General features: G+C 64.5%; 47 protein-coding genes. 35 read left to right on the top strand and 12 right to left on the bottom strand.

Features of this window, described 5'->3' with window-relative positions; genetic code table 11:
• A partial coding sequence (locus ACL02S_RS22675) for a transposase (protein WP_412804509.1) occupies window positions 1-412 on the top strand: 412 nt, incomplete at its 5' end.
• A gap of 108 nt (window positions 413-520) precedes the next feature.
• On the opposite strand, the gene ACL02S_RS22680 is transcribed toward ACL02S_RS22675, so the two are convergent.
• Window positions 521-1,984, bottom strand: a complete 1,464-nt coding sequence (locus ACL02S_RS22680; protein ID WP_412804510.1) for a hypothetical protein — start codon at window positions 1,982-1,984, stop codon at window positions 521-523.
• Window positions 1,985-2,154: 170 nt separating this feature from the next.
• Here ACL02S_RS22680 and ACL02S_RS22685 point away from each other — a divergent pair, with 170 nt between their 5' ends.
• On the top strand, window positions 2,155-2,319 hold the full coding sequence (locus ACL02S_RS22685) for a hypothetical protein (protein ID WP_412804511.1): 165 nt from the start codon (window positions 2,155-2,157) through the stop codon (window positions 2,317-2,319).
• Window positions 2,320-2,372: 53 nt separating this feature from the next.
• Here ACL02S_RS22685 and ACL02S_RS22690 read toward each other — a convergent pair whose 3' ends face one another.
• Window positions 2,373-3,290: a phosphotransferase gene (locus ACL02S_RS22690; RefSeq protein WP_412804512.1), complete on the bottom strand. Its 918-nt coding sequence runs from the start codon at window positions 3,288-3,290 to the stop codon at window positions 2,373-2,375.
• Window positions 3,287-4,621: an NsdA family TPR-like regulatory protein gene (locus tag ACL02S_RS22695; protein ID WP_412804513.1), complete on the bottom strand. Its 1,335-nt coding sequence runs from the start codon at window positions 4,619-4,621 to the stop codon at window positions 3,287-3,289. The genes ACL02S_RS22690 and ACL02S_RS22695 overlap by 4 nt, the downstream gene beginning before the upstream one ends.
• 331 nt (window positions 4,622-4,952) lie before the next feature.
• On the opposite strand from ACL02S_RS22695, the gene ACL02S_RS22700 reads away from it, so the two are divergent.
• The 12 genes from ACL02S_RS22700 to ACL02S_RS22755 all read left to right on the top strand — a co-directional run bounded on the left by ACL02S_RS22700 (window position 4,953) and on the right by ACL02S_RS22755 (window position 17,777).
• Complete coding sequence (locus ACL02S_RS22700; RefSeq protein ID WP_412804514.1) at window positions 4,953-6,338, top strand: nucleotide sugar dehydrogenase; 1,386 nt, start codon at window positions 4,953-4,955, stop codon at window positions 6,336-6,338.
• Window positions 6,335-7,306, top strand: a complete 972-nt coding sequence (locus tag ACL02S_RS22705; RefSeq protein ID WP_412804515.1) for an NAD-dependent epimerase/dehydratase family protein — start codon at window positions 6,335-6,337, stop codon at window positions 7,304-7,306. The genes ACL02S_RS22700 and ACL02S_RS22705 overlap by 4 nt, the downstream gene beginning before the upstream one ends.
• Window positions 7,294-8,043: a polysaccharide deacetylase family protein gene (locus ACL02S_RS22710; protein ID WP_412804516.1), complete on the top strand. Its 750-nt coding sequence runs from the start codon at window positions 7,294-7,296 to the stop codon at window positions 8,041-8,043. Before ACL02S_RS22705 ends, ACL02S_RS22710 begins: the two co-directional genes overlap by 13 nt.
• Complete coding sequence (locus tag ACL02S_RS22715; RefSeq protein ID WP_412804517.1) at window positions 8,040-9,266, top strand: glycosyltransferase family protein; 1,227 nt, start codon at window positions 8,040-8,042, stop codon at window positions 9,264-9,266. Before ACL02S_RS22710 ends, ACL02S_RS22715 begins: the two co-directional genes overlap by 4 nt.
• Window positions 9,263-10,450 (top strand): N-acetylglucosamine-6-phosphate deacetylase, encoded by a 1,188-nt coding sequence (locus ACL02S_RS22720; protein WP_412804518.1) that lies wholly within the window; start codon window positions 9,263-9,265, stop codon window positions 10,448-10,450. Before ACL02S_RS22715 ends, ACL02S_RS22720 begins: the two co-directional genes overlap by 4 nt.
• Window positions 10,447-11,544, top strand: coding sequence for a Gfo/Idh/MocA family protein (locus ACL02S_RS22725; protein ID WP_412804519.1), 1,098 nt, complete (start codon window positions 10,447-10,449; stop codon window positions 11,542-11,544). The genes ACL02S_RS22720 and ACL02S_RS22725 overlap by 4 nt, the downstream gene beginning before the upstream one ends.
• On the top strand, window positions 11,541-12,290 hold the full coding sequence (locus ACL02S_RS22730) for a 5-deoxy-glucuronate isomerase (RefSeq protein ID WP_412804520.1): 750 nt from the start codon (window positions 11,541-11,543) through the stop codon (window positions 12,288-12,290). Before ACL02S_RS22725 ends, ACL02S_RS22730 begins: the two co-directional genes overlap by 4 nt.
• Before the next feature lie 42 nt (window positions 12,291-12,332).
• Window positions 12,333-13,100 (top strand): SDR family oxidoreductase, encoded by a 768-nt coding sequence (locus ACL02S_RS22735; protein ID WP_412804521.1) that lies wholly within the window; start codon window positions 12,333-12,335, stop codon window positions 13,098-13,100.
• A gap of 61 nt (window positions 13,101-13,161) precedes the next feature.
• Window positions 13,162-14,289 carry a glycosyltransferase gene (locus ACL02S_RS22740; RefSeq protein WP_412804522.1) on the top strand — a complete coding sequence of 376 codons (1,128 nt, stop codon included), beginning with the start codon at window positions 13,162-13,164 and terminating at the stop codon, window positions 14,287-14,289.
• A 114-nt stretch (window positions 14,290-14,403) separates the two neighbouring features.
• Entirely contained in the window at window positions 14,404-15,447 is a 1,044-nt protein-coding gene (locus ACL02S_RS22745) for a phosphotransferase enzyme family protein (RefSeq protein ID WP_412804523.1), read from the top strand.
• A gap of 230 nt (window positions 15,448-15,677) precedes the next feature.
• Complete coding sequence (locus ACL02S_RS22750; protein ID WP_412804524.1) at window positions 15,678-16,319, top strand: hypothetical protein; 642 nt, start codon at window positions 15,678-15,680, stop codon at window positions 16,317-16,319.
• Window positions 16,320-16,622: 303 nt separating this feature from the next.
• Window positions 16,623-17,777, top strand: a complete 1,155-nt coding sequence (locus ACL02S_RS22755) for a thioesterase domain-containing protein (protein WP_412804525.1) — start codon at window positions 16,623-16,625, stop codon at window positions 17,775-17,777.
• 209 nt (window positions 17,778-17,986) lie between these two features.
• On the opposite strand, the gene ACL02S_RS22760 is transcribed toward ACL02S_RS22755, so the two are convergent.
• The 3 genes from ACL02S_RS22760 to ACL02S_RS22770 all read right to left on the bottom strand — a co-directional run bounded on the left by ACL02S_RS22760 (window position 17,987) and on the right by ACL02S_RS22770 (window position 20,411).
• On the bottom strand, window positions 17,987-18,568 hold the full coding sequence (locus ACL02S_RS22760; RefSeq protein ID WP_412804526.1) for a hypothetical protein: 582 nt from the start codon (window positions 18,566-18,568) through the stop codon (window positions 17,987-17,989).
• Between the two features lie 917 nt (window positions 18,569-19,485).
• On the bottom strand, window positions 19,486-19,926 hold the full coding sequence (locus ACL02S_RS22765; RefSeq protein ID WP_412804527.1) for a DUF6283 family protein: 441 nt from the start codon (window positions 19,924-19,926) through the stop codon (window positions 19,486-19,488).
• A gap of 83 nt (window positions 19,927-20,009) precedes the next feature.
• Entirely contained in the window at window positions 20,010-20,411 is a 402-nt protein-coding gene (locus tag ACL02S_RS22770; protein ID WP_412804528.1) for a hypothetical protein, read from the bottom strand.
• Between the two features lie 129 nt (window positions 20,412-20,540).
• Here ACL02S_RS22770 and ACL02S_RS22775 point away from each other — a divergent pair, with 129 nt between their 5' ends.
• From ACL02S_RS22775 to ACL02S_RS22785, 3 genes are all read left to right on the top strand, one after another.
• Window positions 20,541-21,245, top strand: coding sequence for a hypothetical protein (locus tag ACL02S_RS22775; RefSeq protein ID WP_412804529.1), 705 nt, complete (start codon window positions 20,541-20,543; stop codon window positions 21,243-21,245).
• A gap of 186 nt (window positions 21,246-21,431) precedes the next feature.
• The gene (locus ACL02S_RS22780; RefSeq protein ID WP_412804530.1) at window positions 21,432-22,394 is read left to right on the top strand and encodes a hypothetical protein; all 963 of its coding nucleotides are present in this window, start codon (window positions 21,432-21,434) and stop codon (window positions 22,392-22,394) included.
• 173 nt (window positions 22,395-22,567) lie between these two features.
• Entirely contained in the window at window positions 22,568-22,915 is a 348-nt protein-coding gene (locus ACL02S_RS22785) for a hypothetical protein (RefSeq protein WP_412804531.1), read from the top strand.
• A gap of 974 nt (window positions 22,916-23,889) precedes the next feature.
• Here the strand turns inward: ACL02S_RS22785 and ACL02S_RS22790 are convergent.
• Window positions 23,890-24,066, bottom strand: coding sequence for a hypothetical protein (locus ACL02S_RS22790; protein ID WP_412804532.1), 177 nt, complete (start codon window positions 24,064-24,066; stop codon window positions 23,890-23,892).
• A 109-nt stretch (window positions 24,067-24,175) separates the two neighbouring features.
• Here ACL02S_RS22790 and ACL02S_RS22795 point away from each other — a divergent pair, with 109 nt between their 5' ends.
• The 3 genes from ACL02S_RS22795 (at window position 24,176) to ACL02S_RS22805 (ending at window position 25,634) form a co-directional block, all read left to right on the top strand.
• Window positions 24,176-24,457 carry a hypothetical protein gene (locus tag ACL02S_RS22795; RefSeq protein ID WP_412804533.1) on the top strand — a complete coding sequence of 94 codons (282 nt, stop codon included), beginning with the start codon at window positions 24,176-24,178 and terminating at the stop codon, window positions 24,455-24,457.
• Window positions 24,458-24,512: 55 nt separating this feature from the next.
• Window positions 24,513-24,857 (top strand): hypothetical protein, encoded by a 345-nt coding sequence (locus ACL02S_RS22800; RefSeq protein WP_412804534.1) that lies wholly within the window; start codon window positions 24,513-24,515, stop codon window positions 24,855-24,857.
• Between the two features lie 333 nt (window positions 24,858-25,190).
• A complete protein-coding gene (locus ACL02S_RS22805; protein WP_412804535.1) occupies window positions 25,191-25,634 on the top strand; it encodes a hypothetical protein in 444 nt (147 codons plus the stop codon).
• 250 nt (window positions 25,635-25,884) lie between these two features.
• Here the strand turns inward: ACL02S_RS22805 and ACL02S_RS22810 are convergent, their stop codons facing one another.
• A complete protein-coding gene (locus ACL02S_RS22810; protein WP_412804536.1) occupies window positions 25,885-26,214 on the bottom strand; it encodes a PadR family transcriptional regulator in 330 nt (109 codons plus the stop codon).
• 81 nt (window positions 26,215-26,295) lie between these two features.
• Here ACL02S_RS22810 and ACL02S_RS22815 point away from each other — a divergent pair, with 81 nt between their 5' ends.
• From ACL02S_RS22815 to ACL02S_RS22850, 8 genes are all read left to right on the top strand, one after another.
• Window positions 26,296-26,742, top strand: a complete 447-nt coding sequence (locus ACL02S_RS22815) for a hypothetical protein (protein ID WP_412804537.1) — start codon at window positions 26,296-26,298, stop codon at window positions 26,740-26,742.
• A gap of 203 nt (window positions 26,743-26,945) precedes the next feature.
• Window positions 26,946-27,371: a hypothetical protein gene (locus ACL02S_RS22820; protein WP_412804538.1), complete on the top strand. Its 426-nt coding sequence runs from the start codon at window positions 26,946-26,948 to the stop codon at window positions 27,369-27,371.
• Window positions 27,368-27,820 (top strand): hypothetical protein, encoded by a 453-nt coding sequence (locus ACL02S_RS22825; RefSeq protein WP_412804539.1) that lies wholly within the window; start codon window positions 27,368-27,370, stop codon window positions 27,818-27,820. The genes ACL02S_RS22820 and ACL02S_RS22825 overlap by 4 nt, the downstream gene beginning before the upstream one ends.
• A gap of 5 nt (window positions 27,821-27,825) precedes the next feature.
• Window positions 27,826-28,845, top strand: coding sequence for a hypothetical protein (locus tag ACL02S_RS22830; protein ID WP_412804540.1), 1,020 nt, complete (start codon window positions 27,826-27,828; stop codon window positions 28,843-28,845).
• Entirely contained in the window at window positions 28,838-30,100 is a 1,263-nt protein-coding gene (locus ACL02S_RS22835) for an SNF2-related protein (RefSeq protein ID WP_412804541.1), read from the top strand. The genes ACL02S_RS22830 and ACL02S_RS22835 overlap by 8 nt, the downstream gene beginning before the upstream one ends.
• Window positions 30,101-30,123: 23 nt before the next feature.
• Window positions 30,124-31,437: a DUF3440 domain-containing protein gene (locus ACL02S_RS22840; protein WP_412804542.1), complete on the top strand. Its 1,314-nt coding sequence runs from the start codon at window positions 30,124-30,126 to the stop codon at window positions 31,435-31,437.
• Complete coding sequence (locus ACL02S_RS22845; protein ID WP_412804543.1) at window positions 31,434-31,958, top strand: IbrB-like domain-containing protein; 525 nt, start codon at window positions 31,434-31,436, stop codon at window positions 31,956-31,958. The genes ACL02S_RS22840 and ACL02S_RS22845 overlap by 4 nt, the downstream gene beginning before the upstream one ends.
• The gene (locus ACL02S_RS22850) at window positions 31,955-32,398 is read left to right on the top strand and encodes a hypothetical protein (RefSeq protein ID WP_412804544.1); all 444 of its coding nucleotides are present in this window, start codon (window positions 31,955-31,957) and stop codon (window positions 32,396-32,398) included. The genes ACL02S_RS22845 and ACL02S_RS22850 overlap by 4 nt, the downstream gene beginning before the upstream one ends.
• A gap of 669 nt (window positions 32,399-33,067) precedes the next feature.
• Here the strand turns inward: ACL02S_RS22850 and ACL02S_RS22855 are convergent.
• Window positions 33,068-34,465 carry an NsdA family TPR-like regulatory protein gene (locus ACL02S_RS22855; protein ID WP_412804545.1) on the bottom strand — a complete coding sequence of 466 codons (1,398 nt, stop codon included), beginning with the start codon at window positions 34,463-34,465 and terminating at the stop codon, window positions 33,068-33,070.
• A 197-nt stretch (window positions 34,466-34,662) separates the two neighbouring features.
• Between ACL02S_RS22855 and ACL02S_RS22860 the strand changes: the two genes are divergently transcribed.
• The 4 genes from ACL02S_RS22860 to guaB all read left to right on the top strand — a co-directional run bounded on the left by ACL02S_RS22860 (window position 34,663) and on the right by guaB (window position 45,097).
• Complete coding sequence (locus ACL02S_RS22860; RefSeq protein ID WP_412804546.1) at window positions 34,663-35,628, top strand: TauD/TfdA dioxygenase family protein; 966 nt, start codon at window positions 34,663-34,665, stop codon at window positions 35,626-35,628.
• On the top strand, window positions 35,625-36,290 hold the full coding sequence (locus tag ACL02S_RS22865) for a DUF6875 domain-containing protein (RefSeq protein WP_412804547.1): 666 nt from the start codon (window positions 35,625-35,627) through the stop codon (window positions 36,288-36,290). The genes ACL02S_RS22860 and ACL02S_RS22865 overlap by 4 nt, the downstream gene beginning before the upstream one ends.
• Entirely contained in the window at window positions 36,287-43,387 is a 7,101-nt protein-coding gene (locus ACL02S_RS22870) for a non-ribosomal peptide synthetase (protein WP_412804548.1), read from the top strand. Before ACL02S_RS22865 ends, ACL02S_RS22870 begins: the two co-directional genes overlap by 4 nt.
• A gap of 201 nt (window positions 43,388-43,588) precedes the next feature.
• Window positions 43,589-45,097: an IMP dehydrogenase gene (gene guaB / locus ACL02S_RS22875; protein ID WP_412804549.1), complete on the top strand. Its 1,509-nt coding sequence runs from the start codon at window positions 43,589-43,591 to the stop codon at window positions 45,095-45,097.
• Window positions 45,098-45,604: 507 nt separating this feature from the next.
• Here the strand turns inward: guaB and ACL02S_RS22880 are convergent.
• Genes ACL02S_RS22880 through ACL02S_RS22890 form a run of 3 tightly spaced genes read right to left on the bottom strand, consistent with a single transcriptional unit; the run spans window position 45,605 to window position 48,020 of the window.
• Entirely contained in the window at window positions 45,605-46,948 is a 1,344-nt protein-coding gene (locus ACL02S_RS22880) for a zeta toxin family protein (RefSeq protein ID WP_412804550.1), read from the bottom strand.
• A complete protein-coding gene (locus ACL02S_RS22885) occupies window positions 46,945-47,235 on the bottom strand; it encodes a hypothetical protein (protein ID WP_412804551.1) in 291 nt (96 codons plus the stop codon). The genes ACL02S_RS22880 and ACL02S_RS22885 overlap by 4 nt, the downstream gene beginning before the upstream one ends.
• Complete coding sequence (locus tag ACL02S_RS22890) at window positions 47,232-48,020, bottom strand: histidine phosphatase family protein (RefSeq protein WP_412804552.1); 789 nt, start codon at window positions 48,018-48,020, stop codon at window positions 47,232-47,234. The genes ACL02S_RS22885 and ACL02S_RS22890 overlap by 4 nt, the downstream gene beginning before the upstream one ends.
• Before the next feature lie 582 nt (window positions 48,021-48,602).
• Between ACL02S_RS22890 and ACL02S_RS22895 the strand changes: the two genes are divergently transcribed.
• The 3 genes from ACL02S_RS22895 to ACL02S_RS22905 all read left to right on the top strand — a co-directional run bounded on the left by ACL02S_RS22895 (window position 48,603) and on the right by ACL02S_RS22905 (window position 51,243).
• Window positions 48,603-48,842: a hypothetical protein gene (locus ACL02S_RS22895; protein WP_412804553.1), complete on the top strand. Its 240-nt coding sequence runs from the start codon at window positions 48,603-48,605 to the stop codon at window positions 48,840-48,842.
• A gap of 1,240 nt (window positions 48,843-50,082) precedes the next feature.
• Window positions 50,083-50,442: a hypothetical protein gene (locus tag ACL02S_RS22900; protein ID WP_412804554.1), complete on the top strand. Its 360-nt coding sequence runs from the start codon at window positions 50,083-50,085 to the stop codon at window positions 50,440-50,442.
• An 18-nt stretch (window positions 50,443-50,460) separates the two neighbouring features.
• Entirely contained in the window at window positions 50,461-51,243 is a 783-nt protein-coding gene (locus ACL02S_RS22905) for a nucleoside triphosphate pyrophosphohydrolase family protein (RefSeq protein ID WP_412804555.1), read from the top strand.
• The last annotated feature ends 51 nt before the right edge of the window (window positions 51,244-51,294 follow it).

Here is a 51,294-nt window from a genome sequence, read left to right on the forward strand (position 1 = left end):
GGAGATGTTCACCGATCACCCTCTTGCCGAGGTCCTGACCTCGATGCCCGGCATCGGAGTCAGGACCGGCACCCGCATCCTGCTCGAAATCGGTGACGGCACCGCCTTCGCCTCGGCCGGGCATCTGGCCTCCTACGCCGGCATCGCCCCCATCACCCACCGATCCGGCAGCTCCATCCGCGGCGAACACCCCGCCCGATCCGGTAACCACAAACTCAAACGAGCCCTGTTCCTGTCCGCATTCGCCGCCCTGCACGACCCGACCAGCCGCGCCTACTACAACCGCAAACGCGCCGAAGGCAAGAAACACAACGCAGCCCTCATCTGCCTGGCCCAACGCCGCTGCGACGTCCTCTACGCCATGCTCCACCACAAACAGCCCTACCGGACACCGGCAACCCCAGCAGCTTGACGAACACCATAGGGACACCCCCTGATCACCGAACTCGTCGAATGCGCACCCTTAACTTTCGGACAAATATTATCCAGCCATAAATTAACGTGCTCGAACTAGAGGGGTTCAGAGGTCCTCGTCGCTCAACGAGTAAACCGGCGAGCCGGATCGGCTGGCCGCGCTACCCGCCCCCAACGAATCCAGCGTGCCACGCCAGTGCGCACGCCATTTTGCCCGGTTCGTGTCATCGGATAGAACGGTGTCGATCTTTACCTTTCCCTTGTCTTTGAGCGGCCACAGAGGGGAATCGCCTACCGCTAGGCAGATGCGGGCGAGGATGGCTCTTCTCACGATGTCTCGTAACCGGTCGACGGCATATCCCACTCGAGCGAGTTCGCTCATCTGATTGGTCTCGTCCGGTACGCACTCCATGGCTTCCAGGTCTTTGCGGATCTGCTTGGTTGTCAGCTCTCCACCGTGCACGATGGTCGATCTGAAGTTGTACAGCCGTTTCAGGTCTTCGAACAGTGTTCGGGCGGGGTCATCTTCATCAGCGAGCAAGGCGGTCACACGGGTGCACAACCGCAACGTCAGACCTTCACCCTCGTTTGCGCCGAGTATCACACCCTCCAACGCAGTCGAGAGTTCCACCACCTGCTCGAAATGGCTCGTCGTATCGTCGAATTTGGCGAACTTCTCGAGCGCTTCGCCGAACGAGCTGAGCCAAATGTCCTGACCGCCCATCCCCTGCTGGACTGAGTCGATCAGATCGGTCAAGGCGGAAAGTGTTTGCTCCTGCGAGCCGGTGAGCCGTGCAGTCCGTCGAACCAGGGGAACGTCGGTGTCTCGGATCAAATGCTCGAGTGAAGCTGGGCGAGCAGAGATCCGGGTGCTCGCTCCCGACACCTGATACATCCCTTGCACATTCGCGCCAGTCAGCAGACAAACGCCGAGCTGGAACCGATCCAGGACGTCCTCCAAAGCTCCATGGTCGTGATAGCCCACACCTGAGACCTGCCTACGCACGATTAGGAGGGCATGTGGAGGACGGCCGGGATTAGGCGCCCGACGTTTCCAGGCATGATCGGCATCAGGGATTTCCTTCATGATTCGATGCCGCAGGTCCCATGAATCGTCGGGAACGATGGTGATGCCGCTGATCTCGATCTCCTGCCCTGCAGTGGGTACAAGGTGTGAGACATGGCGGGCCAAGACCATGTCATAGGGCTGGCCGGATAGAACATCGGCGAACTGGATGATGGCTGCCGTGACTTCGTCGTTGTCTGGATCGTAATTGTCCGCGCGGGAGCATTTCTCTACGCAGAGCTCAAGGAAGCTGAACAACAGCAGCGACACCGTGTATCCGGGGCCAACGAAGTCACTGTCGTCAGGTAGCCCCACGGGCGCAGCAGCCAGTACTTCATCGGAAAGATGGGAGTACTCCGGAAGCTTCTCGATCGTCATCCCGTTGAAGTCGAGGCCGTGTTGTAGGTACCGGTGCGACGTGGACGTCGGAATCGCGTTCTCAGCCCGCAATACCTCGAACGAGGCTGCAATAAACGCCCTTGCAGTCGAATCGAACTCGCTCAAGAGACTCCTCGTTGATCGAAATGAACTGGCACCCGATCATCGTTCCAACCGGCGCGCTCCGTCGCGGCGAAACCACAAGACTGCGCATCATTTTCGCCCAGCTCGACACACTACCGGTCAGCCCAGGAACATTCGCTGAGATATCAGCAACCACGTAAGGACCACCACCCGTGACCGACTACGAAATCCGCATCCCCCCACTGCGTTACAAGTACACCGGTGACCTCGGCGCACTCGGCACCATCACACTACTGTCGATCACACTCCTGATCGCACTCGGATACCTCCTCACCATCACAACCATCGTGATGTGGCTACTCAGCATCACCCCCTGATCGTTGGCGAACGGAGGTACGTGCGAGTAGATCACGACAAGACAGGATGCGGCCTATCTGTATGGTGACCAGCGTGCATCGTCGTTGCGTTGGAAGCTGGTGAAGCGATAACGCCACTGCTCGTACAGAGAAGGATTGGCGGACAGTACAGGAAGAACACTCGTGACCAGCTGAAACTCGCGCAGTCGTCGTAGTGTAGGGAACCCGCTCCACTCAGTCACGTCCACGCCGTACCTTTCGACGACCTGCTGATGGAAGTTCGTGGCGTAGTCCATTCGAAGATGTCCTACCGCGACGGGTGTGAGGTCCCATTCGCGAGGGCCGAGTGCGGCTCCGTCGAAGTCGCAGATGACCGCGCTGGTGCTGCTCGGGATCAGGTTGCCGGTGAAGGCGTCGCCGTGAATCGGTCCGGGGGGCATCATCGGCTCGATGGATGCGAGCCCGTTGGCGAGTTCCTCGACGGTGTCGAGCAGGAACTGGTGGTCGATTGGGCTGAGGACTTGCTCCTCTCGGATTCGCTGTGAGATCGGGTGCAGCGGGTTCCAGTCAGGCAGTGGCACGGCTGGCGGTGGAAGTGCGTGAAGCCGGCGCAGGATCTCGCCGAGCTCGACGCCGTTCGGCGGAGACGTCTCGGCCGGCGCCGGGGTGACGGTGTGCCAGAAGGTGATGGTGTGCTTGCCCAGGCGGAGCGGTTGTGGGAGGTCGGCGACGAGCCGGACTGATGGTAGGTCGTGGTGGGCGAGCCAGCGGGCGACTGCGATGACCTTGGGTACCCGTTGGCGAATGGCGGTCGAGCCCGGGATCCGGACAGTGATTGGTTTGGAGGCGAGGTTGTAGACAGCGTTGTTGGTGAACTTCGCCAGCTGTGCGCCGGTGGCGTCGAGGCCGAGTTCAGCGCAGACCACTTCCAGGACACCCTGTGTCCAGTTCGTTTTCCGGACGGATCTGTCAGAGGTCGCGTGATCGGTCACGTCGCCTCCTGCAGTGTGTTGATGGACTGAGCGAGCTCGGCCAATTCTGCGTCGGTCGGGTGTTGGAGCGCGAGGTCGCGTAGTGGTTTGAGTCGGTGGATGGTGCGCACTGACCGTACTGTAGAGGCTGTGGTGACGGCTTGTCGTCCGGCCTGCTGGCCGAGTTCGGTGGCTCCTATGCGCAGGTATGCGCATCCCAGGGCGGTGGATTCGAAGCATTGGCTGCGGGTCATCTCGGGTCCGCGCATGCTGATTGCTCGCGTGAGGTGGTCGATACCGGCTTGCATATCCGTCGGTGTCGGTGAGGGTTGAGCGGTGAGAGCGACTCCGATCGTGGCGTTGAGGTCAGCGACGCCGAAGAAGCGGATCCAGGCTTGCACGTTGTCGGGGGTGGAGCGGGTGAACTCGTCTTGGGCTCGGCCGAGGGACCGCTGCATCTGCGCACGTTCGTCGAGCAGCGCATATGCCCAGGCCTCGTTGGCGCACAGCATGGCCACGGTGAGCGGACAGCCAGCGTTCTGGGCCTCGAGCTGGCCGAGCTGGAAGAACTTCAGTGCGATGTGATGCATCGTCGGATCGGCGTCTTCGCCGCCGCGGTGTAGGTGTAGGCGGCCAGCGCGGTAGAGCACGTTGGCGGCGAGGGAGTGGTCGCCGACTTTGTGTGCGATCGTGTGGGCGCGTTTGAAGTGTTTGCGTGCGGATCGGTACAGCCCCAGGTCGAAGCTGGTCCAGGCGGCGAGGTTGTGCATGTCGGCTAGTGCCGAGCGCAGCAGACGTTTGATGGTCTCGGTGCCGCGGGAGTTGAGTAATTGCTGTGACCAACGGACCTGGGCTGCGACGGCGTCCCGGCAGGCACCACCTCCGAATTGGTAGTCGAGAGTGCGCATGGCGGAGGTCAGCGATGTGATGCGGTCGATGTCGGTGCGACCGATGCGATCGGGGGCGGGCGCTGTCTCTGCGTCGAGGGGTTGCCACCAGGTGGCGACGGTGTCGTCGTCGGTGCCCATCGTGACGTTGGCTGCGTGGGATAGTAGTTGTTTGACCTCTTCACGCTCGGTTGCGTCTGCGGTGCACGCTGCGGCGGCTTGGTCGAGGCTGTGGCTGAGCGGATCGTCGAATGCCAAACCCATGTAGCCCCGCGGGATGGCGAGCCCGTCGGCGATCCGCACGAGGACGTCCCATGCTTGGATCCGCCTACCCTTTCGGATTACCTCGTAGACCTCGGACTGGTACAAGCCGGTCATCCGTGCGATCTGGCGTTGGCCGATCCCGCTGCGCTGCAGCAGATCGAACACCACATTGAGATCGTGGACGGCCAGTGCCCGGCGCATTTGCGGTGATTCCCAAATCGCCGGTGCGACTTCACTTTGCTGTGGGCTCAACGCGATATCTCCATCCCGATTTGGTGGCCACGTGTTTCGACCACGTTCCCAGGTCTTCGGTCAGATCTCCGGGAATTGGTCAGCGCCAAAAGAATTGACTAGTGCCGCCTGTCATTGAAGTGACGAGCCAGGTAGACCGGTGATTCCACTTACCTGCAACGGGCCATCGGGTGAATCCTCGATGAACAACGAAAGGCTGCAAGACGTTTCGCGAAGCAATCGGTGCGCGCCGATTGCTAGCGGTGACGGTGTGGCCACCGCGTCGGGAAGGCGGCAATCCATGGTCCAGATCGTCTCGTGCACGCAACCAGTCACCCGCGAAGTGAAGGCTGATCGCGAGGAGAGTCTCACCGCGCCCGATTACGGCCCGGTCGGCGGAGGAATAGCTTCACGAGTTGCTGTGCGCCCCATGCGGGTCGTGGTGGTGGGTCAGGGTTACGTCGGGCTGCCACTGGCCCTGCACGCGGCCGATGCCGGACACCATGTCATCGGATTCGACACCGACCGCGCCAAGATCGAGGACCTGAAATCGGGTCGCTCGCCGATCGAGGACATCGCCGACGACCAGTTGCGGTCGGCCCTGCGCGGCGGACGGTACCGGCCGTCATCTCGGCCACGAGATCTGGTCGGCTTCGACATTGCGGTGATCGCTGTACCCACGCCGCTTGCTGGCGGAGCACCTGATCTGTCCTTCGTCCGGGCCGCCGGGCATCTCGCGGGTGTTCACCTGCGCGCGGGTGCGCTCGTGGTACTGGAGTCCACGAGCTATCCGGGCACCACCCAGATCCTGGGCGACGTGCTCGAGTCCGCCTCGGGGTTGAAGCGCGGTGTCGATTTCGGGTTGGGCTTCAGCCCCGAACGCATCGATCCGGGCAATCGGTACTGGACGGTGGCGACGACACCCAAGATCGTCTCCGGCATCGACACAGTCTCGCTGGCCCGTGTCGCGGAGTTCTACAACGGCCTGATCGATCGGGTTGTGTTGGTGGACCGGTGCGAGGAAGCCGAGCTGGCCAAGCTGCTGGAAAACACCTTTCGGGCAGTGAACGTAGCCCTGGTCAACGAGCTGGCCGAGATCGCCCGGCGGGCCGGTGTCGATCTCCGGCGGGCGCTGGCCGCAGCAGCGACCAAGCCGTTCGGGTTCATGGCGTTCGACCCCGGACCTGGCATCGGCGGGCACTGCCTGCCAGTCGACCCGATCTACCTGTCCTGGTGGGCGGAGCAGGCCGGCGGCAACCGGTCCGCTCTGATCGACACGGCCGCTCAGATCAACAACAGCCGACCCGGCCAGGTCGTCGATCGGCTCGCGCACGCCCTGCGCACCCGAGACCGTGACCTGGCCGGGGCACAGATCCTGCTGTTGGGGCTAGCCTACAAGCCGGGCAGCGGGGATATCCGCGAATCCCCGGCCATCGAGGTCGCTCAGTCGCTCACCGCGCACGGCGCCCACGTCGTGGCGTGCGATCCGTTCGTGTCAGCGCGCGCAGCCGCGGACGCGGGGATCGTCTTGGCCGACGACGTGGGCCTTGAGCTGGTCTCCGTGGACGCGGTGGTGGTGATGACCGACCACGACTGCTTCGACTACGAACGGATCGCCACAGAGGCGGCGTTCGTGTTGGACTGCCGCGGGCGCCTGGCCGTGAGCTCGACCGTGGAGCAGCTGTGAAGCCGGGTCTGCGGGTCACGGTGACCGGCGGGGCCGGGTTCATCGGCTCGAATCTGGTGCACCGACTGCTACGGACCCCGGCGATCGGCGCGGTCACCGTCATCGACGACTGCTCGACCGGCACCGTGGAGCGTTTGGGCACCGACCGGTCCGCGATCGATTTCCGCCTCGCCAGCATCCTGAACGCTGATGCGGTCGCCGACGCGGTCGTCGGCGCCGACGCGGTCGTTCATCTCGCCGCGCTCGGGTCGGTACCGCGCTCGATCCAGAACCCGCTGGCCAGCCACCATGCCAATGCCACTGGCACACTGCAGGTCCTGGAAGCCTGCCGCCAGGCCAGTGGTCCGCTGGTGATCGTGGCGTCTTCGTCGTCGGTGTACGGGGCGAATCCCCAGCTGCCGCGCGTGGAGGACTCTGCGACCATGCCGGTGAGTCCGTACGCGGTGACCAAACTGGCATCGGAGGCATACCTGGGCGCTTACCACGCCAGCTTCGGGCTGCCGGTTCTGCCGCTGCGGTTCTTCAACGTCTTCGGACCAGGTCAGCGGGCTGGACACCCCTACGCCGCGGTCATTCCGCGGTTCATCGCCGCCATGTTGGCCGGGGAACCGATCCGGGTGCACGGTGACGGCACTCAGACCCGGGACTGGACCTTCGTGGACACCGTGTGTCAGGTGATCAGCACCGCGATCGTCGACCGGGTGACCAGCCCGTGGCCGGTGAATCTGGCCCTCGGCACCCAGTATTCGGTCCTCGAGGTCGCCAACGAGATCGCGGACCTCCTCGGGTGCGAGTTCACTATCGAACACACCGCGCCCCGCCCCGGCGATGTCGCCCACTCCCATGCCGATCCGACGCGACTGCGTGCGCTGTTTCCCTCCGTCACCACCTGCAGCCTGCGTGAGGGCCTCGCGCGCACCATCGCCTGGCATCACGAGCTGAGCGAGGTGAGCCGATGCACATCCTGATGTATCACCTTGTCGACGACGCGGTGACCGACCCGATGTCAGTGCCCCTGCACCGATTTCGTGACCAGATGACGCTGCTCGCCGAGCACTACACAGTGCTGACCGAGGCCGACCTGCACCAGATACTCGCCTCCGGTATTCAGCCGCCGGACAGGTCGGTGCTGCTCACCTTCGACGACGGCTACACCAACACGATCACCACGGTCCTACCGGTCCTCGAGCAGCACGGGTTGCCCGCGGTAATGGCCGTGTGCGGCGGCTATCTCACTACCGACTTACCACGCCGAACACCGCATGTCGTCGATCAGATGGCGGACCTGGCCGAGGTGCGCCGGTGGCTTGAGACCGGGCGTACTGTCGCCGCCCACAGCTACACCCATCAACGACTCACCACCGCAACCGATCTCGGCCTGTCCTGGCAGGTCCTGGGAGACCGAGAAGCGCTCACCGAGCTGCTCGGCGCTCCACCGGCCACGTTCGTCTACCCCTACGGTGCCTACGACCTGCGGGTGCAGCGGATGGTGGCGCGCGTCTATCCGTTGGCGATGGCGACCGACGAACATCACTGCGTCGACCTCAGCCACCCCTACAGTCTGCCGCGCATCCAGGTCGACCCGAGCTGGAGCCTGACCGCGTTCCAGGCCGCGCTCGACAGCGACACCGACCCGGCGACAGCCCAGCACCGCGCCCGACGCGTCGACACCGCCGCCGACCGAACCTCAGGAGTATCACGATGACCCTGCACCCGCGCACCGTCGCGCTGTACTGGCACAACGGCAGGTCCCTCGGCCACACCTCCGGAGCAGCTAAAGTCGCACAGCACCTGCTGCGTTCACCCGAGGTGTACTCGATCGCCGGGATTACCGGCGCCTACCGCGGCCTGGACCTGCTGCCAGACCAGGTCGATCTCATCAAGATCCCGTCGTTCACCAACGTCGACGACCCGAGCGGATGGAACCTGCGTCCGCGGCTGGCCATCAGCGAAGCGACTCTGCACCAGGCCCGCACCGACCTGATCACGACATTCCTGCGGCACTTCCGGCCCGATGTCCTGATCAGCGATCACATTCCGCGAGGCACCGACGACGAACTGGTGCCCGCGCTGGAAGCGCGGTACCCCACGCACGCGGTGTTGAGCCTGCGTGGGGTGCTGTTCGACCGGGACAAGACCATGCGCAAATATTTCGGTCAGCAGCATCGTGGTCCCTGGGTGCTCGATCACTACTGCCAGTTCAACGTCCACATTCACCCCGAGGTATTCGACCTCGCCGAGTACTACCGGCTCACCGGTGAAGCCGCGCAACGGTTGCACTACACCGGCTATCTCGCCGAACCGGTCTCCTACACCCGCGACCAGGCACGCACGCTACTCGGTATCGACGCTGACGAGCGGCTGGTGGTTGCGGCCATGGGCGGCGGCCAAGGCGCGGGTGGTCTGTGGCAAGCGCTCTCGCGGGCGTTGACCACACGACGTGGCGCGTTCGATCGGGCGCTGTTGGTCACCGGGCCTTATCTCGAACCGTCGGATCTGCGTGCGCTGCAACAGTATTGGGCCGACGATGACATGGTCGAGGTCCGCGAGTACGAGGCGGATCTGAAGCCGTGGATGCGGGCCGCGGATCTGTTCATCGGCGCTGCGGGCGCGAACATGCTCGGCGAAGTGCTCGCGACCGCCGCCAACACGATCGCGATCCCGCGCCAGATCCGTGAGGTCGAGCAGCGGGTCCACTCCCAGCGGCTGCACCAGCTCGGAATCCTGCGCAAAGTCGGTCTCGCCGAGGCGCTGGCCGGGGCCCTTGACGCTGAAGTCGTGCGCGCCCTGCATGATCCGATCATCGCTGACAGCACGCGCTACCTGTGGGACGGCGGCTCCTACGACCGTCACCTGCCCGGCTCCGACATCGGGACGCGGTGCGCCTGTGTGAGCTCGCCACGGCGTGTATCCATGGTGCACGCATGAGGACGCCCGGTTGCCTGATCGTGCGGTCGACCAACCTCGTGCTGTCCGACCCCACGCACACCGCCCGCGGCCAGGTCGCGATCTGTGAAGGGACTGTCGCGGCCGACCCCACCGGTTGCGGCCACCACCCGCGCGTGCTCGAGGTCAACGACGAACTGGTCGGGCCCGGCCTGGTCGACCTGCATCTGCACGGTGCGCGCGGGCACGACTTCACCGAATCCGACCCGGCTGCCTGGCACCACATCCTCGACACCCATCTGCGCGCCGGAACGACCACCGTGCTGGCTACCCTTGCCAGCACGACCGCCGTGGCCACCGCTGCGGCCCTGGCCACGGCGGCTGATCTCCTCGCCGGCGAGGACGCGCCGACCCTGGCCGGTGTGCAGCTGGAAGGCCCCTGCCTGGCCCCCGACCAGCGCGGAGCCCACGACCTCACTCATCTCCGTTCCCCGGCCCAGCTGCTCGCCGAGCTGACTCCGCTGCCGTCCGCCCTGCGGATGGTGACCCTCGCACCCGAACTGCCCGAGTCCGACACGGTGATCTCCTACCTCGTCGACCACGGTGTGCGGGTCTCGGTCGGCCATAGCCAGGCAACCCCGGCCCAGCTCCAGACCGCACGGAACAGGGGAGCGACCCACCTTGCGCACCTGTGGAGCGGCCAATCCGCGCTCACTCGGCCCGGTGTGCACCGGATCCCCGGCCTGCTCGAGGCGTCTCTAGCTTCCGATGAGTTCAGCGCCGAACTCATCGCTGACGGCCATCACCTTCCGGCCGAACTACTGACCATCGCGCTGCGCTGCCTCGGACCGGACCGGCTGTGCCTGGTGTCGGACGCGACAGCTGGGATGGGCCTGCAGCCCGGTCACACGTTCCGCACCGGTGCGGCTACCGGTCGCGTACACGACGGTTACGCCACCACAACCACGGCGAACAGCCTGTGCGGCAGCATCGTCGCGCTATCTGACACGCTGGGGCGGATGCGGGCGCTGACAGGCGCCTCGATCGGTGAGGTCCTGACGATGGCCACCGCGACACCAGCCAAAGTTCTGGGCCGCTACCCGTGGATCGGGACGCTGCTGCCCGGTGCGCGCGCGAACCTCACGATCTGGAATGCCGACCTGACCTTGCGCTCGGTCGTGCTCGACGGCCGGCTCGTCGTCGACGACGCGGGCAGCCCCCGATGAGCACACCTCTGCGAGTCGTATTGATCGGGGCGGGCACTCGCGCCCGGAAGCTCTACCTGCCGTGGTTGAACGGCGCCTTCGGCGCGCGGGCGGCGGCGGAACTGGTCGCCGTGATAGACCTGGATCGGCATGCTCTCGACCACGACAGCCACCGATTTTCAGGCGCCATCGCTGGGCCCGACGACATCGACCTGGTCCTCGTCGACACCGAACCCGACCTGGTTGTCATCGCCACACCGGATGCCGTCCACCGCCACTACGTGGAACGAGCACTGGTCGCGCGGTGCGCAGTGCTGGTCGAGAAACCGCTGGCGACCACCGTCGAGGATGCGTTCGCCCTCGCACACGCCGGACAACAGGCCGGTGTTGCGCTGCTCGTCGCGCACAATCTGCGGTTCACCAACGTCCACACCCAGGTCCACCAGATACTTGCCGACGGCCTGATCGGTACGGTGACCGACGCCGAATTCCACTACCGCCTCAACGTTTCCCATTCGGTCAGCTACTTCCAGCGCTGGCACCGTCGCCGCGTGGCCTCGGGCGGGCTCGAGGTCACCAAGGCCTGCCACCACCTTGATCTGCTCGCCTGGTGGCTGCACGCACACCCGAGCACCGTCACCGCGACCCTGCAACACCGCCACTACCAGCCAGATGACCGAATGTGCCTGCCCGGCACCGATATCCACGACACGATCGCCGCCGACATCACCTACGACACCGGTGTGCACGCGCGCTACACACTCACCACCAACGCTGCTGACGAGGGCTACACCTGCCACCTATTCGGCACCCGGGGTGCCCTCACGATCCACTACGACGCGCACGTCGGCCCACACCTGATCGACCTGCATCCGCACAACGGCCCCGACACCCGCTACCAGATCCCGCGCGAACCGGGCACCCACGCCGGCGCCGACACCGCGATGCTGGCCGCCCTAACCGACGCCCTGACCGACCAGCTCACCACACCATTCGCCACCGCGGCCGACGCGGCGCGCGCTGTCGCCACCGGCGCCACCATGCACACCGCCAGCCTCGCCAACCGCCCCCTGCCCATTCCAAATCCCACGACAACGTTCGGAGCATCGAAATGACCACCGCGCTGGCTCGCACACCCAACGGCCTGACGTTGACCCGACATATCCTCACCGCGGCCGAGGATCTCGCTATCGCGGCACACCCCGACCAGGAGACCGCGCTGATCCTGATCGCCGGCCGAATCACTACCCGAACTTCCGACGACACCCACACCGCCGAGCGCACCGACCCCTTCACCGCGCCAGCCACCGGCTGGTACTTCCCGCCCGCCACCGCGGCATCGGTTACCGCCGGACCAGACGGCGCGGACCTGGTGCAGGTCTACGCTCCGCTCGGCGACAACCGCACCACCGGACCCGCTACCCCCATCACCGCGGTGACACCGGAAACGCGCGGGCACCGAAGCTGGGAACGCGAGGTCACCACGCTACTCGCCCCACCCCGAACCGGTGGATTGCTGCTCGGAGAGACCATCGCCCGCGACGGCCGCTGGTCGACCTACCCACCGCATCGCCACTCGATCAGCGACCCACCCCACGAAACGGCGCTGCAGGAAGCCTTCGCGTTCCGGGTCCGTCCCGCAACCGGCTTCGGTGTGCTGCTCACCTACGACGACACCGTCACCGACGCCTGCGCCACCGTCGTCACCGACACCAGCATCACCACGGTCACCCACGGCTACCACGCGATCGCCGCAGCCGGCGGCCACGACCTCTACTACCTGTGGGCCGCCCACGGCGACACCGATCACCACTTCGCCCTCCACACCGACCCCGACCACGCCTGGCTGCTCAACACCTGAGCACCGTCACCCGACAACCCCATCCCTGAGGAAGGCACACCCATGACCACCACCGAATCGCGGGGCCTGGCCGTCGTCACCGGCGCGAGCGCCGGCATCGGCGCGGCCACCGCACACGCCCTGCACGAAGCCGGCTACACCGTGCTGGCGGCATCACGGCGCCTGAACACCGAGGAACCCGCCGCCACCGGCATCACCCACCACCACCTCGACGTCACCGACGCCGATTCCGTCGCAGCCCTCGCCCAAACCGTCACCGATCACCCCCAACCGCTGACCTTGTTGGTCAACAACGCCGGAATCCCCACTCCCGCAGCCACAATCGCCGACAGCGACATCGCCGACTGGCACGCCACCTACGACACCAACGTCGTCGGCAGCCTCCGGACCAGCCAGGCCCTACTCCCACAACTCATCGACAACCGCGGCCACATCGTGTTCCTCGGTTCCACCGTCGGCCGCGTCGCCTACGAACGAGGCGCTGCCTACGCCGCCAGCAAACACGCCCTCACCGCGATGGTGCAGACCCTGCGCCTGGAGCTCAACGGTGAACCCGTCCGAATCACCGAAGTCGCCCCCGGCATGATGCGCGGCGACGAACGCGGCGGCGAATTCATGCGCGCCCGATTCGGCAACGACCAGACCGCCATCGACGCGGTCTACCAGGGTATCGAGAACCCGCTGGTTCCCGCCGACATCGCCGAGATCATCGTCTGGTGCGCCACACGGCCCCCGCACGTCGACATCGATTTGCTCGAGGTCCGCCCTCTGGCCCAAGCCTCCCAGAACAAGGTCCACCGCACCGCCTGATCACCCCCGGCTGGGCCCAGCCTGAGGCACCGGGCCCAGCCCCTCATCAAGGAGAAACACGATGTCCACCACCCGGATCGTCCTCATCCTGCGGCACTTCACTGTCGGCGGCCTGGAACGGGTGCTGCTCTCACACACCCGCGTCCTGCTCGACGCCGGATACCAGGTCACCGTTTGCGTGCTCGACCCCGGCCGCGACAACGCCCTCGTCGCCGAGCTCCCCACCGCGGTCGAACTCGTCATCGCGCCCCGAAACCGGCTGCACCGCAATCTTTTCCTGGCCGCACTGGTTCGCGACAAGGTCGTGGTGCTCGAATTCGGCGACGGACGTCTCTATCCGTCGATCCGGCCCGCTCTTCGCCGGGCGCGCACCGTCATCCGGTTCTGCCACTCCGACTACTCCCACTTGCGCAGCCGTAGCAAGAACCGGCTCGACCGGGCCCTTTCCCGCGGCGAAGACCACATCGTCGCAGTCGGAGGCAGGTCCACTCGGTTCCTCCTCGACGACGTCAGGATCCCGGCTACCAAGGTCACCACCTTGACCAACGCGATCGAAACCCGCACCGCCGCTGTCGCCCCGCCGGGCGCAGCATGGGCGCAGGACCCCTACATCGTTGCCGTACAGAGCCTCTACCCGCACAAGGGCCACAACAGCCTCCTGCACGCCTTCGCCCGCGCGATCGCCCACACCACGACACCCGCACGCCTGGTCATCATCGGTGACGGAGACCAGACCATCGCGCTTCGCCAACTCGCCGCGACACTCGGCATCGCCGATCGCATCGTCTGGCTCGGCGGGGTCTGGCAGCGTGATCTGGTCGACAGCGTGCTCGCCGGCGCTTCCGGGTTCGTCTCGATGAGCCGTTTCGAAGGAGTGCCGATCTCGGTCCTCGAGGCCCGCCAGCACGGTTTGCCACTGATCCTGACCGACATCCCCGGCCACCGTGACGGCGCGGGTGCCCACGGTCCCGCCGTGTTCGTCGCAATCGACGACAACGCCACGTTCGCCTCCCACATCCGTGAACTGGTCATCGACACCGCCCCCACCACGGTGGCCCGCAACACAGATACAGATATCGACGCACTCACCCTGGAATGGGCCACCTACCGCAACCAGTTTCTGAGCATCATCAACCGGGCCAGCGGGACGAAAATACCTGTTCAAACTCCCTCAATTTCCGTATCCTAATAACTTCGCCTTCATGCGACTCCGCGCCATCGACATCTCGACTCGATCCGCGCCACCAGGTGTAATCTGCCCCGCCCGGCCTGACCATGCCGGGAACCCAACCGTGAGGAAGCCATGCCACCAACCACGTTCTCCGACCTCAGCCACAGCGACCAGCTCAGCGTGCTCGACGGTCTGACCCGCTCAGCCCTGCCGACCCACTACGGCATCGCCGAAACCGCCGAATTGGAGCTTCAGCAGTACGAGGACAACGCCGTCTGGCGAGTCACCCCCGCCGGAAGCGAAACCTCCTACGTCGCGCGCCTGTCCATCCGCGACGGCCGACCAGCCGACCAGCAGCGCAGCGAAATGGCGTGGCTGGAAAGCCTCGCCGCATCAGGGGGCGTCGCCGTTCCCGGTCCCGTGACCACGACCAGCGGCGACCACGTCGTACCAGTCACGGTTCCCGGCCACGACCAGCCGGCCACCCTGGCTCTGCTGCACTGGGTACCCGGCAAAGCCGAGCCGTCCTACCAACAGCCCGGGGTCGCCGAACAGATGGGCGCCGCCACCGCACACCTGCACCGCAACGCCGCCACCATCGACCTCCCCGACTTCGACCGGCCGACATGGGATTACGAAACGATTCTGCTGAAGGGAGCCGCTCTGACCGATCCCGATGCCACCGTGCACCTCGGAGACCACGGCCGGGAAACCTTGCGCACCGTCGCCGACCGAGTTACCCGAGCACTCGCTGGAACACATCCCTCGGAGCACACACGTATCCACGGTGATCTGCACCGCGAAAACATGATCGCCCTGCCGACCGGCGGCGTCGGAGTCATCGACTTCGACGACTGCGGTTGGGGAAACCCCATCCTCGACATCGCGACCGTGCTCTCCTCAATCCACCGGATCGCCCACACCATCCCAGACGCGTACGAGAAGTTCGCGAAGGACTTCCTCACCGGCTATGCCGAGGTCTTCGCTCTGCCCGACAATCTCGACGACCTGCTCGAGCCGTATCTGATCCTGCGCGACTGCTTCGTACTGAACTTCGTCAGTGGGGCCCTGACCAACGCATCCGTAGCAGAGTGGGGACACGACCGGATCGACGGCATCCTCGCCAACATGGACGCCTACTTGGCTGGCCAGCCCTATCCCGGCGGAATCAACTGATCGTCACCACACCCGCCAGCAGTTCAGGCGCTGAACTGCTCCGGTGATCCTCGGCGTGCCCACCCCGCTCGACACACACGACCACGGCCGCGATCGGTGACCTTCCCCGACCACCGATGACCGGCCGCCATCACCGGGCAGCCGACGGCGCAACCCCGGAACAACCCCCGGTAACCTTCGGATACATGTCCCCGACAAATCGCGTGTCACCGATATCCGTGGTCGCGTTGATGTCCATCAGTGCAGCCGTCGCACTCGGCGGCTGCCACCCCGACACCTCCACTGCACCAGGGGCTGCTACACAGCGCGAACCGAACACCGACGTCACCAGCCCACCCACAACCACACCGGTAGAGCGACCAGTGTTCGTGACCGAAGTCGATTCCGTCGCCGCACTACCGATGCCGCCGCTCCCATCCATCGGCACGACAACAGCGACGCTGACCATCACAGGCGGATGGACCGCGGACATCGCACTGTCCACCGAAGAAGTGACCTGCCAGACAAGCGTACCCGCGGGGGACACTTGGGAGTATCGCGCTAAAAGCACCGACGGCCTGTGGTTCGGAGTACAACTGCGAAAGAACCCGGTCACCGGCACCCGCCATCCCTACTACACGGACTTCGGGTTCCTTTTCGACGACGAGAGAACCAACTCCCATCGCATCGAAATCAACCCCGATAATGATTCCTGGTCGAAAACAGATTTCGCGGTCGAGGTATCAGAAGACAAGTCGTCATTGGTGTTCACCGGCCGCGGGACAGTGATCCCGAAAGAGTACGACGATCCACACGACCGCATCTCGGTTGTAGCGGTCAGTGGGAGCTTCTCATGCACAGAACTGACCTCCCTGATAAAAACCGGACGGTGAACATGCAGGTCACGCACGAATCCGATTCGGGCTCCGAACTTATCGACAGCGATCAACGGCAGCGGTACGCAAGGACGGTGTGTTTCCACAGGTCGCGCTCTGGCTCAACGCTGACCTGGGCTCGGTTCGAGAACCGGATCCCGGCACCGGAAGACCCCCAGTCGCCCCTACATCGACTTGATCGGTGAAAGCTGTCGCACACACACGCTCTCATCATGGACAAACGGCGGCAAGCTCAACGCCTATCACCCGACTTGAACACCTAATGAGATGCCCCACCTAGGTTGTGGAAGAGTAGCGCAGATGCGTGATATCAAGGCGAAGTACAGCGTTGGCGCTGCGGTCACAGATCCGGCTATGGCCCAGAGAGAACCAGCTGACGAGTACGAACAGTCGGCCGTAGAGCTGCTCGCCGAATACGCTGGGCTGCGCACAATCGGGGTGGACGACGATTTCTTCGCAGCAGGCGGGACCTCGATCGGAGCTATGCGTGTGGTGATGGCGTTATCGCGCCGGTGGGGAGTACAGGTGCAACTGGACGCATTTATCAGCGCACCCACCGGGGCCAGGCTCGCCGCGCTCATACGCGCCGGCGAGGTCAACCAAACGTTCGACCCGCTCGTGCCGCTCAACCTTGGTGGCGGCAAACCACCGTTGTTCTTGGTGCACCCCATAGGCGGAAACGTGTTGTGCTATCTGGCCCTGGCACGGCATCTGAATTCGGACCGCCCGATATACGGATTGCAGGCGGCGGGTGCCGACACCGGCAGTACGCCGGAGACAACCATGGCGGCACTCGCCGAGTCGTATCTGCAAGCGCTGCGCAGGGTGCATCCGACCGGGCCGTATCATCTGGCCGGCTGGTCATTCGGTGGCTATGTCGCGTTGGAGATCGCGCGCCAGTTGCCCGAGCACGAGGTGTCCAGTGTGACACTGCTGGACACCATGGCGCTGCGTAACCACGCGCGCACGGTGATCGAGGAGGAACCGCTAATCCGGTCGTTCTTTTCCGAATTGCTGTGGTCCACGCGCGGAAGCCATTCCGCCCCGGTCGAATTCGAGCCCGACGTACACGGGTCCGAAGAGTTGCTCGCGGCAATGCTCGACGAGGCGGTGCGCGTGGGCATTCTGCCCGCGGACAGTCCACCCCAGACGATGAAACGGCTCTACGAGACGTTTCACGCCAATTACTCAGCAATGCTGAACTACCAGCTCGAGCCCTACGAGCGTGATATAACGCTGCTGCGCGCGACCGAGGAACTGCCATCGGGCATCGACCTGGTACATCAAACCATCAGCGCCATGTCCGACAAGGCGGACAATGGCTGGCAGCAGTACGCAGCCCGCGAATTCACGGTGATCGAGGTACCCGGCGACAACCTGAACATGCTGTCCGAGCCGAACGTCGGCGAGGTGGCCCAACGGTTGGATGAAGTGATGTCCGCACTCGAAACATGAGACTCGGCCAGAGCGGCGAAAAGGCCGCGCACTACCGCGACCGATAATTCCAGCCTGGGCGAGGGGTAGTGCGCGGCACGCATCGCGCATAGTGGTTAACTGTCTTCCAACTGGCGGTCCCAAAGATAGACGGTCTCGACGATTGTGAACGGCTTGCCTGAGGATCCCTTGATGTGAACGGACACGTTGCGCTCCTCCCCAGTCTCAGGTTAGCTCCGCTGGACCATCTCCCACAGTTGGCGGGCCTCGGTGACGTACCGCTCGATGTTCTCCTCGTCGAGCCAGTCGATGCCGAACCAGTCGATGATGTTGACGGTGCTGACGGTGCTGACGGTGCTGACGGGGCGGTCGTGGTCTGTGTTCTGGTCGTGGCGTGGAAGATGGGTCCGCCCGCCGCTCACCCGTGCACTGTAATCCCATGCATAGGTGAATTGATCGTCGGGGATGTAGGTCACCGGGTTACGGTGGTCGTCGACTGTACGGTCGATCAACAGATCGTGGCCCGCATCCCCGGGCTCGAGGACTCGGCCGACGACAGCCTGCTTCATGCCACCGCCGCGTATCGGGACGTCTTCGATGTGATCGATCTCGACAACCGCGATGATGGTTCCGTCCACGGAGAACGTCGCATACCGTTCCTTCGTCACCCGCGGGTCAAGATTCCACACACCGCGGTTGTTGTCGTAGGTATCCCGAGCAGACTGGCCAGGCTCCCATCCGACCCAGGATCGTCCCCATGCGCTGTCGTCTTCGATCTGACGGCGTGGCCCGAGCTTCAAGTTGAGCGCCATCACCAAATCCTTCCCTGTAACCTAACCCAAATCCCCGCACTCGCAGGGCATATGAGCATCACACCATATCGGTGCACCGCCGGGATGTTCAGCGGCCGACCATGTGCCTCGGTGCTGCCACCGCCGAAACATGTACCAGCGCCCATCCTCGCAGCGCTTGACGTCCTCCGTTGATCCTCGTGGACTGTTTGTGTGCCCAGTCGCGGCGGGTATCGGCCACCCGTGCGTGCGCTTTCGCTACCCGCAGGCGGGCCTTGGCCCGATTCTTCGAAACATTTTGCGGGACATAGCATCCGATGGATATGGCAGCCCGCTGGTGTGGGCGGTCCGGCGGGCACGCAGGGCGTCGTTGTACACCGCCCGCGCGCAACTTCATGGATCACTGATCACTTGCCGACCTCCGGGTTCGACACACTGCGAGGTCAAACATCCGGTCTCGCCCGCGTGGGGACAGTTTCTCGCATGGTCGTCAGCGCGATGAACACGGTATCGGCACCGATCTACTCAAGGATCGGAACTGCCGGTATGGGCACTTTCGCCAGGCGTGCGGTGAGCTGGGTGAATGCGTCCCTGGTGCCTTCGAGGGCTTCGTGTTCGCCGTCGGTGAGCTGGAGTTGCTCGCGCGTCTGCTGATTGTCGTCCTCGGCGGCGAGCAGTTAGCCGCAGCTGGAGTCTTTCGGGACGTAGAACGGGCAAGGCGCCCAGAAGCCGTTCGGGTTCCGTCACGGTGACGTTGACACCGAAGGAAGTACCTGCTGGCAACCTTCTTGGACCGTTTGCTCGCAACGCGATTACGTCAGGCGCGTAGGTCATTCACCGTCCGCGCGGTGACTGCGCTGCCTGTTCTTGGATGGGGAGGCAACCGGAGACATCGACCCACCACCGACTCGGTCACCGTGAGCATCCGCGTAAAAGTCTTAGACCATGTCCGGGTCGCTGGTTTCGGTTACAGCGGGGGTGCTCTTTGGTGTCCGCGCCGCTTTCTTAGTGACCATTTCCGTGTACGACGCATGCAGCGGGGGCCAGTTGTGGCCCGGCCTCAACACGGAGGGGTCTATCCGCCCCTCGATGACTGCCCTACGTATCCCGAAGTGGTCCCACCCCGCGACGGCCAGCCATCCCGCGCACGCAGCTTCGTCACCCTCTGGTGACTTATGGCAAGCGAACATCGGTGCCGTGTCCGACACCTCGCGACCAGGGCCACCAACGGTGCGGGTCAATGCTTCGAATGCCTCCAGCGGGAACTGGCCCGGTGTGACATCCCGACGCCAGGGGCATTCGACACATGGGTATCTGCGGTGCGGAATCCTGTTCATATCAGAATGGTCGGCGGCTGCATCGGATGCGTTGTCGCTCATGATGTTCGGATTCCTTTCGGGTTGGCGCGCTACCGAAGCGGTAGCAGATGGAGGTAGCCGGTCGCGGGCGGGTCGAACTGGAGCTAGATGTCCAGACGCCAGCCGCTGGCTCCAGCTAAGTCCAGACGGAGAGCCCCAGTGGTCGTGGTGGCGGTGTCGGCGAAGGGCCACTGTGCCCTCGGCGCGCTCACAGCGAAGTCAGGGTACTGCGGCGAAGGGCCGCCCATGGTGGCGTCCTGGACATGTTCGGGCGTGTGACTGGTGGCTGATGCCGGGGCCGCGAGGACCGCCACCCGGTGCACGGTGTCGCGGTCGGTGGTCAGTACGAACAGCGACAACACACCCATGCCCACTGCGGCCAGCAGGCACAGTCCCATCAGCGCGCGGGACGATATCCGCCCGACTATCCGCAACGGTGCCAACGTGTGGTAGGCGAGGTGGCGACCGATGTGCGGGTGGCGTCGAGAGGTGTTGGAGTGATTCATAATTCCTCCGGCGATAAATACGGGACGCAAGTTGTAAAGCTACTATACCACGATGGTATAGTAGCTTTACAACCATTTCCTCGCAACACCAAAACCATCCGCACCCGACCCGAGAAAGGACTCCCCAGAATGCCCGACCTCACTGATGACAGCGATGCACGGATCACCGGGATCCACTACGCCACCGAAGCCGCCACCGAAATCGAGGACCGGCTGCGCACAATCCCGGGCTTACTCGCCGCCGCGGAGACCTACGCTTCGGCGGTGCGCCGCGAAGTTGGCGAACTGCTGGACACAGCCCGCCAAATCGGCGCGGACCGTGCACACTTCGACCGGCGTCCGACGCCACCGTCAGGACGAGACGTGTCCACCCCCTCAGTGCGTCGCGCAGCCGAACTGACTGGTCTGACGCGCCCTACCCTGCTGAACTGGCGTGAAACCTACCTCACCCACGCCGACACCGACGACGTCACCGAGTGGAGCACCCAGCGCCTGGCCGCAGCACACCTACGCGACCTGGACGCCGGGCTGCTACATGTGCCGTTCCTCGAAGACGGCAACGCCGTCAGCCGTGAGCTTCTGCGCCGATACCCGAGACTGGACGGCGTCCTGCTCGCGGCCCGCATCCTCGCTGACTACCACCTCACCTGGAACCAGAAACAACACCCAGAGCAAGCCAACAACGTGCTCGAGGCCCTCCAAATCTCCGAACCAGCACTCGAGACCGCGAGCGCGCACCTACACCAGCACTACATCGACTGGATCACCGATATGGCCAAACCACTCTGGCCACCCACCGATCCCGCAATCCGCGCACTCCTACCCGAAAACTGACCAACCCTAAAAACCACCAAGCTGAGGGTCGGGGCTACTGCACAGTCAGCTGACAACGTCCATTCCGCATCACTTGCGCACGCCCCCGGTATGACTCACCCAGCCACGACCACGACCACACACCTAGCCTCTACCCCGAAAACGCTGAACATCATGCCCCCAAGCCTCTGAGTCCGAGGACAGTCCATGACGCCCAACGCCACGATCCGCACGCTATTGGCCCAGCACACCGACCTGCTAGCCCGTAACCAACTGACCGACTTCGCGCGCGCGATCACCGATCCCGCGACCCCGGACCGCAGCAACTACGACCTCACCCACCGCGTGTCCGACCTACACGAACACGTCAGCGCACGCGCCGCGTACCTGATGGGCGCCAACCCCGACATCATCGAAGGCATCGCCCGCACGAGAGATATCGTCGATGCAGACTGTCGAATTATCGGAACGATCGACCTCGTCGATCCCGATGTCGACGCATTGATATACCTGGCAGACAACCTCACCTTGGCCGCAACCGACCAACCCGTCTCTCCGCCGCCGCCGAACCCACGGGTAAGGATGTACGCACCACCAACACCCGACTGGGCGCAGAACTATCCATCGTGGCTGCCATGGACCGACCACCAGCCGACACTGATCGATCCCGCGACCGTGGACGGTGGCCGAGCGGCCCTGCTCTGCGCACTCACCGACACACCGACCCCGAACGCGGCGCTGATCTGTCTGCGCGCTGCAGGCGCCTCACCCGCTGAGACCCTCCACAGCGGGTTCCGGTTCTGTCACCGATCGGGCCGATGGGAAAACGAGATCCGAGTCGCCGGCACCTTGGAAGGCCGACTCGAGATCCGCCGCTACGACTACGCCTCCGGCCGAGGCGGGGTCCTCCACCGGTTCGACAACATTCCCGCCAACCAACTACGTCACCACATCGCCGACATCCTCAACATCTACATCGACCCCACCGCCACTGCCGCAGCAGACCAAACAGGAATCGACTCCACCCCACCTCACCCTGCGATACTCGCCGCCCACCAACCACACGCGGCCGTCAGCGTGGACACATCCGTACCCGGCGAAGAACTCACTGCCGCCACACCATCAACCCCACTCGGGAATCCGGTCGCCGACCTCGGCCCAACCTCCTAACCAACAAACGAACCCGGCACCGAAACCACGCCGATGATCGCTGTTATCGGCCGATTCGAACCGCAATGGGCTGTTCCCGCGGCATTCATGGCAACGGTGTCGGGTATTTCCAGGTCATAGCGCGGTATCGATTGCGGGTCCGTACCGGACATAGAGCACGATAGCCTGTGCTTATGTGGGAGCCGATTTTCCTCGAGGCGTTGAACCAGCGCATCCACGACAAGCTCGCTCACCATCGTCTCGACCGGACGGAGCTGGCCATCCGGTCCGGTCTCGGGGCCGAACTGCTCGATCAGATCCTCAACGGCGACCGCAAGTTCAGCATCGCCGAGCTCGACTGCATCGCCTACGTCATCGACACCACCGGGATCGAGTTGATGAAGACCACCGCTGCAACAGCATTCCCCAGCATGAACCCCGAAGTGATCTTCTTCAGCAAACCCGGCCAGTGCTCACCTGAATCGATGTATCCGTCCTTGACCTTCCTGCCCGGCCCTGCGCGCCCAAACCCCGACCACTGAACCAGGACAAACCCAAACGAGAGGATTCCAGGTTCAGAGCCCGTGAGGGCCTGCTGGTGGTCGTGGCAGACGATCTGTAAGGCCAAGGCGACAGGATTTTCCTGGGGATCGACCGGCAGGCGTGAGGGGTGTGGGTCGAGGACTGCGCCGAAGAGGTGTTGCTCGACCTCGATGGCGCCGCTGATGCCAGCCGAATCGCAGCACCGCAGCGATCGGACTGCGATCCGCAATAGTGCGCCTTCCCCGGCTCGCCGTCACAGGCGTGAGGAACGGTGTCCGAACCGAAGACCGCTATCCGTCTTACCTGCTTCCCAACCGAATTCACCTGCGCTACACGCGTTTCGAGCAAGGAAACAAGCTCTTCGCCCGGGTCCGGATCGCGAACCATGCGCATAGCCGCCGCGCCCGGGCCCGGCGTCGGAAGCTCACGGAGCTGCGCTCTTTGCGGCCGGTCGACTGCCTCGCGCAGGTGTTCCGACCACAACTCGCCCGGGTGGTCGAGCTGGCTGGCACGCACAACAGCAACATCGTAGACCGCCGGCGCGGTCGAGATCTCCGGGTCAGCGGTGAAGACACCCGAATCTGCTCGTTGGATCACTGGAGTATCTCCCCTGCATAGCATCTCGCTCCACCTTGCCGCTCAGTCTCTCGGTCGACCCCAAGATGCTGCCGCGCCTGGACGAGTTGGAGTCCGATCGACATCACCGCCTGACCCGGCGACCGCACGCTGCTCGGCGTTCCCTGGCAGCGCAAGTCAGGCCGATGTCAGCACTCACCAAGGCCGCCGAGAGCAGCCAGCCATGGCACCGACGATGGCAGTGCACGACGAGCCGTACTGTCGGCTGTTCATCGGGTCTCGGGCGCGGCCATGTTCGATCTCTCCTCCGGCCGGGGTGGGTTCGCCTTCAGAGTCGCTCAAGCGACCGACATGTTCCCGCTCAGTATGCCCGGGGCGGCGCGCCCGGCCGGAGTCGTCAGAGGTCGAACCGGACGGAGAGCACCATCTTGATGAAGTCGAGCATCTCAGAGGTGACCGTCCCTCCGTAGGTCCCAGCCTCCAGCACAGAGCGCACGCAGGGGATGAAGCGGTGCACCGCGAGCACGCGGCCCTCGTCCCAGCCCACAGAGAAGATCCGCAGGTCTTGCGGCATCGAGCGACCGTAGCCTAGCCAGTGCGGTGGGCATGTCGGGCGCGCCGATCCCGATGGAGATCCCGGCATCGGGCCGGTACAGTTCGTCGCCGGTCTCGGCGGCGTTGAGGTGCCAGCCGAGAACATCACCGGATCCGTGGAGCTGGTCGGCGAGTTCGCTCTGGACTGGCTGTCCGCCGAAGAACGCCGCGCTACCCGCGACGCCCTCAGCCCCGCCGCGCTCACCGAACTCCTGCAACCACTTCAGCGCCGCCGAATCATCGCCTGGCGCAATGCCAACCATGGCTTGAACCGCATGTCCCGACGGCTCCCGGACCTGCCGCTGCCCGATCCTTGGTCAACACCGGCGGCGCACGACTGCGAACACTGGTACGGCTATTGGCTTCACTAGCCCGCCAACCAACCCAGGACCGGCAGGGACCTGGGCCCCGGATGGCCACAGCACGTTGGCACTGCGTGGGCGTCCCCCACTCACGCTCGACGAGAAGACCTGGACCACGCAACGAAACCACCTGCCCGTCCAGGCCCGCGCCGATCTGGAACAGCTGCACCGGATGGCCACCGGCTTGCCCGGCCCCACCGACATCGAGGCGAACCAGCCATCATCCGGCTTCCGGCGCCATATCTACGTCCGTCCCGAGGATCTCGACCAGCAGACCCGGAACAGTTCCGCGTCCAACACGACCCCCATCCCGGCCACGACCGAGGAAGCGCGTACCCCGAAATCCGTCTTTACCAGCCGAAACAACACGTCCCACCCCAGCAGAAGGCGGCGCTCGCCGACTGCGTAGCATCGACGTCCGGGCCCGTGCACGGTCCGGACTCCGAGCCGCACCGATCCCCACGTGATCACCCGGCATCGAGGACAAGACGGCCATAGTCGCAAGTGCCACAACACCTTTCCCCAACCTGGGGCCGATCTACCCGGCTGGCCGGGACGACTTCGCGGGGTGACGTGGGCACCCCGCCGGAGGAGATCCGGATGAGTAGTCACCGCGTTCGCGCCGACATCGCCGCTTACCGCGCCCTGCACCCCGACGCCAACTACACCCGCGCACTCAATGCCGTCCGCGCCGGATGGCGACGCCCCGACCCCGACCCACACCAGACCCAGGACCCCGACGATGCCGGCGGGGTCCTGGCCATGCTCGACCACGCCCACCACCACCATGACGCCCGCCGTGCTGGTCTTGACCCGCTCCCATCGCGCAGTCACCGCGATCAGCGTTGCTGGTTCCCTACTCACCGAGCACTGCGTTCCGGCTCCGGAGCACCACCCACCCATCGTCGACCACGCCGATCAGCTCAACGCCCAACTCATGCTCGTGATCGGCGACTACCTGCGCCTGCGGCACTCGATCACCGGCGACCGGCCGGCCGATCCGATGCTGTACTGGGTAGGCCCGAATCTCGACATCGCCGAGCACTTGCAGCTGCAGCTGCACTGTGACCGGGTCGCCCGCGACGACACTGCCCAGTTCGACCAGCGCCGCGCCGCAGCCCACACAGCCAATTTCGCGTCGTTCGTCGGGATGCAACTCGGCGGACCAATGCACTGGCTGCGGTAACACCACATCCTCGGTCAGCCCGATACACCCGGTAGCGTCAACCTGGATCTTCACACACCGAACGTGCTGCCGCGGACAGAACAGATGAAACATCTCCTGAACCGACAGGCATCTGCGGTTGCCGGGCACCAGGGCACGGCTCGCTGCCCGGCAACCTCTACCGAAATCTCCCGCCAAGGTCCGGCTCGGCCGTACCGCATCCAGGCGTCGATCCAACCGGGCGAAGTCCGGCCGCCCGGACCCGACCACGTCACCTCAGACTTTCCTCCTCGGACGCGCTGAACAGCGTTTCGAACCGTCGATCGGTACGTGCTTTCGTCAGCACCTCGGTCAACTCGCTGCGCCCCTCGTCGGTGAGGGTGTAGTAGCGGCGCAGCGGTCGATCGCCATCGGAATCGGCGACCGGTTCGTCGGCGGCCTCAAGCCATCCGGCTGCGGTCATGCGGCCGAGGATCGGGTGCAGCACACCGGAAGCCAGTCCGGTCTGACGTCGCAGGGCGTACCCGTAGTGCTGTGCGGCGGGTGCGTCCATCAATGTGAGCGCCACCCGCACCATCGAAAACGTCATCCGCATCGCCATAGGTTGTACTCTACCTAGCTAGGTAGTAATCTACCTACATCCCCGCTCCCACTAGCCACCCCCATGAGGAAGGCGGTCACTATGAAGTCCACGACAGGTGGCGCCGTCCGAGCCTGGGCCCGACTGTGTCGCTGCCTGGCCTACTTCTACGCCCACGCCGATGGCGATGCCTACCGCCTCCCACCGCGGCCGACGCCGATCCCCCTCGATGCTGCCGACCTTCCCGCTATCGACTGCCCCCGCTGTGGCGGTCTCCCGGTCTCGGGCACCGAAGAGCCGCGTCTCCTGATCACCGCATCGCGCCGCTTCACCCTCGTCTGCGGGGACTGTAAAACGACCTACGTCGAGACCGAGCCACGGCCGATCACTTTCCTGCCCGAGGACTACGACCAGTGCCCCCGCTGCGATCGTCCACCGACGACGGGCACCGTCGCCTTCCGCGGCACCGGCTTCGACGAGCTCATCGTGCACCGGTACCACTGCGCGCCCTGCAATCACTCCTATATCCGCACCACCGACGGCGGCTGAGCGAAGACCCAGACCGCACGAGAAGCCGAAAATCCCCTATCTCAACAGCAGGAGGTCGATCAAATGGCCTGGTACGCAGTAGAACATGGGTACGGCGCCACTCGACGAGCAGCCACTCCGCGCGAAACCGATCGCAGCAGGCGTACGGCATCCGCTTCCGAGTTCACCGACCAGGTGGCCCCCCGGCCGGGGCGGTGGTCGCGATGAGTAGGCATCACATCGTGCACGCATGCGGCCACGAACGTGAGCATCACCTCTTCGGCAACCGTTCACACCGCACCAGCAAAGAAAAGTGGCTCGCAGAGCAGGACTGCTGGGATTGTGACCGCGCAGAGCAGAATACGGCCTCGGCTGCACGCGCTGTCGAGGCCGACCTTCCCGCATTCACCAGCGGCAGCGATAAGCAGATCGCGTGGGCGGTCACGATCCGGGACCAGATCTTGACCGACGTCGATCACCGCTTCAGTGATACCGGCCCTCTTCGGGAGCGGGTGCGGGCGATCCTGCTGCGCGAGACGCGCGCCAAACGCTGGATCGATTTGCGAAACGACGGCGCTACCGGGGTGTTGGTGAGTTTGTGCGCGCCCGGTGAGTACCGCGATCTCTACGCCTCGGAGGACTGCTCGTGACCGACCCCCTGCCTGTGATGGAAGGCGGTACCGACCGTCAGATCGATGCGGCGATCGGCATTCGCCGGACCGCGATCGACCTCGTGACGCGTCGTGGCCACGGATCGCGGCCCTGCGGTACCCCGGGTTGGTCGGCGCACGATTCGTGGACGCCAGTTTTCGAATTGGTGGCCGAGGCCTATCGCGGGATCGTGGTGAGCCGTTGGTGGCTCGACCACGCTGACACCGTGCACGGATTCCACCCCTTCGGCTGGGTGCTGCTGGCGATGGCCGAGCAGAGCGGTGTGCCTGCCATCCGGGGGCTGTGGCAGTCAACGCTGCAGCTGGCCTATCCCGACATCGTGTGGCCCGGGCACTGGGTCCACGACATTTTCGTGCCGACCGGCCGCTGGCCTGAGCTTTTCGACCGACCCCTGCCCGAGGTCTTGGGCGAGACCGAGCCGGAGTAGTGAGGGTGGGTCTGCTCGACGCCTTCGGCGCCCGTCACCTCACCTCCGATCCTGAGGTGTGGCGCCCCGATGCGGTCAACACCTTCGATGTGGCGGCCGCGGAAACGAGTCGCGACGGGGAGAAGGTGTGGATCCGGTTGCACCGGTCCCGGTGGGAAGGCTGCGTCGTGTCGGTGTGGGCCGACTGGGTCGGCATCCACGACGAGGTGGCCACGGTCAGGATCCCTCCCGGTACCCGGCAGCGCTGCGAGGTCACCGACGGCCGCTACAGCGAGTGGATCACCGCCGAGGAGCTCTGGCGCGACCGCCGCCATCCCACCCCCGAATCCGGCCCGTGCTGGCAAGTCCCCGCGGTGTGGCAGCCCGGGCGCCACAACATTGTCATCGTCGCCGCCGACGACGTGTCCGCCAATCCGTCCGGGAAGTCCCAGCGGATCGTGCTGCGGTGCTCGCGCTGGGAGGGCCTGCACCTCGATGTCCCGAATTTCCGGGTCGCCGCGGTGGGTGAACACGAACGGCGGATCACCCTGGACCGCACCCAGTCCCACATCACCCTGCGCGGTGGCAAGGCACCGGTCGTGGTCACCGCGCAGGAGCTGTTCACCGACCGCGCGCACCCGCTGCCCGAACCGGGACCGTGCCTCGCAGTCGAGCAGACCGAATGGCTGCGACTGCCGATCCAGGCATGCCACCTGCGCCGGGTCACCACCCAGTACGGGGCACGCCGAGTGCTACGGTTTCCCCGCTTCGCCGACTGCTGGCCCCAGGCCCGGGTCTGGCTGCCGCGCGGGTTCGTCGAGGAGCGCGAGGGCGTGTCGACCCTGCGCCTGCCCGCCGACCACACCGTGCGCGTGCACACCGTCGACGACGCGGTTGTGGAGCTTCCCGCGCCGGAATTCGTCGGCATGGTCCGGCCTTGGGCTTACATCACGCCGACCCCGACCAGGGGTGTGGAAACCGTCGATCCCGATCCGGTGGCGCCGGTGACCGAGGTGGTGATTCCCTATGACCTCCTCGATGACTGACGCACCGCTGACCGGTGCCCAGGAAGCGGCGTTCGCGCAGTTCGCTCGCCTGCGGGTCGGGGCGCTGTTCATGGAGCAGGGGATGGGCAAGACGCGGCTGGCGCTGCATCTGATCGCCCACCGCGCCGCGAAGCTGGACGCGGTGCTGTGGGTCGCGCCGTGCTCGGTCACCGCGACGATCGAAGCCGAGATCGCGCTGTGGGGTTCACCGGTGCCGGTGCGTGTGCTCGGCTACGAGACCCTGTCGCAGTCCGGGCGGACCTGGCTGGAAGTCCTGGAATGGGTGCAGCGGCCCCGTCTGCTGGTGGTGGCAGACGAGTCGATCTTCATCAAGAACTTGAAGTCCAAACGGACTACACGCATGTATGAGCTGCGCAAACACGCCGACTACGCCCTCGTACTCAACGGCACACCATTGACGCGGGATCTGTGGGACATCAAGAGGCAGATGGACTTCCTGTCACCGAAGATCATCGCCACCGACGACCGTGCCTACCGGAAACGCTATTTCCGGGAATGCCGGGTGGTCGACCAATGGGGTAGTGAGCGGATCTGGTACGAGTCGTCCACGATCAACGTCAAGCATCTGCGTTCGCTGATCGCACCATATGTTTTCGAGGCACGCCTGGAGTTGGGGGTCACCCAACTCGACGCGCACACCGTGCATCCGTCCTCGGAAAAGACCCGCACCGAATACGAGCAGACCCGCGATGAGTTCCTGCAGGCATGGAACGACAGCCAGGGCTCGGAAATCGTGCTCTACCAGCTATTTTCCCACCTGACACGGATCGCGGCGAACGACCCTGTCAAATGCGCGAGCATCGCCGCGGCCGTGGCCGGCCAACATTGTCTGGTGTTCTGCAACTATCTGCACGAACAACGCCTCATCGCTGATGCCCTGGGCCAGGCGCATCTGCTGGTCAACGGCGAGCACAGCCCCGCCGACCGCGACATCCTGTTCCAGCGGTCCCGTACCGAGCGGGTACCGCTGCTGCTGACCTACGGTGTCGGAGCTTTCGGGCTCAACCTCCAGCACATCTCCCGCGCCCACTTCGCCTCGCCGACCTTCGACTACGGACGCACCACCCAGGCCGCCTCACGAATCCGGCGGATCGGGCAGACCAGCGACATCATCTACTCCACGCACCACCTGTCCGAGCACGGCATCGACCGGATGATCCTGAAGAATCAACAACGCAAGGATTGGCTCGCGCAGCTGATGCGGCGCAGTATCGACCCCAACGACCAACTCTGATCTGAGAAAGGAGCACCACACTCGTGAAAACTGTGTGGGACGCCACGCAGGAACGCCTGGCCACCATCTTCGGCGAGTTCGAGCATCTCGTAGTGGCGTTTTCCGGCGGCAAGGACTCCGCAGTGATGCTGCACGCCGTCATCGACTACGCACGCGTGCACCACCCCGGCCGCCGGATCACCGTCCTGCACATCGACTACGAAGCCCAGTACAGCGCCACCACCGACTACGTCACGCAAGTCATGACCTCCGATCTCGATGTCATCGACCCGGTGTGGATCTGCCTGCCGATCGCCGCGGGCTGCTCGGTCACCATGACCACCGACCACTGGCTGCCCTGGGCCGAGGAGGACCGCGACCTGTGGGTGCGGGACCTTCCCGATCATCCCGGCGTCATCCACGAGGGCAACATCCCAGCCGGGTTCCCAGCGTACCGGGGCGTGCGTGACTACACCTTCCAGTCCCAGGTGACGCGCTGGCTGCACCAGCGTGCCCGTGCGGAGCGGACCGCGGTCCTGGTCGGGATCCGTGAGCAGGAGTCCCTGCACCGGTGGGCCGCGATCAACCGCGCCGACAAGCTTGACGACTCCATGTACCAGGGACTGCGGTGGACTTCACGCATCTACACCGGCGTCTGGAACGCCTACCCGATCCACGACTGGCTGACCGAGGATATTTGGGTGGCCAACGCACGCTTCGGCTGGTCCTACAACCGACTCTACGACCTGATGCACCTCGCCGGTGTCCCACTGCATGCGATGCGGGTCTCCTCCCCGTTTCATCAGCAGGCCATCGAGAGCTTGAAAATGTTCCGGGTCATCGAGCCCGAGCTGTGGGTCAAACTGGTCGGCCGGGTCAACGGGGTTAATTTCACCGCGATCTACGCCGGGACCTCGGCCATGGGCGCCGGGAAAGTGACGCTGCCACCGGGGCATACGTGGAAGAGCTACCGTGACTTCCTGCTCACGACCCTGCCCGAGGACATCCGTGCACGCTACGAAGCGAAATTCGCCACCTCCGAAACGTACTGGACCCGGGGTGCTGCGCTCCCGGTGCAGCACGTGCACGAACTGCGTGACGCCGGAACCCCCGGCGTGGAGTACCTCGGCCCACCCACCGACGCCCGCAAACGCTCCCAGCCTGCCGAGATGGTCAAGTTCGCTGAGTACCCCGACGATCTGCCCATCAGCGCCACCGCCCTGGCCCCCACCTACAAACGCCAGGTCATCACCATCCTGCGCAACGACGTGAGCTGCAAGACCATGGGATTCGGGCCGACGAAACTCGAAACCGAACGCCGCAAAGCCGCCATCGCGAAATACAAGGAGATCCTGTGACCACCACCGCCACCACACCGTTCCGGTCCCCGGTCTACGGCGTGCGCCCGATCCCCCTGGACAAGCTCCGCGCCAACGCCTACAACCCGAATTCCGTCGCCCCACCCGAATTCAAGCTTCTGGAGCTGTCGATCTGGGAGGACGGCTACACCCAGCCGGTGGTCTGCTGCCACATCCCCGAGGACGACACCTACGAGATCGTCGACGGCTACCACCGCTACCTGGTAATGACGACCAGCAAACGGATCCGTGACCGTGAAAAGGGCCTGATCCCGGTCGTACTCATCGAGGGCGACATCTCCCACCGGATGGCCTCGACCATCCGGCACAACCGCGCCCGCGGCGTTCACGGCGTCGAGTTGATGACCGCGATCGTCCAAGACCTCGTCGACGCCGGCATGGGCGATGCCTGGATCATGCGTCACATCGGCATGGACGCTGATGAACTGCTGCGACTCAAACAACTCACCGGTCTGGCCGCATTGTTCGGCGACCGCGACTTCTCCGAGGCACCCGAATGACACCCACCGGCCAGAAAGAGGCTGTGAACAGCGACTACACCTTCACCGCCCTCACCAACACCGACCCTGAGTTCTACCCAACCCTAGGCCCTTACCTCGCCAACCGGGCAGTCACCAAGCAACTCGGAGACACCCCCCACGACGATCCCGGAAAGACCTGGATCGTCGCGCACCACCACAACACCGTCGCCGGATTCATCGTCCACTTCGTCAAGCGGGACGGCACCGTGCACACCGAATCCTGCTACGTCGCACCCGATCACGACGACCTACGCCCGCAACTTGTCCAAGCCGTCATCGACGCCGTCGATGAGGACACGACCATCACCGCCGTCGCACACGAAGAGTATGTCTACCACTACACCGACCTAGGGTTCATCGAAATTCCCAGCCGGTACAAGAACTTCCGGAAACTCAGTCGCCCACCAACCCGCCAATAGGGTCCGTGTCCATCGAGGCCCCAGTGCCCCGCAGGTCAGCTGGACACATCACTCAAGTCGATGGCAGGCAACCGAGTCGAGAGACATCACTCCAGTCGGACATGGGCTGCGGCAAGCCAAGACAACACGTCCCATGCCATGCGATCCTCGGTATCCTGCGCTCGTCGTGATGTCCACACGCCACCCCGTATAGCGGAATCCCCATCAAGTCGACCCACACCCCTCGGCGATGCTGAACTTGCGGTTGCCGTTGAGGATCTGATCGAGCAGTTCGGTTCGGTCCCGTGACCGGACCGGATGGCCAGCTCCGTCCGGTCGAGACGCTGGTGAGCGAGCTTGTCGTGGATGCGCTGGTTCAACGCCTCGAGGAAAATCGGCTCCCACATAAGCACAGGCTATCGTGCTCTATGTCCGGTACGGACCCGCAATCGATACCGCGCTATGACCTGGAAATACCCGACACCGTTGCCATGAATGTCGCGGGAACAGCCCATTCCGGTTCGAATCGGCTAATAGCAGCGATCATCGGCGTGCTTTCGGTTCGACGCCGTCTTTGACCGCCAGGAGTTGACCAGCACTGGACTCCTTGGGCAGGGTTGCCGCATTGGTTGAAGGGGTGTCGATCGTCTCGGGTGCCCTCCGGAGCAGCGAATCCAGCGCCGAAGCTGGTCACGCTAATTGCGGGGATGGTTGCCGGGTGGCCGACGATCGCAGTAATTGGACATGCTCGGCGAGTTGGCGAACTGCGGGCCGACGGCTGTGAGGAGCCAGATCACGCAGGAGGGTGTTCAAGTGCTCGACGCAGCGGTTCGAGCTGACATCGTCGGTGAGGATGCTGACAGCCTGGTCGGCGAGGGCTAGGGCCTGGTCAAGATCGGGGTCGGCCTGGCGCACATAGGTGGTGGCGAGCAGGGTGTAGCGCAGGGCGCCTTCGCGGGCAGCGCTCGAGTCTTGCAGGCGTAGCGCTTGGCGGAAGTGTCGGCGGGCGGCGGAGTGATCGCTGAGTTTCAGAAAGCAGAATCCAGCTTGGCCATGCGCGTGTCCGGGGTTGAGCCAGTAGCTCCAGTCCGGTGCGGTGGTGTTTGGGGAATCGAGATTGCTGAATGCGTCGTCGATGGCACGGCGGCATCGGTCGGCCGATCCGTTGGTGGCGTAGGCTTCCGCCGCACGCAACGCCAGGATGGCTGAGACCCGCGGGCTGGCACCGCGATACCCAGCCCTGGCTGATTCGGCGATAGTGACAGCTTCGTGTGGTTGCTTGATGTCTTTTGCCTGGCAGCTCATGAACCCGAGGGTGTTGGCGGCCAGGGCTCGGTCGCCCGCGGTGTGGGCGGCGCGTAATGCGGCTAGCCAATAGCGCTGGGCACGGGCGTGCTGTCCGCCGTCGAAGGCTAGCCAGCCGGCCAATCGCAGCAATTCTCCGGCGTTGCTGAACAGTCGGCGACCCACGGCGTCGGTGTAGCTGCTGTTGTCTATCAGCTGCACGACCTGACGCAGGTGCGCACGGACCATGAGCAGCACCGTGTCACCGCCGCCTCCATCATCGAGCCTGCGAAGGCTGGCGGTCATGAGGTCGAGTTCGTCGACGGTACCGACGCTGACTTGGCGGGACTTGCCCAAGCGGGTGAGGTGGGGGGCAGGGTCGGCCAGAAGCCATTGGTGGGCGGGGGCGCTCATCGCGGCCCCCATCATGGTAAGGAATATCCTCCGGTCCATAGGGTCAGCCTCCGTTACTGCCCGCATTGCGCGCGCGGCCCCTTCGGCTGTCCACGGTAGTTGCAGTCCACTGTCGGCGGGTAGTAACGGCTGCTGCTCGTTTTGGCCGCTGGGTGGCCACCCCAGCGCTGACGGGCTGATCGGTCGTGCGAGCTCGGCGCTGAGAAGTGCGGAGATCAGCTCCGGCCATGGTGGGCGCGGGCGTTCGCCGCGCAGCCATTTGTACGGCGTCTTCTCGTGGACATGTGCGCGACATCCCTGGAGCGCGGCGTGCTCGTTGAGCTTGCGGGCCAAGGTTTCTGCGCGCCATCCCAGCTCTTTGAGCGATGTCGCCAGAAGGGAGTTGTTCACCTCACCTGGCCTCCTGATCGCGAGCTATCGGCGGTGTGATGCGCCGACTCTAGCGCTGAACGCCGATGTTTGGCACCAAACGCACCGAAACGCACCAAGCGCACCACTGCCGTGGCCGAGGTATTCGCGGTGTGCTCGAACTGCTTGGTCATAGCACCACAGCGCGAGCTGCTCGCGCTGTCGATTCGGAGGATCCCATGAGCAAGAAAGTCCATCAGCGCATCAGTGTGACTCGGGTAGCCGGGCATATCGGTGCCGACATCGAGGGTGTCGATCTGTCGGCACCCCTCGACCGCGAGACCATCGCCGAGATCCGCGATGCGCTGCTGTCGCACAAAGTGGTGTTCTTCCGCGATCAGGAGATCGGTCACGCCGAACAGATCGCATTCGGCCGCCGTTTCGGTGAGCTGACCTTGCGCCCTCGCCCGCAGAGCGGCGGTGACCTGGACGAGTTCCCGGAGATCTGCACCATTTCCCCGACCGTCGATCTCGAGCGGTACGGCCGCGATATCGAGGCTCATTTCCGCAGCCGCTGGACCTCGGCGATCGGCGGCTGGCACACCGACATGACGCACGCGGTGAACCCTCCGATGGCCTCGATCCTGCGCGCGGAGACCGCACCGGCATTCGGAGGCGATACCCAGTGGACGAACTTGGTGGCGGCCTACGAGGGTCTGTCGGTGCCGTTGCGGCGGCTGGTCGACGGATTGCAGGCCGAGCACAGCTTCTGGGCGGGCTATCAGATGGCTGAGCACGATGAGGTGGACCGCCCGATTTTGGAGATGGTCAATGCGCGGGCCATGGTCTCGGTGCACCCGGTCGTTCGGGTGCACCCGGAGACCGATGAGAAGGCGTTGTTTGTGTCCCCGTCGCGGACCAGCCATATCCTCGGGATGAGCAGGGTGGAGAGTCGGCGGTTGCTGGATTTGCTGTACGAGCAGATCACCCGGCCCGAGTACACTGTCCGATTCCGTTGGGCGCCAGGCAGTGTCGCTTTCTGGGACAACCGTTGTACCGCGCACATCGGCGTCGCTGATGTGAACGCCGCCGACGGGTCACGGATCCTGCATCGGGTCACTCTGGTCGGCGACATCCCCGTCGGCCCCGACGGGTTCACCTCTTATGGAGTGACCGGGCGATCGTTCGGGAGCGCCGACCGATGAGCCTTGTCGACAGCCCTCCGTTCATCTCCGGCTCGCTGACCGATATCGCGAGCGCGGACAAGCACTTCGAGCGGTTCCCGCACTACGAGGCGGTGCTGGGATGGATCACCGACTTCGTACTCGCCCCGGACCCTCGGCTGGCGCGGCCCGGTGCGGTATGTCCGCGGCTGGCCTCCTCGATCGACCGCAACCAGGTCTGGCTGGTCACCATCTCCACGACCAGTGCCACGGTGGTCGAGTCAGTCCAGACAGCCTGGATCCTCGCGGACCTGTTCGGCGAGCTGTTCACCACCGACGACGATTTCCGGCGCGGAACGCTGCTGGCGGTCTTTCCGGACCTCGACCCAGCCTCCGCTGCGGCGTTCATCGACGACGGCCATGCGCGCATTCGCTCGGACTTCGTGCGGCGCGGGCTGATGCTCGGTGAGTTCCATCCAGCCAGTTCGGTTGGCAGTGTGCATAATCCGGCGTTTCCGGTGATGCAGTCGCCGGTGCCGATGTTCGCGGTGCGCGCGCTGACTTCTCACGACATCTTGTTCCTGGACCGGCCGGGCCCACACCGACAGCGGTTGCTCGGCTGGTGGCTTGACCATGTCGCCGGCCGCGCCTCGGCTGCCGCTGTCGACCACGTCCAGCGAACACTTACCGCGATGGGACGATGACCATGGACATCTCGCTCAACAACTACCCGAACTTGGGCGCCGCCTTCGCTGCTTCGGCGCAACGCCATGGCGATCGGATCGCGGTCGTGTGCGGAACCGAGTCGTGGACCTATGGCGAGTTCGCCGAACTGGCCGCCACTGTCTCCCGCGGATTGACCGCACTGGCGGGCCGTGATCGTGACCAGGGGATGGTTGCGGTGCTGCTGGATCGGTCCATGGAATTCGCCGCGACTCTGATCGCCACGGTCACGGCGGGCATGACCTATGTACCGATCGACCCGCAGGCTCCGCAGCGCTATATCGCCGACTTGCTCGATCAGATCCGCCCGGCGGTGGTCGTGACCACTGGCCAGCGGATCCCGAACTCTGCGGACTGCGCCCACTGGGTGACAGTTCCGCAGTTGTCCGAAGCGGCGAGCACGCAAGCCTCGACCGTGCCGAGTGTGAAGGATCCGGCCTATGTGATCTTCACGTCCGGTTCGACTGGGAACCCCAAAGGTGTTGTTCTGTCGCATCAGTCGATGCTGAACTCGACGCAGGCGCGGATGCTGGCCTACGGTCGGCCCGAGCGGATCCCGCTGCTGCACTCACCTGGATTCGATGTCGCTTCCGGCGTGGTGTTCTACGCGCTGCTGTGTGGCGGCACACTGGTGGTGAACTCGTCGCCGATGGCCGATGTCGCGGCCACGGTGGATCTGGTCCGACGTGAGCGGATCACGCATCTGGTGTACGCCGCCTCGCTGTATCCGGCGTTTCTGGAAAGAGTTTCGGCCGATCCGCCCATGGCGTTGACAGCGGTGATGATCGGCAGTGAACGCTGGAGCGAGGTTCTTATCGACCGCCATGCCCGGGTTCTGAGCCATGCCTCGCTGTACAACGAGTACGGGCCGACCGAGGCGTGCGTCTGGGCGAGCTACGCGCAGGTGTACTGCGCCGACACCGGTAGCCGGTTCCCGCTGACGATCGGTGAACCGCTGCTGAACACCGGGTACCACCTGCTCGACGCCGACGGCACCGTCCTCGAGCCTTCGCCCGGCCTGGTCGGTGAACTGGCCATCACCGGCCCCAACATCGCGATCGGCTACCTGGCTCGTCCCGAGCTCACCGCTGACCGGTTCATCGAATTGCCCGACGGCACACCGGCCTACCGCACCGGCGATCTCGTTGAATACACCGAACCCGGCCGGTACGTGTTCCGTGGTCGGGGCGATCGCCAGGTCAAGATCGGCGGGAACCGGGTCGAACTCGGGCACATCGAAACCGTGTTGATGACCCATCCCGGCGTGGAACAGGCCCATGTGTGCGTCCGCCAGGATCTGGGCGCCGATACCGCCTTGGTGGGCTACCTGGTGCCGACCCGAGAGGGTGCGGTCACGATCGAGGCCGCCCGCGCGCATGTGGTCGCGCGGCTGCCGCGGTACATGATCCCCACGGCCTGGGTCAGCGTGGCGGCGCTGCCGCGCACCGTCAACGGCAAGATCGATGAGCGGGCTCTCCCGCAACCGGGATCTCCGGCGCCGGTGGCAGGACCCGCCTGTGTGGATCCGGTCGAACAGGCCCTGGTCGAGATGTTGGCCGACGCCGTTGGCGTCCCGCAGATCCCGGTCACAGCTGAACTGGGCGAGCTCGGGCTCGGATCGCTAGCGCATGTGCGACTGTCCGCGGCGATAAGCCGCCGGTTCGATGTCGAGATCCCGATGAGCGTGCTGTTCGCCGCGAGCGACATTCGCCAGATCGCCGCGCATGTGCGAGAGGCGGTCCCGACCGGACGGCCCGCGCTGGTGGTCACCGACCGCGACCGCGACACCGCGCCGCTGAGTGCTCAGCAGCGTCAGATCTGGATCTTGCATCACCTGGCGCCGAACGCGCTGGCCTACACCACCCAGTGCACCCTGGAGCTGACCGGGGAAGTCGACGTGGCGGCCCTGGAGCGGGCGTTGACTCGTGTTGTCGCTCGCCACGAGATCATGGCGACCACTTTCCACGAGGGGCCGCACGGTCCGGTGCAGCGTATCCACGCTCCGTGGACAGTGCGGGTCGAGCAGGTGGACCTCACCGATCTGGATGCGCAGGCTCAGCGCGAGGCGCTGGAGCAGCGCAAGCGTTCGGCGATGAGCACCGGATTCGATATCGCGGCGTTGCCGCTGGTGCGGTGGCAGCTGTATCGGCTCGCATCCCGGCGTTGGCAGTTGTTCCAGGTAGAGCACCACATGGTGCACGACGGCTGGTCTGCGACGCTGCTGCTGGCAGAGATCCGTGACGCCTACGCCGCCGAGCTGGGCATGCAGCCGTATCCGCATCCGCCGTTGCCGGTGCAGTACCGCGACTACGCCCGCTGGCATCAGCTGTGGCGCACCAGCGAGCATTACCAGCAGCAACTGCGGTACTGGTCGGCCATCCTCGACGGGTGTCCGCCGGTGGGCGTCAGTTTCGAGCCGGACCGTCCGCGCCCGCCGAGGCAGACCTTCACTGGCGGCTGCGTACGGCTGGGTCTGACAGCCCAGACGCTCTCGGCGATCGACGCGGCGTGCGCGCGCCATGGCGTGACCAGATTCGCGGTGTTCTTGTCGGCGTTCGCGCTGTTGGTGTGGCGTCACACCAACGAGACGGACATGGTGATCGGGTCCGCGCTGGCCAACCGCCGTCAGCCCGGAACCGCGCCGCTGTTGGGCATGTTCGTCAACGCGCTGCCGCTGCGGCTGCGTGTCGACGACTCGGCCACCGTGGGCACGGTCGTCGACGAGACCATGCGGATCCTGCTGGGCGCGCAGGATCATCAGGAATTTCCGCTCGTCGACCTGGTCGAGAACTTGGCGTTGCCGCGCGATCCGGCCCGCAACGCGTTGTTCTCGCTGATGTTCGCCTTCCACGACAGCCCGCGGCCCCGCTTCGATCTGCCGGGCCTGCGCGGTGAGCTGCGCATCGACCACAACGGCTCGGCGAAGAACGATGTCAACGTTGTGTGCGTCCCCCAGCCGGCCGAGAGCGGCGGCGGGATCGAGATCCTGTGGGAGTACAACAGCGACCTGTTCGACCAGGCCACAGCCCAATCCCATGCCGGGCAGTTCGCGCATATCGTCGCCGCGCTCGCCGACCACTGGGACATCCCGGTCACCGACCTGGACCTGCTCGGGCCCGCGATGACGCGCCGTCTCCTGGCCGCCGGCACCGGGCCGGACTCCCCACCGGCGTTCGAGACGGTGCCCGCCGGCATCGAGGCCAGCATCGCCCGCATCCCGGAAGCCGTCGCCGTGATTCACCGCTCGCGCACACTGACCTACCGCGAGCTGGACCGGCTCACGATCGAGTTCGAGAATCTCCTCGACCAGCTCGGGCTCGGCACCAGGGCGACGGTCGCGATCGGCTACGGCAAGTCCCCGGAACTGCTCGCCGCTTGGTTGGCGGTGCTGCGCCGCGGCGGCACCTATCTCACCGTCGACCCGACCCAGCCGCAGAAGCGGCTGTTGACGGTGCTCACCAGCAGCCACGCCGCCGCGGTGCTGTGCGCGCCTGAGTCCATCACGGCGTTCGGCGGCTGTGGTGTGCCGGTGATCGGCCTGGATCCCGACCGGATCGATGCTGTCGAGATCGTGCCGCCACGCCCTGCGCTGTACCCCGATGAGGCGGCCTACCTGACCTTCACCTCGGGATCGACGGGGACACCGAAAGCTGTTGTGGCCACTCATGCCAACGCGGTCGCCGCGATCCACGCGCGCACCGTCGAGTTCGGGTGGACCCCGCCACGGACTTTGATCACCCTGCCGCCGATCTTCGACGTCGCCGCCTCGATGGCGTGGTGGACGCTGTGGCTCGGCGGGACCGTGGTCCTGCCCGACAGCAATGCCAGCGAAGCCGATCCCGACGCGATCCGCACACTGATCGACGCCCACTCGGTCACCCACGTCAATTTCGTGGCCTCGTTCTACGCGGCGATGCTGTCGAGCATTCAAACCCCTTGGCCGAGTTCACTTCACGTAGTCGCGGTAGGTGGTGAGATCTGCACGGGCGAGATGGTGCGCCAGCACGCGAAGCTGCTGGCCGATACCGCGTTGTACAACGAGTACGGCCCGACGGAGGCGACCGTGTGGTGCTCAGCCGCGCGCGTGCATCCACCGACCCCTCCCGCTGACAGTGAGCGAGTCACGATCGGCGGCCCGATCGCGAATTCCGCGATGTTCGTGCTGGATCCGCGCGGGCAACTCGCACCGATCGGCGCCCGCGGCGAGCTGGTCATCGCCGGAGCGGGCGTCGCCGCAGGCTATCTCGATCGGCCCGAGCTGACCAGCCGCCGCTTCGTACCGTTGAGCATCACCTCGATGAAGGGCAGACGGGCGTATCGGACCGGCGATACTGCCCGGGTGCGCCCCAGCGGGGACTTCGAATTCCTCGGCCGCGACGACGATCAGGTCAAGATCCGCGGATTCCGCATCGACACCGGCGAGGTCACCGCCTGCCTGGCCGCCCACCCCGTCGCCCGCGAGGTATTCGTGACCACACAGCTGACCCCCGACGGCGACCCCCAACTGGTGGCGTTTGTCGCTGCACCCGGGTGCGGCCCGGGCCTGGCGGCGGACCTACGCGATTGGGCCGGTGATCTGCTGCCCGGCTATATGGTGCCGTCGGTGGTCGTGATTCTGGACGACCTGCCTCTCACCGCTGTCGGAAAGCCCGACCGCGACCGGATGCCGTTCCCTGCCGTGACGGCCCAGGGGCCGCAGCAGTTCGGTGTCGTGGACGGCTCGATCATCGATCGACTGTTGCGGGTGTGGCGAGCGCTGCTGGGCCGCGCCGACATCGGTGTGGACGATGACTTCTTCGCTAGCGGAGGGGACTCCCTGCAAGCGATCCAGGCCGCCGCCCGGGCGCGAGCCCTCGGCGTGGACATCAGCGTCGCTGATCTTCTCGCGGCGCCGAGCGTGCGTGCTCTGGACCGGTTGATCGCAAGCCGTCCGGACAGCGGCGTCGCTGTGGTGATGCAACGCCGCCCAGGCGGCACCGCTGTTGCCCTGACACCGATCCAGGAATGGTTCTTCGCCCAACAGTTCACCGACCCCGACCACTTCCATCAGGCACGGCTGTTCGAGATCGCAGGCGATTGCGAACCAGCCACACTGCGGGCAGCGCTGGCGTGGGTGATCGGCCGTCACGACGCATTTCGCACCCGGTTCACCCGCCGCGGTGACACATGGACCGCCGTTCTCGACGAGAAGCCGACCACACGTGTGCTCACAGAGCGCACGTTGCCTGACGACCCTCGCCCGCTGACCGAGCGGCTGGACACCAGCCTGCGCGACCTGCACCGGCCCATCAACATCGCCAGCGGCCGGACTGCGGTCTTCGCGTTCGTGCACGATATCGCCAGTGCCCGTTGGTGGCTGTATCTGATTGCCCACCACCTGATCGTCGACGCAGTGTCCTGGCAGATTCTCACCGACGACATCGAACACGCTTACCGGATACTGCGAGAGGGCCGAGCTCTCCCCGATGGTGCGGCACCGGGCATGCCGACCCAGGCCGTGATCGAAACCGGACCCGATGGGCACTGGGAAACCCTGGTCAAGGCATCGAAGCCGGTCATTTTCGGTGGCGGCACCGCCGGGCCGCCCGCGCAAGCTGGACACCGGATTCAGGTGAGCCGCCGCCTGTCGTACCGGGCCGCGATGTACCTGCGTCACGACGTCCGCCGATTGCACGACATCAGCGCCCAAGCCGTTTTGCTCGCGGCACTGCACCGCACGCTCGCCCCACACAGCGACCGCCCGGACCTTTACGTGTGGCTGGAGGGGCACGGCCGAACCAACTCTGGCACAAGCAATCTCGACAACGTGGTCGGCTGGCTGACCTGTCTCTACCCGATCCTGTTCACCGATCCAGACACCCATCACGCACACCTGGCCGACACCGCGATCACCATCGATCGACAACTCGCCACCGTCCCCGATGCGGGAACCGGCTTCGGCCGGGCGCGCTACCTGCATGCCGACTCGTCCCTCGGGCGACAGTTGAGCACACTGGCGCCACCTCAGATCACGTTCAACTACCTCGGCGGATACCAGCAGCCCCTCAACGATCACGTTCTGCGGCCGGGTGCCGTTCCCGAAGAGGCGGCGATCGGTGCCGCCAACGTGCTCCCGACACCGATCGATGTGACCGTCGCCCCCAACATGGACGGCTCGCTCACCTGCCGCTTCTCCGTCGATCCGGGGCTACTCACCACCAGTGAGACGGCGCAGGCCGCCGACCGGTTCGCCGCTCAGATAGAAACCGCCGCCCGCACGGTTCCTCTCACCACCGCCCCGATCACCCACCCCACGCGCACGGTGTTCATGATCCACCCGATCGGCGGACTGATCGACTGGTACACGCCCCTGGCGCGTGCTCTCGGGCCCGACTGGGAGTGCTACGGCCTGCCGCACGACCACACCTGCACGAACACGACAATGAACGCGTTGGCCCGCCAGTATCTGTCCCAGATCCGCGCAGCGAAACCCAGCGGCCCGTTCACCCTGGTCGGCTGGTGCATGGGCGGGCCGCTGGCCTACGAGATCGCCCGCCAAGCACACGACGACGGAGACGGCGACCGCATCGAGGACATCATCGTGATCGACCCGCCGCGCGCCGAACAGCCATCAGACGCTGACAACGCCCTGATCGCGCATGTGCAGTTCGCAGTCCCGCACCAGAGCAGGCCCGCCATCATCGAGGCACTCGCTGCCACCACACACCTCCCGCTCCCGGACCGCGCGGCAACTCTCATCGATATCCTCGGCCCCGCTGGTCCTGGCACTCGCGACTACCCGTTGCTGGGCCAGATGCGGATGCGCTTGAGCTGCCACGCGGCCATGTCCGCGTGGCAACCCCGCGGACAGATACCCCATATAAGGCTGTACCTGCCCGAAATAGTCACGCCAGGCACCGAGAACGCAGCCGAAACGTGGTGCGCCCTGAGCGTCAGCGTGACTGTTACCACGGTCCCCGGAAACCACGAGAGCATCCTCACCGCCGGTGAACTCCACCACGCTGTTGCAACCCACTCGATGCCGTCGACGGCCGATGGAGCAGTCGCCGACGGCCTGACACCCTCCCCCGCCCGCTGATCATGAGCCTGTTCGCGAGCCCGGCTGATGAAGATCTGACAACCCGGCCGATGGAGCAGCACAGGCCGGTCTTGACGATGGGGCGACAGCACGAACGGCTCAGCTTGCCCGCTAGACTCGCCCCACCGTCGTGCACTTTCGCCATCGGTTTCCCCCTTCGCTTGTCCTAGACTCATATCCGTTGAGGAGCTGGTCATCCTTATGAACACCCGTGTTGAAGTAGAGCTGTCCGATCTGCCGATCGGTCTGACATTCGATGATGTGCTGCTCGTCCCGGCAGCCTCGGATGTGATCCCGAGCGGGGTCGACACCACAACCCGTGTCTCCCGTAACGTCGCGCTGCATGTGCCGATCGTCTCGGCGGCGATGGATACTGTCACCGAGGCCCGCATGGCTATCGCGATGGCCCGCCACGGAGGGATCGGTGTACTACACCGCAATCTGCCCGTGGATGCCCAAGCCGGACAGGTCGAGATCGTGAAGCGCTCCGAGTCGGGAATGGTCTCCGATCCCGTCACCTGCACACCGGAGGCAACCTTGCAGGACGTCGACGACCTGTGTGCCCGATTCCGGATCTCGGGTGTCCCTGTGGTCGATGGAACTGGACTGCTCGTAGGGATCATCACCAACCGCGACATGCGGTTCGAACGCGATATGACCCGGCCCGTCTCCGCGGTCATGACCACCGAGCGACTGATCACAGCCGGCGTCGGAGTGACACCGGACGAAGCCCTGAACATCATGCGCGCCAACAAGGTTGAGAAACTTCCGATCGTAGATACCACCGGAAAGCTGGTCGGCCTGCGCACGGTCAAGGATTTCGTGAAATCCGAAAACTATCCCCTGGCCGTACGTGACGACCAGGGCCGCCTGCTGGTCGGTGCGGCGATCGGCGTGGGTGAGGATGGCTACACCCGGGCCATGGCGTTAGCGGACGCGGAGATCGACGTGATCATGGTCGACACCGCACACGGCCATCACCGCGACGTCCTCGATATGGTCGCCCGAATCAAGAAGGATCTCGGCAACAAGGTTGACGTCGTCGGCGGTAACGTCGCCACCCGCGCAGGAGCACAAGCTCTGGTCGATGCCGGTGCCGACGGCGTCAAAGTGGGTGTCGGCCCCGGCTCGATCTGCACTACCCGTGTCGTGGCCGGTGTCGGAGTTCCGCAGATCACCGCAATAGCCGAGGCGTATGCCGCGTGTGGCCCTGCGGGTGTCCCGGTCATCGCCGACGGCGGGATCCAGTACTCCGGAGACATAACAAAAGCCATCGCAGCAGGGGCCAGTTCGGTGATGTTGGGTAGCCTGCTCGCGGGTACGACCGAGTCCACCGGTGACATCGTGCTGGTCGGCAGCAAGCAGTACAAGGTGTACCGAGGCATGGGTTCACTGGCCGCCATGCGTGGCCGTGGTGCGGGCAGCAAGTCCTACTCAAAGGACCGCTACTTCCAGGACGACGTGCTCTCCGAGGAGCAACTCGTCCCCCAAGGCATCGAGGGCCGCACACCGTTCCGTGGCCCCCTGGAGGATGTCCTGCACCAGCTTGTGGGTGGCCTCCGCGCCGGGATGGGATTCGCTGGCACCTGCACAATCCCGGAGTTGCAGCAAGCACAACTGATGCGGATCACGGCGGCAGGGATGCGCGAAAGCCACCCGCACGACGTCGCCATCACCACCGACGCCCCCAATTACGCCTCGAGGGCATAGTCCACAACGCCGAGGATCTGCTGGCCGCCGTCGCGTTTCTCTTATCAGAAGTGGAGGCATTGGGGCGCGGCGGCCCCACATCGGGTCTACGACGACTGCTCCGCAGTCAGCCCTTACGGAACTATTGCCCCAGCATGCAGTTGCTATCGGGCACTGGAAAGTCTGCATCAAAAATTCGTCGGTGACACCGATCCTCTCTGAGTGAGAGAAGCGGTCATGGGCAAGGCTGCGCACCTCTCTCGGGTGGACGAGTAGAAGGCACGAGAGCTCGCTGCTCCGGCCACACCACACAGACACGGCGCCAACCCACATCTGCCCTACGATGGCCGCCGCGCTTGGCTCGGGTGGACTCGGGAATTGGTCGCCACATACATCGAGGCCGATCGCTAGTACAGGGCTCCTGTCCCCCAGGCCAAACACGGTGCGGCGATATGGTGCCCGTCCAGGGCGTTGTGGCAAAGGCGGCGATCCCCGGTCCAGCGCGCTAATACGCGGTGAGGTGGGGGATTACAGTGCTGTTCCCGCGTCGAGCTCGGTGGTGTCAGGTAAATCATCCAAACCGGTGTCGGTGTTGATACCTGCGAGGTTGTCGATGCTGGATGCCAGCGGTGGCGGATTCGAAGGCTGCGTGGTTCGAGCGTGCGGGGTTGCGGCAGCGGACAAACCCTCCTGCAGACTCTGCAGGAGATAGGCGCTCCCGCCTTGGTGAGCGCTTCCTGCAGTTCCTCGGGTGGGATCGTCGCGGTGAAGGCTTCGCTGTGTTATCTCGTCGAGGATCAGTGCGACCGGCATGGAGAGACGAGGGCGGTTGAAGTCATATGACGTGTTTGACCAGTTAGCAAGTGCCGTGGCCAAGTGTGCAGACAAATCTGTGTCGGACATCTCCCGCATCAACGGCGAGTGAGTTTCGCGAGGATGCTGCGTGCGAGCGCTTGTGGCATATGCGATCAGAGCATGCCAGTCTTGTGGATCACCAGGCATCAGTTCAATGCCGGCGGCTGTGACTCGATGAAGTTCCGGCAGTACTTCGGGTGGCGCGCGCAGGATGGCTATCGCCAGTTCAGCGGCGAACATGTGTGTCTCCGTAGGTCTCAACTGCCGCTGCCGTTCCTGTGTGATCGCGGCGACCAACTTTCGGTCTGCTTCGTTTGCGATTCCTCCTGACGGGATCTGGGTCATGAACACCGCTTCGGCACTGCGGTTCATGACAACAGCAAATTCTCCCAGCCCTTTCGCCTCGAAGGCTGAGGCTGCTCGTAGGACCCCCCGTTGCGAGGCGTCATGGATCTCAGCGGGGATCAAGCGACCGCGTCCGCGTCGAGCCACTTCCGCGATGAACCGACTCAAGATTCCAAACTGACTGACCGCGCCGGGTACTGCTACGAACACCGCTTCGATCCGATATGGCGCAGCGCCCACTGGGATCTCCGCAGCCTTGATACGTCGGCAAATGTCTTCGAATTCAGCAGGGCTCACCGCAGCAGACTCAAGCAGAATGTCCGCGTGGCGCGAGAGCGCGAACTCCTGGGCCTGTTCCCACCACCGTTCACCGTCGGCACGCACCAGTCGATCGGCTTCTGTAGGCCGCTCGGCTTGCCATTCGGCGTACTTGGGATGGAACGGGTTGTAGAAATCCATGTTGATCCATGCGATCTGCTTGTTTCGCCCGAGGGTTTGCCTGATCAAGGCAGTGATCGCGGTTTTTCCTGCGCCGGTTTGTCCGACGACTAGTACCGCCACAGGTCTGCGGCGTGGAGTGAGCCCGAAAAGGTGGGCGGGCACAATGTCTTCGGCGAAGATACGTTGGTTTTCCTCAGGCGAAAGCTGTCCCTCAGCAGAGGTTGGGTTCACACGCTTCTGCCGAGACTGGTTCGGATGCGGTCACACAGTGAGTGCGCGGCGGTGATCGCGGCGGTGTCTGTGGGCAACAGTTCGCGCTGGCAAGACACCAGCTGACGTTGGAAGCCCCGCAGGTTTTCGGCCCGGTCACCGCTTGCATGGGCCAGCTTCTCGGACACCAGCGCTAGCGTGGCTTGAATATCCTCGCATACGACTTCGTAAGCGGCGGCCCAGTTCAGTCCTGCGCTGGCGGATCCGATTTCAAACCGGGGGATGATAGGCCTTTCGTCGCCGGTCATGGCATCACTTCCTGCAGGTGGCTGGTGTCGGACCATTGCATGACATGGAGATGCTGGCGGTTGCTTTGCCAGCGCGAGATTGATCCATTCGTGACTGCGGCCAGATCTGTGGGCGGCGGTGCGCCGATGCCGGCCAGTACATGTCTGGTGGCTGCTGCGACAGCGTCGTGGCTGATTATCAACACGCGAGATGTCTCGGCAGTTCGATCGAGCTCATTGAGGACATCACGTACCCGCAGGCAAAGGTCTGCGAGAGATTCCCCTCCTGGCGGCCTGTAGTACCAATCACCGATCTGAGCCCGGCGTCTGGCCTCTTCCGGAGCGCTGGATTGGATCGCAGTCGGCGGGTACAACTCGAACACACCCATTTCGCGGTCTCGTACTCGCTCATCGATGACAGTTCGCATGCAACCCGCACCGGCGTTGGACGACTCCGCGGTACGAGCCATCACAGTCCATGTTTGCTGCGCCCGCAGATACGGCGAGCACACAACCAACTGTGGTCGCTCGAACTCGTCGAGTCCCGCCAGCCACTTGCCCAACGCGACGGCTTGTTCGTGTCCCCGTGCTGATAGCCCGATGTCTGCGTCGCGGCCGGGTAAAGGCATGGCGGCAGTCGTCGGGTCGGCAAAGGCGACATTGGCTGCACTCTGGCCATGTCGCACCACCCGCAGATCGGCGATGCTGTACGTCGGCGCTATGCCGTTGACGACGTTCGGAACTGGTGATGGCATGTGTAGGCGCCCGTCGGGGCCTAGTTCATCACCGCTCGTAATCGATGCCATCGAGTTGCTCCCCTACTCCCGCAGTATTCATTGAAAGTCCGGTCTACCCAGAATGGCTTACAACACAATCACATTCACCGATCATGGCACCAGCATAGTGCTGTGGTTGTGTGGGATGCTGTCCAGCTTCGCGCTGCGGGTCCGGATCGAATCGCACTAAGAAACTGCGGCTTTCAATCCAGAAGTTGCGGGGTCTCGGTGTGGGCGAGTGTGTCGCGGACGAGATCACTGCAACTACACAGAAGGACATGCCGTTCGGCGAGAACTCAGCAGCCATCCGGGTCGAGTTGCGCAGTAAACGAACTCCCATTGTAAAGCATCACGGAGAGACCTGCTTCAGTGGGACCGGACAAATGAAACGTTGAGGGCACACCGCGTGTACGGGGCAGCGGCCGAGCATGCGGCAGCGACCGCGACGATGAAACCGCGCACTGCCAGCCCGGCTTCACGGATCCGGACAGCGCCCATCCCCAGTAGGAGACCTTGTGCCCGGCAACCAGTCCCCGACGGAGACGCACCACCGCGGTCACACAGGCCGCGATCCTCGACACAAAACTCTTACGGGACACCAGCGCACACGATATGGGGTACCGGTGCGGATTCATCGTTCATTACGAGCGAGAACTCACCACAGACGACCTCTCGGTCCTGGCTGCGGTGGGCGAACACACCGTAGCCAACACCACAGCAGCGCAGCCGACGACAGAGCGATATCAACCCCAGCACGAACCGGAAGCAGCCACCAGCCTGACCCCCGAGGTCATCAACACAATCAACGAGTATTTCCGGTTCAGTGACCTCTGCGACAAGGCGTACTTCTAAGGCGTACTTCTATGGCCGCGAATCCGAGGAAGCCGACTACGCCGAGCAAGCGAAAGCTATGCGCGCCAAGGTCACCGACACCCAGTTCAACACCTATCTGGATTCAGGGATTAAGCCTCCTCATGTTGTCGGCGCCGGCCGACCGGCGCGATACTTCCGTACTTCCGTTCGGAAGCGAGCGGCCCCGGGACGGTGGAGTCCCCGGGGGGGTCGGTTTAGCAGCCGCCAACGGTTGTTGGCCTGTGTCCAGCGTGCAGTCCTCCTCGACCTCGGTCATGAACTTCACGAATCCGTGGCCGGTCAGCACGACCAGAGCTGCGGCTATCCTGTCGGCTTCGGTGGCGATCTTCAGTGTTGATATCACAAATGTACGCTCTAGGACGTACAGTTTTTCACCATCTCGCGACACAATCGTCTGCGAAGGCACCACCCCTCCACGAGCGGCCGGGATCAGCGAATATCCAACAGTTCAGCATGTTTGGCGAACTTGAGGTGTCCGTCTCAGTATCAGCAGGTGAAGCAGTTCGAGAAATGGCCACCGACTCCTTCGCACACTCTTCTTGAACTAGAACTGCAGATACCCGGCTTGTTTGCGCCGGAACTTGTCGTAGCCGGCTTGCAGGTGGCGCAGCGCCAGCCAATTACCCGGACCACACACGCTGAGTGCGCATCAATAGTCCACCCCGGCAAACCCCACACCACTATGTGACGATGCGCCCCACCAACCGGACGACCCCATCACCTCCCCCACATCGAAACCCACCTGGCTTCCAGTCGGGGTCAGCGAACCCGGACCCACAACCGGACAAGAACATCGACACCGGGCTCGACAGCCCACCCGAGCCCGGACCAGTAACGAGTGCGTGGTCCTCAACCTCGCCTTCAATGGCTTCACTACTCAACGATCAACCCACACAAATAATCTAGAATGCTAGAATTATGATAACTTTGGAAGCGGCTGCGAACAATCGGACGCCTGCCCAGCCCCTGATCAATCACCACCGCGGGCACGCCGTGCCCTAAAACACACCACACTCAATCCATTTCACGAATCGAGCGCACACACACTCATGCACATCACCACGAGCTCACCCACACCACCACACCTCATGCCGGTACGGGCGAACATACGCATCACTCCCACTGGCCCTGGCCTGACCCTTTCCGCTGCCGCCGCGCTCGCCGCGTTCAGCGCCGCCGTCGGCTTACTCGCCGGATCCCTGCTTACGGGACGGCACCTATGAGCACCTCACTCGACACCCCCACCACCGCAGCCGAGAATCAAATCGCCGACCGAGTCGCCCGCGAGATCGGGTTCATCACCCACGCACTACTCGGGCTGCTCAATCACCTCATCTCCGCCGACCCGGACGAAGCTGTCAATAACGCCGCCGCCGGACGCGACGCCTTAGATGAGCTGCTCATCACGCTGCCTCAACTCACCGCCGCCACACACCGCAACCCCACCCTCATCTCCTACTTACAGTGCGCCGCCGAACAGCACATACACGACGCCATCACCCGTTCTACTACCCCACGCACCTATCCGCATTGGCCGGTCACCGAAACGGGTGTCAGTCGCTTCTCGCAGTGTGGGTAGGCGGCCCGGAGATGGCCGGTGGATACACCGACACCACCCCCGATCGCCTGTCTCGACTGTCGTCGACAAGGTGTCTACAAGAGGCCGGCCGAGTTCTACGGTGACAGCGATGCACGGATCTACCGCTATAACTACAACTTCTCCGCCCACATCCTGGGCGAGGACCGGACCGACCGAGAAACCCGTTGGTCCCCTGCGGACCTTAACCCGGATGTACACAGCTGGGTGCCCGACCTGGAGGACCAGACCATGACCACACCCATGCGGCAGATCGCCGCCGAGATCGTGGACAACTTACGCGCCAACGGATTCCCTGCCGACGGCGCCGCCGATCGGCAAGTGTTGGCCCTGGCCGAAGAGGTCGGTGAACTCACCGGCGCCTACCGCCGGTGGTCCGGGCAGGCTCGCCGGCGCGGCAAATTCGCTGATGTGGAGGCCGAACTGGCGGATGTGGTGATCGTGGCCTGGGTGACCGCCACCGAACTCGGCATAGTCCTACCCGACACCGTCCGAATCCCAGCAACGCCGTCCCTGACACAAAGCAACAGTCAGGTACTGGCGATGAATGTTGCCGCTGGCGCATTCATCGCCACCCATCAGCGGTGGACCGAATCAGGCCAGACCACGCTGCCCACCGAGATGGTCGATGCGCTCGCCGAAGTAGTGGATACCGCCGAGACGATCGCGGCCGCACTCGACATCGACCTGACCATCGCCGTCGACCAGAAACTGACGATCATCCGGGCCCGCAGCTGGCGTGAACCCGACACCACCGAGCCGAACTCGACTCCCGAGAAATGAATTCCATTACGGCAGTCACGGCACAACTGTCAGCGCCTACATCCCGGACTA

The organism is Nocardia spongicola (assembly GCF_047200775.1).
Classification (GTDB): domain Bacteria; phylum Actinomycetota; class Actinomycetes; order Mycobacteriales; family Mycobacteriaceae; genus Nocardia.

What these genes read in the sequence shown, in the direction of transcription:
- ACL02S_RS22755 (WP_412804525.1), top strand. Translation starts at nt 16,623, where the DNA reads ATGCGTGATATCAAGGCGAAGTACAGCGTTGGCGCTGCGGTCACAGAT.
- ACL02S_RS22785 (WP_412804531.1), top strand. Translation starts at nt 22,568, where the DNA reads ATGTGGGAGCCGATTTTCCTCGAGGCGTTGAACCAGCGCATCCACGAC.
- ACL02S_RS22865 (WP_412804547.1), top strand. Translation starts at nt 35,625, where the DNA reads ATGAGCCTTGTCGACAGCCCTCCGTTCATCTCCGGCTCGCTGACCGAT.
- ACL02S_RS22765 (WP_412804527.1), bottom strand. Translation starts at nt 19,926, where the DNA reads ATGAGCGACAACGCATCCGATGCAGCCGCCGACCATTCTGATATGAAC.
- ACL02S_RS22735 (WP_412804521.1), top strand. Translation starts at nt 12,333, where the DNA reads ATGACCACCACCGAATCGCGGGGCCTGGCCGTCGTCACCGGCGCGAGC.
- ACL02S_RS22695 (WP_412804513.1), bottom strand. Translation starts at nt 4,621, where the DNA reads ATGCGCCGGGCACTGGCCGTCCACGATCTCAATGTGGTGTTCGATCTG.
- ACL02S_RS22895 (WP_412804553.1), top strand. Translation starts at nt 48,603, where the DNA reads ATGGGGTACCGGTGCGGATTCATCGTTCATTACGAGCGAGAACTCACC.
- ACL02S_RS22790 (WP_412804532.1), bottom strand. Translation starts at nt 24,066, where the DNA reads ATGCCGCAAGACCTGCGGATCTTCTCTGTGGGCTGGGACGAGGGCCGC.
- ACL02S_RS22700 (WP_412804514.1), top strand. Translation starts at nt 4,953, where the DNA reads ATGGTCCAGATCGTCTCGTGCACGCAACCAGTCACCCGCGAAGTGAAG.
- ACL02S_RS22745 (WP_412804523.1), top strand. Translation starts at nt 14,404, where the DNA reads ATGCCACCAACCACGTTCTCCGACCTCAGCCACAGCGACCAGCTCAGC.
- ACL02S_RS22805 (WP_412804535.1), top strand. Translation starts at nt 25,191, where the DNA reads ATGCCGGCGGGGTCCTGGCCATGCTCGACCACGCCCACCACCACCATG.
- ACL02S_RS22770 (WP_412804528.1), bottom strand. Translation starts at nt 20,411, where the DNA reads ATGAATCACTCCAACACCTCTCGACGCCACCCGCACATCGGTCGCCAC.
- ACL02S_RS22715 (WP_412804517.1), top strand. Translation starts at nt 8,040, where the DNA reads ATGACCCTGCACCCGCGCACCGTCGCGCTGTACTGGCACAACGGCAGG.
- ACL02S_RS22850 (WP_412804544.1), top strand. Translation starts at nt 31,955, where the DNA reads ATGACACCCACCGGCCAGAAAGAGGCTGTGAACAGCGACTACACCTTC.
- ACL02S_RS22725 (WP_412804519.1), top strand. Translation starts at nt 10,447, where the DNA reads ATGAGCACACCTCTGCGAGTCGTATTGATCGGGGCGGGCACTCGCGCC.
- ACL02S_RS22810 (WP_412804536.1), bottom strand. Translation starts at nt 26,214, where the DNA reads ATGGCGATGCGGATGACGTTTTCGATGGTGCGGGTGGCGCTCACATTG.
- ACL02S_RS22750 (WP_412804524.1), top strand. Translation starts at nt 15,678, where the DNA reads ATGTCCATCAGTGCAGCCGTCGCACTCGGCGGCTGCCACCCCGACACC.
- ACL02S_RS22885 (WP_412804551.1), bottom strand. Translation starts at nt 47,235, where the DNA reads ATGACCGGCGACGAAAGGCCTATCATCCCCCGGTTTGAAATCGGATCC.
- ACL02S_RS22730 (WP_412804520.1), top strand. Translation starts at nt 11,541, where the DNA reads ATGACCACCGCGCTGGCTCGCACACCCAACGGCCTGACGTTGACCCGA.
- ACL02S_RS22860 (WP_412804546.1), top strand. Translation starts at nt 34,663, where the DNA reads ATGAGCAAGAAAGTCCATCAGCGCATCAGTGTGACTCGGGTAGCCGGG.
- ACL02S_RS22780 (WP_412804530.1), top strand. Translation starts at nt 21,432, where the DNA reads ATGACGCCCAACGCCACGATCCGCACGCTATTGGCCCAGCACACCGAC.
- ACL02S_RS22900 (WP_412804554.1), top strand. Translation starts at nt 50,083, where the DNA reads ATGAGCACCTCACTCGACACCCCCACCACCGCAGCCGAGAATCAAATC.
- ACL02S_RS22815 (WP_412804537.1), top strand. Translation starts at nt 26,296, where the DNA reads ATGAAGTCCACGACAGGTGGCGCCGTCCGAGCCTGGGCCCGACTGTGT.
- ACL02S_RS22760 (WP_412804526.1), bottom strand. Translation starts at nt 18,568, where the DNA reads ATGGCGCTCAACTTGAAGCTCGGGCCACGCCGTCAGATCGAAGACGAC.
- ACL02S_RS22740 (WP_412804522.1), top strand. Translation starts at nt 13,162, where the DNA reads ATGTCCACCACCCGGATCGTCCTCATCCTGCGGCACTTCACTGTCGGC.
- guaB (WP_412804549.1), top strand. Translation starts at nt 43,589, where the DNA reads ATGAACACCCGTGTTGAAGTAGAGCTGTCCGATCTGCCGATCGGTCTG.
- ACL02S_RS22775 (WP_412804529.1), top strand. Translation starts at nt 20,541, where the DNA reads ATGCCCGACCTCACTGATGACAGCGATGCACGGATCACCGGGATCCAC.
- ACL02S_RS22820 (WP_412804538.1), top strand. Translation starts at nt 26,946, where the DNA reads ATGAGTAGGCATCACATCGTGCACGCATGCGGCCACGAACGTGAGCAT.
- ACL02S_RS22720 (WP_412804518.1), top strand. Translation starts at nt 9,263, where the DNA reads ATGAGGACGCCCGGTTGCCTGATCGTGCGGTCGACCAACCTCGTGCTG.
- ACL02S_RS22890 (WP_412804552.1), bottom strand. Translation starts at nt 48,020, where the DNA reads ATGGCATCGATTACGAGCGGTGATGAACTAGGCCCCGACGGGCGCCTA.
- ACL02S_RS22870 (WP_412804548.1), top strand. Translation starts at nt 36,287, where the DNA reads ATGACCATGGACATCTCGCTCAACAACTACCCGAACTTGGGCGCCGCC.
- ACL02S_RS22710 (WP_412804516.1), top strand. Translation starts at nt 7,294, where the DNA reads ATGCACATCCTGATGTATCACCTTGTCGACGACGCGGTGACCGACCCG.
- ACL02S_RS22835 (WP_412804541.1), top strand. Translation starts at nt 28,838, where the DNA reads ATGACTGACGCACCGCTGACCGGTGCCCAGGAAGCGGCGTTCGCGCAG.